This window comes from Actinospica robiniae DSM 44927, assembly GCF_000504285.1.
GTDB classification, from domain to species: domain Bacteria; phylum Actinomycetota; class Actinomycetes; order Streptomycetales; family Catenulisporaceae; genus Actinospica; species Actinospica robiniae.
The window spans coordinates 4,133,425-4,191,095 of sequence record NZ_KI632511.1 but is presented as its reverse complement, the minus strand read 5'-3'; the positions used below and the strand labels follow the sequence as shown (position 1 = coordinate 4,191,095).

General features: G+C 71.1%; 48 protein-coding genes. 21 read left to right on the top strand and 27 right to left on the bottom strand.

All coding sequences use genetic code 11. The features are described 5' to 3' along the window. Window positions 1–285: 285 nt before the first annotated feature. Window positions 286–2,658, top strand: coding sequence for a RelA/SpoT family protein (locus ACTRO_RS17780; protein WP_157436844.1), 2,373 nt, complete (start codon window positions 286–288; stop codon window positions 2,656–2,658). A 553-nt stretch (window positions 2,659–3,211) separates the two neighbouring features. Here the strand turns inward: ACTRO_RS17780 and ACTRO_RS45845 are convergent. The 4 genes from ACTRO_RS45845 to ACTRO_RS17760 form a co-directional block, all read right to left on the bottom strand. After that, window positions 3,212–3,895 (bottom strand): ArsR/SmtB family transcription factor, encoded by a 684-nt coding sequence (locus ACTRO_RS45845; protein ID WP_084316355.1) that lies wholly within the window; start codon window positions 3,893–3,895, stop codon window positions 3,212–3,214. A gap of 233 nt (window positions 3,896–4,128) precedes the next feature. Continuing rightward, a complete protein-coding gene (locus ACTRO_RS17770; RefSeq protein WP_034264395.1) occupies window positions 4,129–4,584 on the bottom strand; it encodes an SRPBCC family protein in 456 nt (151 codons plus the stop codon). 260 nt (window positions 4,585–4,844) lie between these two features. Continuing rightward, on the bottom strand, window positions 4,845–6,092 hold the full coding sequence (locus tag ACTRO_RS17765) for a DUF349 domain-containing protein (protein WP_034275361.1): 1,248 nt from the start codon (window positions 6,090–6,092) through the stop codon (window positions 4,845–4,847). 340 nt (window positions 6,093–6,432) lie between these two features. After that, window positions 6,433–7,296 (bottom strand): peptidylprolyl isomerase, encoded by an 864-nt coding sequence (locus tag ACTRO_RS17760; RefSeq protein ID WP_034264391.1) that lies wholly within the window; start codon window positions 7,294–7,296, stop codon window positions 6,433–6,435. Window positions 7,297–7,523: 227 nt separating this feature from the next. Between ACTRO_RS17760 and ACTRO_RS17755 the strand changes: the two genes are divergently transcribed. From ACTRO_RS17755 to ACTRO_RS17715, 9 genes are all read left to right on the top strand, one after another. Next, the gene (locus tag ACTRO_RS17755; protein ID WP_084316354.1) at window positions 7,524–8,231 is read left to right on the top strand and encodes an MBL fold metallo-hydrolase; all 708 of its coding nucleotides are present in this window, start codon (window positions 7,524–7,526) and stop codon (window positions 8,229–8,231) included. 34 nt (window positions 8,232–8,265) lie between these two features. Further along, window positions 8,266–9,528 carry a histidine--tRNA ligase gene (gene hisS, locus ACTRO_RS17750; protein ID WP_034264386.1) on the top strand — a complete coding sequence of 421 codons (1,263 nt, stop codon included), beginning with the start codon at window positions 8,266–8,268 and terminating at the stop codon, window positions 9,526–9,528. Beyond that, on the top strand, window positions 9,525–11,312 hold the full coding sequence (aspS, locus tag ACTRO_RS17745) for an aspartate--tRNA ligase (RefSeq protein ID WP_034264384.1): 1,788 nt from the start codon (window positions 9,525–9,527) through the stop codon (window positions 11,310–11,312). The genes hisS and aspS overlap by 4 nt, the downstream gene beginning before the upstream one ends. Before the next feature lie 98 nt (window positions 11,313–11,410). Further along, the gene (locus ACTRO_RS17740; protein ID WP_051450998.1) at window positions 11,411–11,929 is read left to right on the top strand and encodes a GtrA family protein; all 519 of its coding nucleotides are present in this window, start codon (window positions 11,411–11,413) and stop codon (window positions 11,927–11,929) included. A 29-nt stretch (window positions 11,930–11,958) separates the two neighbouring features. Continuing rightward, entirely contained in the window at window positions 11,959–13,110 is a 1,152-nt protein-coding gene (locus tag ACTRO_RS17735) for an MFS transporter (protein ID WP_051450997.1), read from the top strand. A gap of 41 nt (window positions 13,111–13,151) precedes the next feature. Beyond that, window positions 13,152–14,387 (top strand): GNAT family N-acetyltransferase, encoded by a 1,236-nt coding sequence (locus ACTRO_RS17730; RefSeq protein ID WP_034264382.1) that lies wholly within the window; start codon window positions 13,152–13,154, stop codon window positions 14,385–14,387. Window positions 14,388–14,467: 80 nt separating this feature from the next. Next, window positions 14,468–15,415, top strand: coding sequence for an NAD(P)-dependent oxidoreductase (locus ACTRO_RS17725; protein WP_051450996.1), 948 nt, complete (start codon window positions 14,468–14,470; stop codon window positions 15,413–15,415). Window positions 15,416–15,430: 15 nt separating this feature from the next. After that, the gene (locus tag ACTRO_RS17720) at window positions 15,431–16,000 is read left to right on the top strand and encodes a hypothetical protein (protein WP_063628021.1); all 570 of its coding nucleotides are present in this window, start codon (window positions 15,431–15,433) and stop codon (window positions 15,998–16,000) included. 60 nt (window positions 16,001–16,060) lie between these two features. Further along, window positions 16,061–17,308, top strand: a complete 1,248-nt coding sequence (locus tag ACTRO_RS17715) for a cytochrome P450 (protein ID WP_034264380.1) — start codon at window positions 16,061–16,063, stop codon at window positions 17,306–17,308. A 665-nt stretch (window positions 17,309–17,973) separates the two neighbouring features. Here the strand turns inward: ACTRO_RS17715 and ACTRO_RS17710 are convergent. Both ACTRO_RS17710 and ACTRO_RS17705 read right to left on the bottom strand, forming a co-directional pair. Beyond that, the gene (locus tag ACTRO_RS17710; protein ID WP_063628020.1) at window positions 17,974–18,489 is read right to left on the bottom strand and encodes a DUF5709 domain-containing protein; all 516 of its coding nucleotides are present in this window, start codon (window positions 18,487–18,489) and stop codon (window positions 17,974–17,976) included. Window positions 18,490–18,608: 119 nt separating this feature from the next. Continuing rightward, on the bottom strand, window positions 18,609–19,016 hold the full coding sequence (locus ACTRO_RS17705; RefSeq protein WP_034264377.1) for a four-helix bundle copper-binding protein: 408 nt from the start codon (window positions 19,014–19,016) through the stop codon (window positions 18,609–18,611). A 742-nt stretch (window positions 19,017–19,758) separates the two neighbouring features. Here ACTRO_RS17705 and ACTRO_RS17700 point away from each other — a divergent pair. From ACTRO_RS17700 to ACTRO_RS17690, 3 genes are read left to right on the top strand one after another with little or no spacing between them, the layout of a single operon-like run. Continuing rightward, a complete protein-coding gene (locus tag ACTRO_RS17700) occupies window positions 19,759–21,345 on the top strand; it encodes a hypothetical protein (RefSeq protein WP_051450995.1) in 1,587 nt (528 codons plus the stop codon). Further along, a complete protein-coding gene (locus ACTRO_RS17695) occupies window positions 21,342–22,958 on the top strand; it encodes a hypothetical protein (protein ID WP_063628019.1) in 1,617 nt (538 codons plus the stop codon). The genes ACTRO_RS17700 and ACTRO_RS17695 overlap by 4 nt, the downstream gene beginning before the upstream one ends. A gap of 57 nt (window positions 22,959–23,015) precedes the next feature. Beyond that, entirely contained in the window at window positions 23,016–24,362 is a 1,347-nt protein-coding gene (locus ACTRO_RS17690; protein WP_034264373.1) for an AAA domain-containing protein, read from the top strand. 130 nt (window positions 24,363–24,492) lie between these two features. Here the strand turns inward: ACTRO_RS17690 and ACTRO_RS17685 are convergent, their stop codons facing one another. The 12 genes from ACTRO_RS17685 to sigJ form a co-directional block, all read right to left on the bottom strand. Beyond that, entirely contained in the window at window positions 24,493–25,518 is a 1,026-nt protein-coding gene (locus ACTRO_RS17685) for an oligopeptide/dipeptide ABC transporter ATP-binding protein (protein ID WP_034264370.1), read from the bottom strand. Next, window positions 25,515–26,573 carry an ABC transporter ATP-binding protein gene (locus ACTRO_RS17680; protein WP_034264367.1) on the bottom strand — a complete coding sequence of 353 codons (1,059 nt, stop codon included), beginning with the start codon at window positions 26,571–26,573 and terminating at the stop codon, window positions 25,515–25,517. Before ACTRO_RS17680 ends, ACTRO_RS17685 begins: the two co-directional genes overlap by 4 nt. Then, window positions 26,551–27,480 (bottom strand): ABC transporter permease, encoded by a 930-nt coding sequence (locus ACTRO_RS17675; RefSeq protein WP_245594407.1) that lies wholly within the window; start codon window positions 27,478–27,480, stop codon window positions 26,551–26,553. The genes ACTRO_RS17680 and ACTRO_RS17675 overlap by 23 nt, the downstream gene beginning before the upstream one ends. A 6-nt stretch (window positions 27,481–27,486) precedes the next feature. Further along, a complete protein-coding gene (locus ACTRO_RS17670; protein WP_034264364.1) occupies window positions 27,487–28,473 on the bottom strand; it encodes an ABC transporter permease in 987 nt (328 codons plus the stop codon). Between the two features lie 119 nt (window positions 28,474–28,592). Beyond that, window positions 28,593–30,305: an ABC transporter substrate-binding protein gene (locus ACTRO_RS17665; RefSeq protein ID WP_034264361.1), complete on the bottom strand. Its 1,713-nt coding sequence runs from the start codon at window positions 30,303–30,305 to the stop codon at window positions 28,593–28,595. A gap of 232 nt (window positions 30,306–30,537) precedes the next feature. Beyond that, a complete protein-coding gene (locus ACTRO_RS17660; RefSeq protein ID WP_245594406.1) occupies window positions 30,538–31,551 on the bottom strand; it encodes an N-acetylglucosamine kinase in 1,014 nt (337 codons plus the stop codon). Next, a complete protein-coding gene (locus tag ACTRO_RS17655; protein ID WP_034264358.1) occupies window positions 31,533–32,801 on the bottom strand; it encodes a 6-phospho-beta-glucosidase in 1,269 nt (422 codons plus the stop codon). Before ACTRO_RS17655 ends, ACTRO_RS17660 begins: the two co-directional genes overlap by 19 nt. Before the next feature lie 8 nt (window positions 32,802–32,809). Then, complete coding sequence (locus tag ACTRO_RS17650) at window positions 32,810–34,021, bottom strand: ROK family transcriptional regulator (protein ID WP_034264356.1); 1,212 nt, start codon at window positions 34,019–34,021, stop codon at window positions 32,810–32,812. Between the two features lie 276 nt (window positions 34,022–34,297). Continuing rightward, window positions 34,298–35,131, bottom strand: coding sequence for an HAD family hydrolase (locus ACTRO_RS17645; RefSeq protein WP_051450994.1), 834 nt, complete (start codon window positions 35,129–35,131; stop codon window positions 34,298–34,300). Between the two features lie 142 nt (window positions 35,132–35,273). After that, window positions 35,274–36,902 carry a molybdopterin-dependent oxidoreductase gene (locus ACTRO_RS17640; RefSeq protein ID WP_084316352.1) on the bottom strand — a complete coding sequence of 543 codons (1,629 nt, stop codon included), beginning with the start codon at window positions 36,900–36,902 and terminating at the stop codon, window positions 35,274–35,276. 101 nt (window positions 36,903–37,003) lie between these two features. Continuing rightward, entirely contained in the window at window positions 37,004–38,113 is a 1,110-nt protein-coding gene (locus tag ACTRO_RS17635; protein ID WP_051450993.1) for an NAD(P)/FAD-dependent oxidoreductase, read from the bottom strand. A gap of 178 nt (window positions 38,114–38,291) precedes the next feature. Beyond that, on the bottom strand, window positions 38,292–39,170 hold the full coding sequence (gene sigJ, locus ACTRO_RS17630) for an RNA polymerase sigma factor SigJ (protein ID WP_034264351.1): 879 nt from the start codon (window positions 39,168–39,170) through the stop codon (window positions 38,292–38,294). A gap of 302 nt (window positions 39,171–39,472) precedes the next feature. Here sigJ and ACTRO_RS17625 point away from each other — a divergent pair, with 302 nt between their 5' ends. After that, window positions 39,473–41,086, top strand: a complete 1,614-nt coding sequence (locus tag ACTRO_RS17625; protein WP_211244310.1) for a glycoside hydrolase family 53 protein — start codon at window positions 39,473–39,475, stop codon at window positions 41,084–41,086. On the opposite strand, the gene ACTRO_RS17620 is transcribed toward ACTRO_RS17625, so the two are convergent. Genes ACTRO_RS17620 through ACTRO_RS43505 form a run of 5 tightly spaced genes read right to left on the bottom strand, consistent with a single transcriptional unit; the run spans window position 41,083 to window position 44,947 of the window. Further along, window positions 41,083–41,610, bottom strand: a complete 528-nt coding sequence (locus tag ACTRO_RS17620) for a hypothetical protein (RefSeq protein ID WP_211244309.1) — start codon at window positions 41,608–41,610, stop codon at window positions 41,083–41,085. The two genes, ACTRO_RS17625 and ACTRO_RS17620, sit on opposite strands and share 4 nt — an antisense overlap. Then, the gene (locus ACTRO_RS17615) at window positions 41,607–42,002 is read right to left on the bottom strand and encodes a DUF3037 domain-containing protein (protein WP_034264345.1); all 396 of its coding nucleotides are present in this window, start codon (window positions 42,000–42,002) and stop codon (window positions 41,607–41,609) included. Before ACTRO_RS17615 ends, ACTRO_RS17620 begins: the two co-directional genes overlap by 4 nt. Next, window positions 41,999–42,781 carry a HipA family kinase gene (locus ACTRO_RS17610; RefSeq protein ID WP_051450992.1) on the bottom strand — a complete coding sequence of 261 codons (783 nt, stop codon included), beginning with the start codon at window positions 42,779–42,781 and terminating at the stop codon, window positions 41,999–42,001. The genes ACTRO_RS17615 and ACTRO_RS17610 overlap by 4 nt, the downstream gene beginning before the upstream one ends. Before the next feature lie 27 nt (window positions 42,782–42,808). Then, entirely contained in the window at window positions 42,809–44,131 is a 1,323-nt protein-coding gene (gene murA / locus ACTRO_RS17605; RefSeq protein WP_034264342.1) for a UDP-N-acetylglucosamine 1-carboxyvinyltransferase, read from the bottom strand. Between the two features lie 27 nt (window positions 44,132–44,158). Further along, the gene (locus ACTRO_RS43505) at window positions 44,159–44,947 is read right to left on the bottom strand and encodes a GNAT family N-acetyltransferase (RefSeq protein WP_051450991.1); all 789 of its coding nucleotides are present in this window, start codon (window positions 44,945–44,947) and stop codon (window positions 44,159–44,161) included. A 129-nt stretch (window positions 44,948–45,076) separates the two neighbouring features. Here ACTRO_RS43505 and ACTRO_RS17595 point away from each other — a divergent pair, with 129 nt between their 5' ends. Continuing rightward, window positions 45,077–46,489 carry a replication-associated recombination protein A gene (locus tag ACTRO_RS17595; RefSeq protein ID WP_051452415.1) on the top strand — a complete coding sequence of 471 codons (1,413 nt, stop codon included), beginning with the start codon at window positions 45,077–45,079 and terminating at the stop codon, window positions 46,487–46,489. Here the strand turns inward: ACTRO_RS17595 and ACTRO_RS47320 are convergent. The 4 genes from ACTRO_RS47320 to ACTRO_RS17575 all read right to left on the bottom strand — a co-directional run bounded on the left by ACTRO_RS47320 (window position 46,372) and on the right by ACTRO_RS17575 (window position 50,568). Continuing rightward, window positions 46,372–47,106, bottom strand: coding sequence for a Pr6Pr family membrane protein (locus tag ACTRO_RS47320; RefSeq protein WP_034264338.1), 735 nt, complete (start codon window positions 47,104–47,106; stop codon window positions 46,372–46,374). The two genes, ACTRO_RS17595 and ACTRO_RS47320, sit on opposite strands and share 118 nt — an antisense overlap. Before the next feature lie 73 nt (window positions 47,107–47,179). After that, the gene (locus ACTRO_RS17585) at window positions 47,180–48,421 is read right to left on the bottom strand and encodes an MFS transporter (protein ID WP_034264336.1); all 1,242 of its coding nucleotides are present in this window, start codon (window positions 48,419–48,421) and stop codon (window positions 47,180–47,182) included. Between the two features lie 143 nt (window positions 48,422–48,564). After that, window positions 48,565–49,338, bottom strand: coding sequence for a GNAT family N-acetyltransferase (locus tag ACTRO_RS17580; protein ID WP_034264334.1), 774 nt, complete (start codon window positions 49,336–49,338; stop codon window positions 48,565–48,567). A 219-nt stretch (window positions 49,339–49,557) separates the two neighbouring features. After that, window positions 49,558–50,568, bottom strand: coding sequence for a protein kinase family protein (locus ACTRO_RS17575; RefSeq protein WP_034264331.1), 1,011 nt, complete (start codon window positions 50,566–50,568; stop codon window positions 49,558–49,560). A gap of 166 nt (window positions 50,569–50,734) precedes the next feature. Here ACTRO_RS17575 and ACTRO_RS17570 point away from each other — a divergent pair, with 166 nt between their 5' ends. From ACTRO_RS17570 to ACTRO_RS17545, 6 genes are all read left to right on the top strand, one after another. Continuing rightward, window positions 50,735–51,145, top strand: coding sequence for a DUF948 domain-containing protein (locus tag ACTRO_RS17570; protein ID WP_034264328.1), 411 nt, complete (start codon window positions 50,735–50,737; stop codon window positions 51,143–51,145). A 4-nt stretch (window positions 51,146–51,149) separates the two neighbouring features. Continuing rightward, window positions 51,150–51,401 carry a hypothetical protein gene (locus ACTRO_RS17565; protein ID WP_051450990.1) on the top strand — a complete coding sequence of 84 codons (252 nt, stop codon included), beginning with the start codon at window positions 51,150–51,152 and terminating at the stop codon, window positions 51,399–51,401. Window positions 51,402–51,520: 119 nt separating this feature from the next. Further along, window positions 51,521–54,181 (top strand): alanine--tRNA ligase, encoded by a 2,661-nt coding sequence (gene alaS / locus ACTRO_RS17560; RefSeq protein WP_034264325.1) that lies wholly within the window; start codon window positions 51,521–51,523, stop codon window positions 54,179–54,181. Window positions 54,182–54,346: 165 nt separating this feature from the next. Beyond that, the gene (gene ruvX, locus ACTRO_RS17555; protein ID WP_157436313.1) at window positions 54,347–54,847 is read left to right on the top strand and encodes a Holliday junction resolvase RuvX; all 501 of its coding nucleotides are present in this window, start codon (window positions 54,347–54,349) and stop codon (window positions 54,845–54,847) included. Further along, window positions 54,844–56,832 carry an endolytic transglycosylase MltG gene (mltG, locus tag ACTRO_RS17550; RefSeq protein ID WP_034264322.1) on the top strand — a complete coding sequence of 663 codons (1,989 nt, stop codon included), beginning with the start codon at window positions 54,844–54,846 and terminating at the stop codon, window positions 56,830–56,832. Before ruvX ends, mltG begins: the two co-directional genes overlap by 4 nt. After that, window positions 56,832–57,668, top strand: coding sequence for a shikimate dehydrogenase (locus ACTRO_RS17545; RefSeq protein WP_034264319.1), 837 nt, complete (start codon window positions 56,832–56,834; stop codon window positions 57,666–57,668). The genes mltG and ACTRO_RS17545 overlap by 1 nt, the downstream gene beginning before the upstream one ends. Window positions 57,669–57,671 lie beyond the last annotated feature (3 nt).

Here is a 57,671-nt window from a genome sequence, read left to right as displayed (position 1 = left end):
TTTATGGCGAGAACGCCCAGCTCGGAGCGAAAATGGAATAACCCGCTCCCAGCGGCGTTGTCCACGTGGCGGGAGCGGCTCTGAGCGACGGTTTGAGCGGCGGTGTGGCGCTCGTCGTGGGGTCTGACCGCCGGAGCGGGCGACCATCACCCGGCGATTGCCTCTTTTCGCCCTCCACGGAGCTTTTTGGTCGGTATCTCCGCAGGTCAGACTTGGTTGTTCATCAACCGCTGTCTTCACGGGGGCAGCAACCGATACCATGGAACAGGGACTACGCCCAGTCGAATTACTGGAGGCGGTGGCTTGACGACTACGCCGGAGACCTCTGAGGCGGCGCCGAACGTGGAGCGTTCGGCACCTGCGTCACGCCTGCCCGCACTGCCGGTCCCGGCCCCATCTCCGTCGCAGCCTTCCAGCCGCGTACGTGCCCGGCTCGCCCGGTTGGGCGGCGCCCGCGCGGGTGGCCCGAACCCGGTGCTCGAGCCGCTGTTCCGGATCGTGCGCGCGTCCGATCCCAAGGCAGACCTGCGCCAGCTCGAGCACGCCTACCAGGTGGCCGAGCGCTACCACCGCGGCCAGCGGCGCAAGAGCGGCGACCCGTACATCACCCACCCCCTGTCGGTGACGACGATCCTGGCCGAGCTCGGCATGGACGTGCCGACGCTCTGCGCCGGCCTCCTGCACGACACCGTCGAGGACACCGACTACAGCCTGGACATGCTCCGGCGCGACTTCGGCGACACCGTCGCCCTGCTGGTCGACGGCGTGACCAAGCTGGACAAGGTCAAGCTGGGCGAGGCCGCGCAGGCTGAGACCGTGCGCAAGATGGTCGTGGCCATGGCCCGGGACATCAGAGTCCTGGTGATCAAGCTGGCCGACCGGCTGCACAACATGCGCACCATGCGCTACATGAAGCGGGAGAAGCAGGAGCAGAAGTCCCGCGAGACCCTTGAGATCTACGCCCCGCTGGCGCACCGGCTGGGCATGAACACGATCAAGTGGGAGCTCGAGGACCTCGCCTTCGCGATCCTGTATCCCAAGATGTACGACGAGATCGTGCACCTCGTGGCCGAGCGCGCGCCCAAGCGCGAGGAGTTCCTGGCCCAGGTCACCGACATCGTCCAGGGCGACCTGCACGGGGCCCGGATCAAGGCCACGGTGACTGGCCGGCCGAAGCACTACTACAGCGTCTACCAGAAGATGATCGTCCGCGGCCGCGACTTCGCAGACATCTACGACCTGGTCGGCATCAGAGTCCTGGTCGAGTCCGTGCGCGACTGCTACGCGGCGCTCGGCACGATCCACGCGCGATGGAATCCGGTCCCCGGCCGGTTCAAGGACTACATCGCGATGCCCAAGTTCAACATGTACCAGTCGCTGCACACGACGGTGATAGGGCCCGAGGGCAAGCCGGTCGAGCTGCAGATCCGTACGCACGCGATGCACCGTCGGGCGGAGTACGGCGTAGCGGCGCACTGGAAGTACAAGGAGGACGCCCGCTCCGGCAACTCCGGCGACAAGTCCCCGGACACCGGCCCCGGCGACATGGCCTGGCTGCGGCAGCTGCTCGACTGGCAGCGCGAGACAGCCGACCCGGGCGAGTTCCTCGATGCCCTGCGCTTCGACCTGAGCGCCTCCGAGGTGTACGTGTTCACCCCGAAGGGCGACGTGGTGCCGCTGCCCTCCGGCTCGACCCCGGTGGACTTCGCGTACGCCGTGCACACCGAAGTGGGCCACCACTGCATCGGCGCGCGCGTGAACGGCCGCCTGGTGCCGCTGGAGTCCAAGCTGGACAACGGCGACGTGGTGGAGATCTTCACCTCGAAGGCCCCCACCGCCGGCCCGAGCCGCGACTGGCTCGGCTTCGTCGCCTCCCCGCGTGCCCGGAACAAGATCCGCGCGCACTTCACCAAGGAGCGCCGCGAAGAGGCCATCGAGCAGGGCCGCGAGCAGATCGCCAAGGCGATTCGCAAGCAGGGCCTGCCGATGCAGCGCCTGCTCTCCAGCGAGGCGCTGTCCTCGATCGCGCTGGACCTGCACTACGCGGACATCTCCGCGCTCTACGCGGCCGTCGGCGAGAACCACGTGTCGGCCCAGTCCATCGTGCAGCGCCTGCTCCAGACCCTCGGCGGCGAAGAAGGCGCCGAAGAGGACCTGGCGGAGTCGACCCTGCCGACGCTCCCCGGCGAGCGCCGCGAGCGCAAGCGCTCCGGCGGCGACCCGGGCGTGCTGGTCAAGGGCGTCGACGACGTCTGGGTCAAGCTGTCGCGCTGCTGCACCCCCGTCCCCGGCGACAGCATCATGGGCTTCGTCACCCGCGGCAACGGCGTCTCGGTCCACCGCGCCGACTGCACGAACATCGAGCAGCTGAAGGCACAGCCCCAGCGCATCGTCGAGGTCGAATGGGCGCCGACCGCGTCCTCGGTCTTCCTGGTCTCGATCCAGATAGAGGCGCTGGACCGGTCCAGGCTCCTCTCGGACGTGACGAGGGTCCTGTCCGACCAGCACGTCAACATCCTGGCCGCCACGGTGAACACCTCCCGCGACCGGGTCGCGACGAGCCGGTTCACGTTCGAGATGGGCGACCCGAAGCACCTCGGCCACGTGCTCAAGGCCGTGCGCGGCATCGAAGGCGTGTACGACGTCTACCGCGTGTGACGGACAGTCAGTGGCGGGGCTGTCCAGCTGCAGGTGAGGCTTGCCTGGCCGAGGGCTAGGCTCGCCCGCTGCCGCTGCCGCTGCCGCTGCCGCTGCCGCTGCCGCTGCCGCTGCCGCTGCCGCTGCCGCTGCCCGCCGGGGCTGCGGCTACGGTCGCGGCGCACCGGCCGAGGACCAGTCTTCCCGCCGCCGACCCGTGGATCTGCCGGCCCGTCGACCTGCCGATCTGCCCGACCGTCGCCTCGTCGCGGGCCGGGCTTTTCCGGCTGCTGATGCGCTTTCGGTCGGTGGGCTCTGCTTTCCCGGCCGCGGACTGACTGCGGCGGTCGCAAGCCCGGCTTTCCGGCCGCCATTTGCTACGCCGGTCGCAGCCCGGCCTTCACCGTTGCTGACCCGCGTCCGGCCGTCGCCTCGCCGCCTCGCCGCCTCGTCGCCCACCCCGCTCCCGCGCCGCGAGGCTTCCCTGAGGCTCCGCCGAGGTTCCCGGCAGAGCCTCAGCCCGTCCCGCCTAGCGCCCGGCAAGAGCGTCGGGACCGCTTAGTCGCTGACTCGCCTAGCCCTCCCCACCTGCCGACTCCGCGATCCGCTTGAGCAGGTGCAGCCGCTCGGACCACGTTTCTGCAAGCGTGGTCATCCACGATGCCGTCCGCGTAAGCCCGTCCGGGCACACGTTGAACAGCACCTCGCGGCCGGCGCGCCGACTCTCGACCAACCCAGCCTGCTGCAGCACGAGAAGGTGCTGCGCCACAGCCTGCCGACTCACCGGCAGGTCGGCCGCCAGAGCTGACGCGCTCAACGGTCGGCCCTGCGCGAGAGCCTGCAGCACCTGACGACGTGTCGAGTCGGCCAGGGCGGTGAAGACCAGATCTACGCTCTGGTCTGCCGCGTCTGCCGCGTCTGCCGCGTCCGCCCCGATCGCGTGCGCCTCATCTGTCGCGTCCGCCTGACCGGGTTTCCCCGGCTCGGCGGATTCGCCTGAGACAGCTCGCTCGCCATGCCAGCCCTGCCGAGACGGCTCGTCATGCCGCGTGCGCGCATTCCCCTTGCCAGAACCGCCCGGCTCGCTCCGTTCGCTGTTCCCGGCGCGCTCCGGGCCCTTGTCTTGCGCAGGCTGCTTTCGTTGCTCCTCCTCTCGTTCTCGACCACCGTGCCAACCTGGGCCGGCCGTCTTCGTCTGCTGCGACTGCCGGTCGGCCGTTGCCTGGTCTACCTCTTCGTTGTGTCTGCCTGGCGCCATCAGGCTGCAGCCGCCCCTTCCGCCAACCTGTCCGATGCCGTGTCCGCCATATCTCTTACCGCCCTGTCGTTGGCTCCGTCAGCCATCCGGCCTCCTGTTCTCAACGCCGCGCCGTCCTTCATCCCGTCGCCCGTTCTGCTGCACCGACGCCTGCCCGCGCCCGTGCTTGTCCCTGCACCGCCCGCGCCCGCGCCCGCACTCGCGCCCGCCCGCACCCGCACCCGCACCCGCCTCTATTCTCCCGAACCGCCCGACCGGTTCTCAGCGCTTTTGCGGAGCGCACCCAGCTCCTCGCGCCACCCCTTCGTGTTCTCCTTGATCCCCGACTGCTTCACCTCCTCACTCGCGTCCAGTGCCGCGAAGCCGCTCTCGCGGACCCGGACCGTCACAGCATCCTGTGCCTCGCTGATGAAGAACTCGACGAGCGTCGTCCGTCCGTCGCCCAGCTCTTCGTTCGGGAACTGGCTCGCCCACCGGAAGGCCGCGTAGATCCGCGGGGTGAGCTCGACCACCTCGACCGGGAAGCTGCCCCACTTCTCCGACGTCCGCACCGTGTGACTGCCCGCCGTGCGGTCCACCGGCACCGGTGCGTCGGATGGCACCCACCAGCCGGGGACGCTCACCAACTCCCAGACCAGCTCCAGGTCCGCGTTGATGCTGATCTCCTGCTCGATCGCATCCTGCTGCATTCTGCTCCGACCTCCTCGCTCCTCCGTCGGCCAAGCTCTTGTGCCAGCCGATTCAAACGCAAGTACAGAGTTGCACATGGGGTACAGATATGCAACTCTGTACTTGCGCATCGGCGTGTCGCCGCATCGGCCCATGCGAAAGGGCCGCTCCCAGCAAAGCTGGGAACGGCCCTTGGACCTGGGAGCTCGTGCTCGCGCGCCCGGGTGGGTCGCTCGATCGAGTGATCTACTGCTTCACCCGACCTACTGCCTAGCCTGTCCTACCGCGTGAACTCCGCGAGCGCGGACTGAGCCTGCTCGAGCCATTCGCGGCGCGCGCTGATGGCTGCCTCCGCGTCGGCGGCCTTGCGTGCGTTGCCTGCGGCCTTCGCCTTGGTCAGCTCCGCCTCGAACTTCTCCAGGGACGCCTCGAGCTGACGCACCGTCGCTTCGGCGCGGGCCCGTGCCTCGGGGTTGGTGCGCTGCCACTCGGCCTGCTCCGCGTCCGCCACGGCCCGCTCGACGTCGCGCAGCTGGCCTTCCACCCGCGACTTCGCGTCGCGCGGGACGGGGCCGACCTCTTCCCAGCGCTCCTGGATGGTGCGCAGGGCCGACTTGGCCGCCTTGAGGTCCGTCACCGGCAGCAGGGCCTTGGCCTCGCCCAGGAGCTCCTCCTTGCGGGTGAGGTTCTCCTTGAACCCGGCGTCGCGCTTGTCCAGGTCGGCGTTGCGGGCGGCGAAGAAGCCGTCCTGGGCGGCCTTGAAGCGCACCCACAGCTTGTCCTCGACGTCGCGCTGGGCGTGCCCGGCCTTCTTCCAGCGCGCCATCAGGTCGCGGAAGCCCTGGGCGATCTCGGCCCAGTCGGTCGGCTGGCCGATCGGCTGGCCGGCCAGCTCCTCGGCCTCCCCGACCAGCTCCTCCTTGCGGCCGCGAGCCGCGTCGCGTTCGGCGTCGAGCTCGGCGAAGTGGGCCTTACGGCGCTTGGCGAAGGCGGAACGGGCGGTGGCGAAGCGGTTCCACAGCTCGTCGTCGGCCTTGCGGTCCAGCCGCGGGACGGCCTTCCACTCCTCGACCAGGGCGCGCAGCCGCTCACCGGTGGACTTCCACTGGCCGGACTCCGCCAGCGACTCCGCCTCGGCGACGATGCGCTCCTTGCGCTCGGCCGCCTCGACCAGTTCCTTCGCGCGGGCCTCCTTGCGGGCCGCGCGGCGCTGCTCGGCCAGCTGCTCGAGCGAGTCCAGCCGCTTGAGCAGGGCGGCCAGGTCGCCGATCGCGTGCGCGTCGGTGATCGCGCCGCGCAGCTCCGCCAACGTGGCGGCCGCGTCCTTGCCGCCCTGGTCCGAGCGCAGCCGGCGCTCGAGCAGGTCGACCTTCGTGCGCAGACCGTCGAAACGCGTCTGGTAAAACGCCAGGCCCTCGGCCGGGCTGCCGGCCGCCCAGTTGCCGATCTCGCGCTCGCCGCCGTCGGCCGTGCGTACGTACACGGTGCCGTCGGCCGCGACCCGGCCCCAAGCGCTCTTGGCTTCCACGGCCGGCGCGGACGGCACGGCCTCGACCGCGGGAGCGGCCGGCGTGGCCTCATCGGCCGGCGCGGCTTCAGCGGTCGGCGCGGCTTCGGCGGACGGAGCCGCGACGGGCTCGGTCTCGTTCGCGACAGGCGTCGGCTCGCCGGCGCCGTGCTGCGGCGCCTCGGTCGCCGCGCTCACCTCGCCCGCGCCGCTCTCGTCTGCCGCGCTGGTCGCGATGGTGGGCTGCTCGCCGTCGGACACGGTAGTCCTCCTACGTTCACTACGGACGGACTCCCGCCCGCACCGGGCACTCTACAGGCGCACGCGGGGCGGACGGGAGGGTGAATCCTGCGAAAACCGCTCAGCTCGCTTGGATCGTGACCTTCTCAATGGTGGTCGCGTCCTTCGGCGGGGTGCTGCCGTCGCTCTCGGAGTCGGCGCCCGCGGCACCGATGGTCTGCAGCAGGTCCAGGCCCTTGGTGATCGTGCCGAACGGCGTGTACGTCGGGGACAGCGTCGAGTCCTTGCCGACCAGGAAGAACTGGCTGCCGCCGGTGTGCGGCTGGCTCGTGTTGGCCATGGCCACGGTGCCGGCCTTGTAGGTCACCGAGCCGCTGGAGTCGGCTGCACCGAGCGAGGCGAGGTTCTCGTCCGGAATCGTGTAGCCGGGGCCGCCCGACCCAGTGGCGGTCGGGTCGCCGCACTGCAACATGAACAGGCCGGTGGACCACACCAGGCGGTGGCACTTCGTGTTGTTGTAGTAGCCCTTCTGCGCCAGGTAGACGAAGGAGTTCACGGTGTAGGGCGCGGCCTTGCCGTCCATGCTGATGACGATGTCGCCGCGGTTCGTCGTCAGCGTCACCGTGTAGGTCTTCTGCGCGGTCGCCGCGTCGTACGTCGGCACGGTGATGCCCTTGACTGACGACGTGCCCGAGGCCTCGTACTTCATCGGGTTGGCGGCGGCGGTCGAGCTCGCGCTGGCCGCTGGAGAGGCGGCGCCGGTGGCCGAGCCGGTGGCGGCGGCCTTGGCCGTCGTGTTCGGGTTGTTGCCGGTGAAGGCGAACCCGGTGGCCACACCGCCCGCCACGACCAGGGCCGCGACGGTGCTCACGATCGCGATGCGCCTCTTGCGCTGGGCCTCGCGCCGCTTCTGCTGAATCTTGCCCTGCACCCGCTCGTAGCGGGCTCGCTCCAGCGCTCGCTGGCGGTCCTTCGTGCTGGCCACGTCCGTAAGTCTCCTCGTCGCATCCGCGCTGATCCTGGTTCGGCGCTGGCCCCGTCCCCGGTGCCCACCGCCCATGCCCGACGGCCCCGCACGCAGTGTACGTGTGAAGTGCTCTTCGCTTTAAGACAGCGCGCCCATTGTTATGGGTTCGCTAAGCCCGTCACCACGCCGGTAGGCTGACCAGGACGTCACGCCCGAATCGATACCGGTAGAAATCAGGACGCACGGTGCTTATCGCTGGGTTCCCCGCAGGCAGCTTCGGCACGAATTGTTATGTGGTCGCGCCCGGGCCGGGGGAGCGCTGCGTGGTCGTCGACCCAGGTCAAGACGCTGTCGGCGATCTCACCGACTTGCTGCGCGAGCACCGGCTGCGGCCTGCGGCAGTGGTGCTGACCCACGGGCACCTCGATCACATGTGGTCGGTGACGCCGGTCTGCGGCTCGCACGACATCCCTGCTTACATTCATCCGGCCGACCGCTTCATGCTGGCGGATCCGCTCAAGGGCGTCTCGCCGCAGCTGGCTGCGATGGTCGGGGACGTGACGTTCACCGAGCCGGACCAGGTGCGCGAACTGGCCGACGGGGTGGCGCTGGGGCTGGACTCGGTGCTCGGCTTCGACCTCGTCGTCGACCACGCGCCAGGCCATACCAAGGGGTCGGTGACCTTCACGTTGCCGCGCCTGGACGACGCCGGGGACCCGGACGTCATGTTCAGCGGCGACTTGTTGTTCGCCGGCTCCATCGGCCGCAGCGATCTGCCCGGCGGGGACCCGGCGGAGATGAACGTCTCGCTGACCCGCGTCGTGCTGCCGCGTCCGGACGACACCGTCGTCCTGCCGGGGCACGGAGGCCGCACCACGATCGGCCGGGAACGCGCGTCGAATCCGTTCCTGCGGGGACTTAAGAGCTTCGATTCCGCCCGTCCCGGCCTGTAGCCAGCCGTCGACCTGAGACGAATCGAGTAGAGCCATGACCACCTTTCGGGCGCCGAAAGGCACCTTCGACCTGCTTCCGCCGGATTCGGCGGCCTTCCTCGCGGTACGCGAGGCGATGGCGCGCACGGTGCGCCTGGCCGGCTACCGGTACATCGAGACGCCGGTTTTCGAAGACACGGGCCTGTTCAAGCGGGGTGTGGGCGAGTCCACGGACATCGTCAACAAGGAGATGTACACCTTCACTTCGCAGGGCGGCGATTCGCTGACGCTGCGGCCGGAGGGTACGGCTTCGGTACTGCGGGCGGCGCTGGAAGCCAATCTGCACAAGGCAGGCCAGCTGCCGGTGAAGCTCTTCTATTCGGGCTCGTACTTCCGCTATGAGAAGCCGCAGAAGGGCCGGTACCGGCACTTCTCGCAGGTCGGCGCGGAGGCGCTCGGCTCCGAGGACCCGCAGGTGGATGCGGAGCTGATCATCCTGGCCGTGGACGCCTTCCGCGGGCTCGGGCTGAGCAACGTCAGGCTGCTGCTGAACTCGCTCGGCGACGCCGTCTGCCGCCCGGTGTACCGGGCCGCGCTGCAGGAGTTCCTGCGCGGACTCGACCTCGACGATGCGACCAGGGCCCGGATCGAGATCAACCCGCTGCGGGTGCTGGACGACAAGCGTCCTGACGTCCAGGCGCAGCTGACCGGCGCGCCGATGATCGTGGACTACCTGTGCGAGGACTGCAAAGCCTTCCACAACGAGGTGCGCGAACTGCTGACGGACGCGGGCGTCGCCTTCGAGGACGACCCGAAGCTGGTGCGCGGCCTGGACTACTACACCCGCACCACGTTCGAGTTCGTGCACGGCGGACTCGGCTCGCAGTCCGCGGTGGGCGGCGGCGGACGGTATGACGGGTTGTCGGAGCTGCTCGGCGGCCCGTCGCTGCCGTCGGTCGGCTGGGCGCTCGGCGTGGACCGGACCGTGCTGGCCATGGAGGCCGAGGGCGTGCTGGAGAAGAATCCGTCCCGGGTCGAGGTCTTCGCCGTGCCGATGAACGACGAGGCACGCCGGCTGCTGTTCGGCGTGGTGCGCGACCTGCGCCGCCTGGGCGTGAGCGCCGACACCGTCTTCGGCGGGCGCGGGCTCAAGGGCGCGATGAAGGCGGCCGACCGCTCCGGCGCGCGGTACGCCCTGGTGGCGGGCGAGCGGGACCTCGCCGATAACCTTGTCCAGCTCAAGGACTTGGTCAGCGGGGAACAGACCCCGGTGGCCGTGGACCAGATCATTTCGACGATCAAGGAGAGACTGTCGTGATCCGCACGCGCGAGGCGGGAACCCTCAGGGCCGCCGACGCTGGCACTACCGTCACCCTGGCCGGGTGGGTGGCCCGGCGCCGCGATCACGGCGGCGTGACCTTCCTCGACCTGCGCGACGGCTCGGGCGTCGTGCAGGTCGTCGTCCGCGACATGGAGTCGGTGCACGATCTGCGCAACGAGTACTGCGTCGCGGCGACCGGCGAGGTGCGGCCGCGCCCGGAGGGCAACGCCAACCCGGACCTGGCCACCGGCGAGGTCGAGGTCGTGGTCGAGACCGTGGAGGTGCTCTCCGAGGCCGCGCCGCTGCCGTTCCCGATCGATGAGCGCAAGAGCGCGAACATCAACGAGGAGGTCCGGCTGCGTTATCGCTACCTGGACCTGCGCCGCGAGGACATGGCCGCGAACATCCGCACCCGGGCCCGGGTCACCCGGGTGATCCGGGACGTGATGGACGAGAACGGGTTCTTCGACGTCGAGACGCCCTACCTCACCCGGGCCACGCCGGAAGGCGCCCGCGACTTCCTGGTGCCGGTGCGCCTGCAGCCCGGTTCCTGGTACGCGCTGCCCCAGTCGCCGCAGCTGTTCAAGCAGCTGCTGATGGTGGGAGGCCTGGAGCGGTACTACCAGATCGCCCGCTGCTTCCGGGACGAGGACTTCCGCGCCGACCGGCAGCCGGAGTTCACCCAGCTCGACATCGAGATGTCGTTCGTCGGGCAGGAGGACGTGCTGGCGCTGGCGGAGGGGATCTACCAGCGGATCTGGAGCGAGATCGCCGGGGTCGAGATCCCGCTGCCGCTGCCGCGGATGACCTACGTCGAGGCGATGGCCCGCTACGGCTCGGACAAGCCGGACGTGCGTTTCGGCCAGGAGCTCGTGGAGCTGACCGGCTACTTCGAGGGCACCGCGTTCCGCGTGTTCCAGGCCGAGTACGTCGGCGCCGTGGTGATGCCCGGCGGCGCCGCGCAGACCCGCAAGGAGCTCGACGGCTGGCAGGACTGGGCCAAGGCGCGCGGCGCCAAGGGCCTGGCCTACGTGGTCTTCGACGCCGAGAGCGGCGAAGCGCGCGGCCCGGTGGCCAAGAACCTCTCCGCCGAGCACCTGGCCGGCCTCGCCGAGGCCGTAGGCGCGAAGCCGGGCGACGCGGTGTTCTTCGCCGCCGGCCCGAAGACCGCTTCGCAGGAGCTGCTCGGTGCCGCCCGGCTCGAGATCGGCCGTCGCGGCGGCCTGATCGACGAGTCGCAGTGGGCGTTCCTGTGGGTCGTGGACTTCCCGATGTTCGAGCCGCTGACGGACGACAAGGGCGAGTTCGCCGGCTGGCACGCGGTGCACCACCCGTTCACCTCGCCCACCCCGGAGTGGCTCGACAGCTTCGAGAAGGACCCGGGCAGCGCGCTGTCGAACGCCTACGACCTGGTGCTCAACGGTACCGAACTGGGCGGCGGCTCGATCCGTATCCACCAGCGCGAGGTGCAGCAGCGCGCGTTCAAGGCGATCGGCCTGAGCCAGGAGGAGGCCGAGTCCAAGTTCGGCTTCCTGCTCGACGCGTTCAACTACGGCCCGCCGCCGCACGGCGGCATCGCCTTCGGCCTCGACCGCACGGTCGCGCTGATCACCGGCGCGGACACCATCCGCGACGTCATCGCGTTCCCGAAGACGGCCTCCGGCGGCGACCCGCTGACCGGGGCTCCCGCGCCCATCACGCCGGAGCAGCGCAAGGAGGCCGGCGTCGACTTCGTGCCCAAGCCCAAGGCGTCCGGCACCGCCACGTCCACCGCCGAGTAAGATCACGTACACGGCAAGCTTGCCCCCGCCATGCTCGGCCGCAACGCGGCAGGCATGGCGGGGGCTTGTGCGTGGAATCCCTTCAAAGACGAAAGGGCGTGAACGTGTCCTGGTTGGTGGGCTTGGTGCGGCGGTTGTGGCGCGAGTTGCTGGGGTTCGGCGTGGTGGGCGCCGTCGGCTATATCAGTGACGCGATAATCTTCAACCTGCTCTATCGGCAGGTCCCGTCCGTGCTTGCGTCGGCGATAGCCGTCTCCATCTCGACCGTGGTCGCCTACGTCGGCAACCGGTTCTGGACCTTCCGGGCGCGCGAGCGCCGGGAGACCCGTGCCGAGTTCGGCTTGTTCGTGCTGGTGTCCGCGGGCGGCTTCCTGATCACGGTCTCGTGCGTCTGGTTCACCAAGTACGTCCTGGGCGACGACTCCCGGCTGGCGGCGAACATCGCGCAGCTGGGCGCGGGCCAGGTTCTCGGCACGCTGTTTCGATTCTGGGCCTGTCATATGTACGTGTTCCCGGAATCCGGTGTGACCAGTACTGATGAGCCCGGGAACGCGGTGGGCCCGGCATCGGTCGTCGACCCCGCCGACGAGTATCAGGGGTCAGATTCTCTCGTCTAGCCCAGGTCGCCGCGGGTAAGCTGTGATCCATGCTCATGGAGGGGAAGCCGAACACCCGGCGCGACCGCATCGTCATCAGCCTGGTGTTCGCCATCCACGGCACGGTGACCGGCACGTTCGCCAGCCGACTGCCCTGGACTGCCCACCATGTGCACGCCACGCCCGGCTCGCTCGGCGCGGTGCTGATCACGCCCACGCTCGGGGCGCTGGTGGCCATGCCCGCCACCGGCAGCGTCGTGCACCGGTTCGGCACCCGCGGCGCGATGCGGCTGCTGTTGGCGCTGTGGACCGCCGCCCTCGCCCTGCCCGGGTTCATGCCGAACGTCGGCCTGCTCGCCGTCGCGCTCGCCTGCTACGGCGCCAGCGCGGGCGCCGCCGATGTCGTGATGAACGGTTACGCTGTGCGCATCGAGAAGCGCGCTGGGAAATCGATCATGTCCGGGCTGCACGGCATGTGGTCGGTCGGCGGCATCATCGGCGGTCTGCTCGGCGCGCTGTGCGCGGGCGCCGACATCAGCGCCCTGCCCGAGTTCCTGGTCACCGCCGGGGCGCTGACCGTGATCACGCTCTTCGCCACCTCGATGCTGCCCGCGGACGCCGTCCAAGAGGACCAGATCCGTCCGCCGCGCTTCGCCCTGCCGTCCAAGGCTGTGCTGGGAATCGGGGTCATCGGGTTCTGCGCCGTCTTCGCCGAGGGTTCCGGTTCGGACTGGTCGGCCGTGTATCTCACCAGCGTCGCGCATGCCTCCGCAGCCGTCGGCGCGTACTGCGTCACCGGATTCGCCGCGACGATGGCGATCGGGCGCCTGCTCGGGGACCGAATAGTCCGGCGCTACGGGCCGGTATGGACGGTGCGGGTCGGTGGCGTGATCGCCGCCTTCGGAGCCGTCATCATCGTCCTGGCCCGCCAGCCGGCCACCGGCATCCTCGGCTTCGCGGCGCTGGGCCTGGGCATAGCCACGGTGGTCCCGCTCGCCTTCGCCGCCGCCGGACGCCGAGGCGGGGACACCGAGTCCTCCGTGGCCGGTATCGCGACCATCACCTACACCTCCGGCCTGTTGGCCGGTCCTTCGATCGGCGCGCTGGGCTCGGCCGTCTCCCTCTCCTTCGCTTTCGGCGTGGTCGCCGTGCTCGGCTGCGGAATGGCCGTCGGCGCGTTCGCGCTCCGTCAGCGGGCGTAATTCGATTGGCCCAGTTGACGGACGCCGCTTAGGGTCGGGCCATGCCCATCGAAGTACGCAATGTTCGCACCGAAGACGAGTTCGACCGCTGGTGCGATGCCATCGACGTGGGATTCCAAGCCCCGTACAACCGGGGGGACGGGCGCCGCCGGCGACCGCGCTATCCCGATCTGGGACGGACCTGGTCCGCCTTCGACGGCGACGACATCGTGGGCACGCTCGTCAGCCTGCCGATGGAACTGACCATGCCCGGCCTGCGCCGAATCTCCCTCGACGGCATCAGCGCCGTCACCGTGGCACCCACCCACCGGCGCCAGGGCGTGCTGAGCCGGATGATGGCGGCCGGGCTGACCGAGGCGAAGGAGCGCGGCGACGCGGTAGCCGGTCTCGTCGCCGCGGAGTACCCGATCTACGGCCGCTTCGGCTTCGGACCGGCCACCGAGGCGGCACAGTGGACCGTGGACGCCCGGAATCTCCGCTTCCGCCGTGACCTCCCGGGCCGGATGGAGCTGGTGGACGCGGACACCGCACTGGCCGAGGCCCCGGCGCTCTACGACCGCGTCCGGGCCGGCCTGCCGGGTGCCGTCACCCGCGAGCGTTGGCGCTGGGCCCGGGACACCGGACATGACCGGCCCGAGGGCTCCCCGCCGCCCAAGGACAAGCTGCACGCGCTGTGCCGGGACGAGGCAGGCCAAGTCGTCGGCTACGTCGAGTACCGCTTCACCGAGCGCTGGACCAATCAGCGCCCGAACAACTCGATCCAAGCCTCCAATCTGGTCGCGCTGAACCCGCTCTACGAGGCGCGGCTGTGGAAGTTCCTGACCGACCACGACTGGGTCACCGAAGTCGTCGGCCCCGACCAGGACCGCTTCGATCCGCTCTGGCGTGACCTGCTCGTCGACCGACGGATGGCGGTGGCCGGCGATGCCTGGGACTTCCTGTGGCTGCGCGTGCTCGACCCGGCCGCGTACCTCTCCGCGCGCACGTACGCGAAGGCGGATCGCCTCGTGCTGCGGATCGAGGACAAGAGCGGTTTCGCGCGGGGCGACTACGCGATCGAGAGCGGCGCGGACGGCAGCGGTGAGTGCGTCCCGTGCCAGGACGCGCCGGATCTGGCGCTGCCTGTGGACGTGCTCGGCTCCATCAGTCTGGGCGGTTACAGCCCGAGCCGCTATCGCGCCCTCGAGCTTGTCGAGGAGTACACGCCTGGGGCGGCCGATCGGTTGACCACAATGTTCTCGACTTCACTGGCCCCGCATAGTCCGATGATCTTCTGAGACTGGGTGCACGCTGAGGGTGGCGCGCATCACGGGCTCCGGGTGCTCGGCAGATACGCGCCGGTGGGAGACTTGGCCGTATGAGCGAGGTCGATGGCATGAGCGTACTCGTATGGACAGCACCTGGCACCGCGACGTGGCTGGAAGGACTCGACGAACGCCTGGAGATCGCCGAGATCCCGGCGGACCCTCTGCACGACCCGCGGCTGGCCGAGGTCAAGATCTTGGTCCCGCCGCTGATGCGCAACCTCGAGGACGAGGCCTACGACCTGCGGACTTTAATGTCCAAGGCGCCGTCGCTGGAGTTCGTGCAGACGCAGACCGCGGGCGTCGACGGCATTGTGAGCTCAGTGCCGGACGGCGTGGCGCTCTGCTCGGTGCGCGGCGCCTACGACGAGCTCATGGCCGAGCTGCTGCTGGCCGGGATCCTGGTTTCGTACAAAGAGGTCGCCCACTACGTGCATGCCCAGGACGCGGGAAGCTGGCAGCCGACCGAGGTTCGGGTCATCCAAGGCGCGAAGGTGCTATATGTCGGTTATGGCTCGATCGCGCAGTGTGTCGAGCGCTACCTCGCGCCCTTCGGCGTGGAAAGCCTCAAGGTCGCGCGGACGGCGCGTGACGGCATCGAGGGCCTGGATGCTCTGCCGCGTCTGCTGCCTCAGGCCGACATCGTCGTCGTGCTCACTCCGCTGACCCCGGACACCCGCGGGCTGGTCGGCGAGCAGTTCCTCGCGTCCATGAAGCCGGGAGCGCTGCTGGTCAACGGTGCTCGGGGAGGGTGCGTGGACACGGAGGCGTTGATGGCGGCCGCGCGTGAGCGCGGGATCCGAGCGTTTCTCGACGTCACCGAGCCGGAGCCGCTGCCGGACGGGCATCCGCTGTGGTCGACGCCAGGGATCTTCATCACCCCGCATATCGGCTCGCTCGTCGCGGATAACAACGAGCGCTGCTTCCGCGTGGTGCGGGAGAACCTGACGCGTTGGCTCGACGGAAGGCCCGTGCTCAACCGAGTCGAGCACGGGTACTGAGGGCGGCACGTTGTGATGTCTCTGCCGGAGCGTGTCGTGCGCCTGACGCCCGAACAGGTAAGGCGCAAACGGAGGCTGGCTCTCGAACTGCTGTGGGCCTGCACGGCGTTCTTGCTGCCGTGGTCGATCTATCTGATGATCAGCCTGCCGCGGTCATATAACACGAGGCATTACGACCTGGCCTGGGCCGGCTTCGACGTGCTCGAACTGCTCGCTCTCGGTACCACCGCCTACCTCGGTCTGAGGCGCCGGCAGGCGATGATAGGCGCCGCGGTGGCCGCAGCGACCCTGCTCGTCTGCGACGCCTGGTTCGACATCGCCCTCGACCTCGGCACGCCCGGAATCTGGGGTGCCCTCGCGGCAGCCGTCTTCGTGGAACTGCCGCTGGCAGCCTTCTTGTTCCACCGGGCCACGTTGCTGATGCGGCTGACACTGGTCAGGTTGTACGGCGAGACGGATGACCAGGGCCGCCCGCTGAAGCTGACCCGCATTCCCATGCTCCTCGACCCTTCCCTATGGCCCGACTGGGCCGACTCAGGCGAAAACGCGACACGCCCGGACGAAACTCCGGGAACCGACACGTAGTCACATCCGTTACATGTGTGACAGCTCGGAGTGACCGGGCGTAGTGAGCGGGGGAAGCGAATGCAAGCCGAGGGATTGCAGGGCCAGGAGATCATCGGAGCGCTGATGACGCCCGCCGGTCGCGGGGATCCGTACGCGCTCTACGCCGCCGCTCGGAAGCTCGGTCCGGTGTTCGGCGGCGCGGACTTGGGCATGTACGTGTGTACCGGGCACGACGAGGTCAACGCCGTCCTGCGCTCGCCCGAGTTCGGTAAGTTCGAACGCGAGCAGATCATCGAAGGCTGGCAGGAAAGCCTGGTCGAGGGCGGATCGGTCGACACGATCTCGCGGTCGATCCTCGACGCCAATCCGCCCGACCACCGCCGCGTACGCTCCCTGATCAGCTCGGCCTTCACCCCGCGCCGCATCGCCGGCCTGGAACCGGCCATCACGCGCGTCGCCGACCAGCTGCTGGACGAGCTCGAGCGGCGCGGTAGCCGAGGCGAGCCGGTGGACTTCATGGAGTACGTCGCGTTCCGGCTGCCCGTCACCGTCATATGCGAGCTGCTCGGCGTGCCGGAAGAGGACCGCGCGAGATTCCGCCCGCTCGCCCACGACCTGACCGTAGCGCTCGAACTGATCGACGACCTCGCGAAGCTGGCTCCCGCCGACGCGGCCGCCCTCGAACTGCGCGCGTACTTCGAGAAGCTCACCGCCCAACGCCGGGCGCAGCCGGCGGACGACCTCGTCAGCGCACTGGTACAGGTCAACAGCGCGGACGACGGCCGGCTCTCCGACGTCGAGCTGATCGTCAACTTGACGTTGCTGCTTGTCGCCGGGTTCGAGACGACGACGAATCTGCTGGGCAACGGTCTCGAACTGGCGCTGAAGCGCCCGGCAGTGAAGAAAGGGCTGGCCGGCGGCGGGATCCCGGTGGAGGACTTCGTCGAGGAAGTGCTGCGCTACGACTCGCCGGTCCAGCTGACCATGCGCGTCGCGCTGACCGACGAGGCGCGGATCGGCGGGCAGCGGCTCAAGCGCGGCGAACAAGTACTGCTGCTGATCGGCGCCGCCAACCGCGACCCCGCCCGCTACCCCGACCCCGAGTCCTTCGACCCGCTCCGCCCCGACAGCGCGCCGCTCAGCTTCGGTGGCGGGATCCACTACTGCCTGGGCCAGGGACTGGCGAGGCTCGAAGCGCAGATCGCGTTCTCCAGGTTGTTCCAGCGCTTCCCGGAGATACGCGCGGTCGCAGAACCCGTCCGCAGCGACCGCCTCGTGCTGCGGGGGTACGAAAGGCTGGAGGTGGTGCTGCGGGAGGGGGAGTGAGCGGCAGACTGCGGTTGATCGAGGCTCGGCGGGGCGCCGGATGGCGACGGTGCCAAGGCCGGGTTGGTTCGGCACGGAGTGGATAGGGGCGGAGAGGATCAGGGCTGAGGGTGACGGCGGTTGCTCGGGTGTGCGGGCGTGTGCCTGGGTTGGCACGTCGGGGCTCGGGGCTCGGGGTACGCCGGTGCGGGTGCGGGTGCGGGGGCTGAGCGTGGTGGTGCTTGCTCGGGTGTGCGGGCGTATGCCGGGGTTGGTGCGTCGAGGCTCCTACGCGCGGGTGCGGGCTGAGGGTGACGGCGGTTGCTCGGGCATGCCGGCGTATGCCGGGGCTGGCACGTCGGGGCTCGGCCGCGCGGGTGCGGGCCGAGTGTGACGTGGGTGCTTGGGCACACGGGCGCGGGCGCCTCAGTAAGGCGAGTGACGGCGCGTCGGTACCGACACTCAGGCGTGGGCGCGCGGGCGTCCCGCCGGGCCGCGGCTGCCCGGGAGGGCTGCGTGGTCCCGGTCGTCCTCAGCTGGCATGCGAGTCCTGCAGCTTCACTCGTCCTGGAGCGCGCGGGTCCGGCAGCTGGGTCGTCTGAGTGTGCGGGTCCGGCGGCTTCGCTCGCGGAGCGTGCGGGGCCACTGCCTCACTCGTCCTGAGGTGGTGAGGGGGCCGCGTGGCCTCACTCGTCGCGCGGGCGTCTGTGGGCGTCGCGGCTCTCGTCCACCGCGGCGGCGCGGATCGCGTCCTCGAGCGACTCGTTCTCGTCCGCGTCGGCGAGTTGCGCTGCCTCGTCCTGCTCCTGGGTCGTCACGTGGACGGCGGCTTCTTCGGCGCCGGCGGCACCGCCGTCGATGCCGCAGTCGACCGCGGTGAGCTCGGCGCCGTCCTGGGCGTCGCGGGTGTCCTGCGTCAGACGTCCGGAGCGGGGGCCGGGGCCGTCCTGCCAGCGGTCGTCGGTCGCGGCCGGGTCGACGTCCGGCTCCTCCTGCGCCAGCTGGATGTCCAGCGTCTCGCCGCCCCGCTCGACCTCCGCCGCCGTGAGGCCGACGAGGCCCATGGTGCGGTAGCCGTCCGGCGGGATGATGCCGGTGTCCAGCGGGTCGTAGTCGAGGTCGTCGGTCTCCAGCGAGTCGGACGGCTCGAGCACTCCGTCGTCATCGCCGGGGTAGCGATCCTGCTCCTCCGCTTCGCTCACGGCGAGGCCACCTCCCAGTGTCCGACGATTACCTTCATCAGTGTGACCCGGTCGGCGGTCTCCAACCGTCGACGTGGGATCGAACGCGGCCGTGCATTAGGCCATCAGTGTCCTGGGGCTCAGAGCTCTTCGAGCAGCATCTCGCACGCTTCCAGGCACGTTCGTGCAGCTTCCATGCACAGGCGACAGTGCTGATGGTGCATCTCGTGCCGGAAGCATTCACGGGCCGTCAGCTCGCACATGCCCGCACACGACTGCAGCAGCGCGGCCGCGGCGTCGCGGCGCATGACTGACAGGGGGCGCGAGGCGATCCTGGCCGCGGCCAGGCACACGTCCGCGCAGTCGAGGCATGCGGCTACGCAGCTGGCCAGCGGGCCCGGGTCGGGCTCGGCGAGGGCGCTCGCCGCGCAGCTCGTGCACGCTTGTGCGCAGGCTCGCGCGCTGTCGATGAAGGCTGCCAGAACCTTGAGCGTTCCCGAGTCCGGTGGACTCGGCTGGGCCTCGAGCAGCTCGATCGTGCTGGGCATCCTGGCTGGCCGTCCCTTCGTATGGCGGTCCGTTGTCGGCGACCGACTGCTGCGGGCGCCGTCGGTCGAGTTGCGGCGGCCGATGGGCTGCTCGTCCGGCGTTGCCGTCAGTGACTGGCGGCGGGCTGACGGGCTGCTCGTTTGGTGCCTGCACCCGTGAACGAGTGGCAGCCTGGCGGGCTGCTCGTTCGGCCCTGCCGTCAGTGGACCGGCGGCGGGTCGGCGAGCTGCTCGTTCGGCGTTGCCGTCGGTGGACGGGCGGTTGGCTGGCCGGTTGCTCGTCCAGCGATGCCGTCTGCCCTGTGCCGTTCGTCGTCCGCCGTTCGCCGTGTTCCGTCTGGCGGCCGGCGACCGCCGGTTGCCGGGTGACGGTCGCCGACTGACGACCGCTGGGCGGCCGGCGAGGCGGTCGATGAGTGCTGCCGTCGGTCGACTGGCGATCAGCTGTCGGTCACTCGGTCGGCCGACGGACGGCCGCCCGGCGAACCGCTCGCTTAGCGCGCCATCCGTCGGCTTTCGGCTGGCCGAGGGCAGCTCGATCAGCGCCGCGGGTCGGCTTGTGGCCGGTCGAGCGGTCGCCTCGTCCTGCACTGACGGTGGCCGTTGCGCGGCCACCACGCCATATTCGGGCGTGTGGGCCGGGGTGTGGCCGCGACCCGCCGGGTTTCCAAGAACCACAAGCCTCTTTTGGGCTATCGTGGGTGGGCAAATGCCCACGTCACCTTCCGTCCCAGGCGCCGCGGTGGCCGCGCGGCTCGACGCGCTGCGCGGGCCGGTGCCGCCGCGCAGCCATGACGCGCGCACCATCGCCGCGCTGACCGTCAATCCCGGCTGCTCACGACGTGCCGTCCTCGACGCTGCGGGGGTCGACAAGCGTCGGCTCGCCGAACGGGTCGGGTCGCCGGCACGGTTCGGGCAGTCGCCGTTCGCGATTACCCGCGGACTCATGTTCGAGAAGCAGATAAAGGCCGACGGCTGCGCGCAGCTGCTCGACTTGCTGCGGAGCGAGCTCGGCTTCGACGTGCCAGGGCACGAGTACGTCGACCTCGGTGTCGAGCCCGCCGCGACGCCGGGGGGCGCGGGCGGCGTCGCGACCGACCGGGGGAGTAGGTATCGGCGCACGCGCGAGCTTTTCTCGCGGGTGGCGGACGGTGCCGCGGTGCTGGCCGATCATCCGCTGCTCACGCTGGAGGTCGCTGGGCGTACCGCGTACGTCGAGCCTGACGTCGTCGCCCTGCGCGCGCGGCGGACGGGCCCGGATCCGGGCATCGGCGGAAGCGCCGGCTTGGGCGCAAGCGCGGGCTCGAGGGCCGGCTCCGGCGGCGGCGCAGGCGCGGGTGCAGCAGGCGACGACACGGGCGCCGATTCGAGTCTGAGCGGAGGCTTGGGCTTGTCTTCCGACGACGAGCCGGCTTCCGGGAGTAAATCGCTGCTCTACATCGCCGAGGTCAAATCCTTCTCGGTGATCGACGGGCAGGCCGATCCGACGAAGGTGGGTGCGGCGGCTACGCAGGCTGCCGTCTACGTTCTGGCGCTGCGTCGGCTCTTCGAGTCGCTGGGCATCGACCCTGAGCTGGTCGCCAGCGACGTCGTGCTGGTGTGTCCGAAGGACTTCTCGAACAGCCCGACGGCGCACTTGGTCGACGTGCGGCGGCAGATCGCCGCGGTGAGCCGGCAGTTGGATCGGCTGCCGCGGATCGAGGCGCTGGTGGCCGGGCTGGACTCGGCGATCGACTTCGACCTCTCCGTCGACCAGCCGGCCGACAAGCGGGACGCGCCTCATCCGCACCGGTCCGGCGGTGAGCTGACGAAGTCGCTCTCGATGATCGAGGCCAGATACGCGCCGGAGTGCGTCACGCGCTGTGAGCTCGCGTTTCATTGCCGCGCGGAGGCGCGTGCGATCGGGTCGGCGGATGCGCTCGGGCGGTCGGTACGGGATGCGCTCGGCGGGGTGGTGTCGCTGGATGAGGCGCTCGCGCTTGCTTCTGGGGACGAGCTGGAGCAGGTAAGCGGCAGTATCGACGTGGGCGACGTGGGCGGTGTGGGCGGCGCGATGGGTGCCGCGGGCGCCGCGCGTCCTGGCGGCGGGGGCGAGGCGGCACGGCTCCTGCGTGCGGCGGCGCGCGCGTACGACGAGGCGATGGCGATGCAGCCGCGCGTTCCGGAGGCGGCAGCGCAGGGCGGCGTCGTCGCCGAACCGGGCGAGAGCAAGCCGGCCGCAACGGGGGCAGCCGGCGGATCCGGGGCGGTTGTGGCGCCGCGCGGGTCGGGTGAGGACGCCGCGGCGACGGTTCCCGGGTCTGGCGCTGGTGCCGAGGCCGGCTCATGAGCACGCTGACGGCGCTTGCCCGGGCTCGGGCGGCGCGGGCGGGGCATGCGGTGCCGATCGCGGCGGTGCGCCATGTGCACCTTTCGGACGAGCCGCTGGTCGTCGTGCCGGTCATGCAGGCGGGTGAGGCGGCTGCTCCGCTCGCCGTGATGCTGGGGACTTCGCGGTCTGCGCCGGAGCTGCTCGTCGTTTCGCAGCCGCGTAACCGGGACCAGCGGTTCGCGTTCCTCACGGCTTTCGCTCGCGTGCTTCTTCCCTACATCGAGTCGCGGCGTTCTTCCACGGAGACGGTCGAGGCGACGAAGAACCATGAGGAGTGGGAGCGCTACAACGACGCGCCGCAGTTGATCCTGCCGAACTCCGGCGGTATCGACGCGCTGCGGCTGCTGGGGCGCTCTTCTCGCTTCCGGACGGTCGACGGGCCTTACCCCGTCGATCCGCTCGTGCCGCTGCTCGGGCGTTACCTCACTTGGCTTGCCGAGGATCGCGCGGCCATGCCGGGGTCCAGCATCTGTCTCGCCCTCACTTCCGTGCTCGCGCAGCATTGGGCGACGGGGCAGAGCGCGCTCGAGGATCAGCATCTGCCGGCTCTGCTCGGCTGGATAGATCCTCCGGCGGGGCTTTCCGGCGCCGAGGCCGCGCTGCGGGCCGAGGATGCGGACTTGGTGCCGCCGGCGGGGCCGGTGACCGACCCGGCCTTCGACACGGGCGTGCTCGCTCCGCTGGTGCGGGCGCAGGAGCTCGCCCGCGCCACCGACGACACGCGGGCGGTATCGCAGGCCGAGCAGGAGCTGCGTTCGGCGCTGGAGGGGCAGCTGCTGCCCACCTGGGAGACCGCTTGGCAGGCTGTCGACGTGCTGCGCGCGCTGCCGGCGGCTGCCGCGGACGAGCTGCGCTGGCAGGTCGACCGGGGGCGCTTCACCGACTTCGCCAACGGTCTGGACGACGGCGCTCCGCCGCAGCCGAAGCGGCCGAGCGCGGTGGCGGCGGCGCGGCGGCTGGCGGACCTCGAGGCGGCGCAGCTGAGCTACGACCGGTCGCAGGCCATCGACGATCCGCTGGTGCTGGCCAGGTACCGGGTCGGCGGCGAGGCGTTCGCGGGGCGGATCGTGGCGGTGGACGCGGAGCGGCAGGAGATCAAGGGCAAGCGGGCTTGGCCGCGCCCGCTGGTGCGCCTGCTGACCGAGGACGAGGTGATCCTGCGGCCGGGCGCCAAGCTGGCCAGCCCGACGCGGGTGAGCCAGACGGCGCGGCTGCGCTCGGTGAGCCTCGCGCCGGACGGCGGCGGGTACGAGGTCGAACTCGAGCTGCTCAGCGGCATGGGCCGGGGCAAGACGCCGGAGCCGGGTTCGCTGCCGGTGGCGGGGGAGCAGCGCTGCTATGCGACGTTCCTGGCCGAGCAGCGCGGGACCCGGCCGGAGCTGCCGGAGGTGGATCAGACGCCGTGGACGCACGGCGGGCCGCCGTGGCCGCACGTCGCCCGGGCTGACGACCAGTCGGAGGACTGGGGGCCGGGGCCGGACGTGGCTTCGGTGGACGCGGCGGGGATGGCGGCGGCGCGGGCTGAACTGCTGGCGGACGGGCGGGTGCTGGGGGCAGGGGGCTGGGACTGATGCGAGGCGGGCAGCAGGAACGGCGCGAAGGCAGCAACAGCACGGCGGAGGCGGCAGGTGAGTGAGGCGAAGTCGGCGGAGGCGCGCGCGGTCATCGAGGCCGTCTGCGGCGACTTGCTCTCCCGCGCGCATCGCGGCGTGATCGTCGATTCGCCGCCGGGGGCCGGCAAGTCGACGCTCGTGGTCGAGCTGGCAGGTCGGCTGGCGGCGACGGGCGAGCGGGTGATGATCGTCGCGCAGACGAACGAGCAGGTGGACGACTTGGTCGGCCGGCTAGCGAGCGCGCATCCGACGCTCGCGCTCGGTCGGCTCACCGCTTCGGATTACGAGGTGCCCGAGCGGCTCGCTCCCCTCCGCGGGCCCTGTCTCGCCTTCTCCGCGAAGCTTCCGGAGCTTGCCGCGAGTTCGGTGGTGCTGGCGACGGCGGCGAAGTGGGCTCTGGTCAAGGAGGGCGAGTTCCCCTGGGCCATCCTCGACGAGGCCTACCAGATGCGCTCGGACGGGCTGCTCGCCGTCGCGCCGCGGTTCGCCTCAGGGACGGCGCTCTTCGTGGGCGACCCGGGGCAGCTCGACCCGTTCGCCACCGTCGACACCGACACCTGGGCCGGCTCGCCGTGGGACCCGAGCGACAGCGCGGTCGCGGTCGTCCGGGCGCACAATCCGCATCTGCCGGTGCATCGGCTGCCTTACTCCTGGCGGCTGCCGGAGACGGCGGCGCCGCTGGTGGCCAAGGCGTTCTACCCGTTCACGCCGTTCGAGGCGGGCAGTGGGCTGAGTGATCGTGAGCTGACGCTGGGCGCGCGGCCGGCGAGCTCGGCCGGGGCTGACGCGGCGTTGGATCGCTCGCTGGATCAGGCCGCGGACGCGGGCTGGGCCTGGCACGGGCTGCCCGCGGCGCACACGATCCGCACCGACGGCGAGGCGGTCGACGCCTGTGCCGCGCTGGCCGCGCGTATCGTGCAGCGCGGCGCCACGGCCGTGGACCGTTCGGCGGGGTATAGCCGTGCGGTGACGCCGGACCGGATCGCGATCGGCACGGCGCATCGGGATCAGGCGGCTGCGATCCGGGCCGCGCTGGCGCGGCCGGGCTGGGCGGGGCTCGGCTTGGACGAGGTCACCGTGGACACGGCGAACCGGCTGCAGGGCCGGGAATACGATGTGACGATCGTTCTGCATCCGCTCTCCGGCCGCCGCGACGCGACCGCGTTCCACCTGGAGACCGGGCGTCTGTGCGTCCTGCTCTCCCGGCACCGCCACGCCTGCGTCGTCGTCGGGCGGTCCGGCATCGCGGAGCTGCTCGACGCGCACCCCCATGCTGAACCGGTGCGGCTCGGTGTCCCGGTGAAGTTCCCGGACGGCTGGGCGGCGCACCAGGCGGTGCTGAGCCATCTCGGCGCGGACTGAGACGAACCGCGAGCGCGAAGGCAACCGCGAGCGCAACGCCAAAGTGAACGAACGCGAAGGCAGGGGAAAGGGGTCTTCCGCGCCCGCCGTGAGAACGGCACGGAGCGGAAGACCCCTTGATTCTCCCTGCTCAGACGCCCGACGCCGCGGCGGTGGCCGGGCCGGGGGCGTTCACATGGCAGGCGGCCAGATGGCCGGGCTCGGGCAGCGCCTGCGGCAGCGGGGTGACGTGCGCGCAGACGTCCACCGCGAGGGGGCAGCGGGCGACGAAACGACAGCCGGGCGCCGGGTCGATCACCCTCGGCGGCTCGGCCTTCGCCGCCTCCGTCGTCACCGTGAGCGGGGCACGCGGATCCGGGACGGCTTCGAGCAGCAGCTGCGTGTACGGGTGCTGCGGGTCGGCCAGCACCGTCTCGGTCGGGCCGGACTCCACGACGTGGCCGCCGTACATGACCATGATTCTGTCCGAAACGTACCGGGCGCTGGCGATATCGTGTGTAATGTAGAGGAACGACACGCCCTCGTTCTCACGCAGCTGCGCCATGACGTTGAGCAGGCCGATGCGGATCGACACGTCCAGCATCGAGACCGGCTCGTCGGCCAGGATCAGCTTCGGCCGGTACGCGAGCGCCTGGGCGAAGCCGATGCGCTGGCGCTGCCCGCCGCTGAGCTCGTAGGGGTAGCGCTCGAGGATCTCCGCACCCGGCGTCAGGCCCACCGCCTCGACCACGCGCACGGCCTCGGCCTGCCGCTGCGCGGCGTCGAGTTCGGGACGGTGCAGCTTGAGCCCGCGCATGATGCCGTGCGAGACCTTGTACACGGGGTTGAGCGAGGCGAACGGGTCCTGGAAGACCATGGGCACCTCGCTGCGGTAGCGCAGCTGCGCCTTGCGCCCGCGCAGGGTCGCCAGCGAGCGGCCCTGGAACAGGATCTCGCCGCTGGTCGGCTTGTAGACCTGCGCGAGCAGCCGGGCCATGGTCGACTTGCCGCTGCCGCTCTCGCCCACCAGCGCCACGATCTCGCGCTCGTTGATGGTCAGGCTGACGTCGTCGACCGCGTGCAGATGCGACCGGCCGGTGAAGCCGCCGCCGACGCGGAAGTGCCGGGTCAGCCCGGAGGTCTCGAGCAGGGGCGTGTTGCGCGTGATCGCCGTCATGACGTGGCCTCACTTTCAGCGGCTGCGGCGGATTCGGCGGCATCGGCGGCATCGGCGGCTGCGGGCTCGGCCGACGTCGCTCCGGACACGCCCGCGCCCTCGTGCAGCAGGCAGCGCGAGAGCGCCTCGCCGACCTGGTAGAACTCGGGCGCCTGGGTCAGGCAGCGCTCCATCACCTTCGGGCAGCGCGGGTTGAACCGGCAGCCGTTCGGCGGGGAGCCCAGGTTGGGCGGGCTGCCCGGGATGCCGGTGAGCGCCACCTTCGGGCCGCGGATCGAGGGGAAGGCGTTGAGCAGGCCCTCGCTGTACGGGTGCGACGGGTGGTCGAACACGCTGCGGGTCGGGCCCTGCTCGACCACCTGGCCCGCGTACATCACCAGCAGCCGGTCGGAGAAGTGGCTGACCAGCGACATGTCGTGGGTGACGAACACGACCGCGAAGCCGAGCAGCTGCTGCAGCTCCTTGATCTGCACCATCAGGGAGCGCTGGGCGACCACGTCGAGCGCCGAGGTCGGCTCGTCCATGATGATCAGGTCGGGGGTGAACAGCAGCGCCATGGCGATCATCGCGCGCTGGCGCATGCCGCCGGACAGCTGGTGCGGGAAGCTGCGCAGGTGCACCGGGTCGATGCCGACGAGCTTCATCACCTCGACCGAGCGGTCCTGGATCTGCTGCTTGCTCCAGTTCTCGTGCGCGTCGATGGCGTCCTTGAACTGGGCCCCGATCGACTTCACCGGGTTGAGCGCGTTCATCGCGCTCTGCATGACGACCGAGTAGTCCTTCCAACGCAGCGCGTTGAGTTCCTTCTCGGTCATGGTGACGAGGTCGCGGCCCCGGAAGTTCACCGTGCCGGCGGCGATCCGCGCGGGCGGGCTGAGCAGCTGGGCCATGCCGAACAGCAGGGTGGACTTGCCGCAGCCGGACTCGCCGACGATGCCGACGAACTCGCCTTCGCGCACGTCGAGGTCCACCCGGGAGCACGCCTCCACCGGGCCGCGCGGCGAGTCGTAGACCACCCGCAGGCCTCTGACCTCAAGCAGCGTCGATGAGGACACGGTCCGATCCTTCCTTCGTGGACTTCTTCGGCTTGCCCGGGCGGGAGCCGGCGCGCAGGTCCTTGCGCCGCACCGGGCGCAGGGCCGGGTTGCCGATCTCGTCGAAGGCGTAGTTCATCAGCGCGAAGGACGCGCCGAGCAGGGCGATGGCCAGGCCGGGGGCGAGCGCCCACCAGGGCGAGCCGGTCTGCAGCGCCTCCTGGCTGTGGGCCCAGTAGAGCATCAGGCCCCAGCTGTCGTGGCTCTGGTCGCCCAGGCCCAGGAACTGCAGTCCGGCGGCCGCGCCGACGGAGTACAGGGCCGCGCCGAGGAAGTTCGCCACGATCAGGGAGCTCATCGTGGGCAGCATCTCGAACACGATGATGTACGAGCGCCGCTCGCCGCGTACCCGGGCCGATTCCAGGAACTCCCGGTTGCGCAGCGACAGGGCTTGGGCGCGCATCTGGTTGGCGCCGTAGGACCAGCCGGTGACCACCAGGACGACGATCATCACGGTGTTGGACTGGCCGGCGTACTTGGCCAGGATCACGATCAGCGGGAAGCTCGGGATGATCAGCACGACGTTCGTCAGCAGCGAGAGCACGTCGTCGACGAGGCCGCCGAGGTAGGCCGCGGACACGCCGATCAGCACCGAGAGCACGGTGGCGAAGAAGCCCGCGATCACCGCGATCTGCAGCGACTGGCGCGCGCCGTAGATCAGCAGCGAGTACACGTCCTGGCCGAGGCTGGTGGTGCCGAGCAGGTGCGCGGAACTCAGCGGCAGGTTCGGGTCGAACTGGGCCGGATCGTCCGGGTTCGCGTTGCTGGTGAAGAGCATCGGCAGGTAGGCCATCAGCACGAACAGCAGCAGGATCACCAGGCCGGCCAGCGCCTTGCGGTTGGACAGCAGGGATTTGAGGAGTTTCACGGTCGGCTATCCCTTCGCCCGCGCGCGCGGATCGAGCCGCATCATCAGGAAGTCCGAGATCAGGATCGCCACCAGGACGGCGACGGTGTAGAGCATGAACAGCGCCTGCATCAGCGGATAGTCGGCGCTGTCCACGGCGTCGAGCAGGTAGTAGCCCACGCCCTGGTAGTTGAACACCCACTCGACCAGGATCGCGCCGGAGAGCACGAAGCCGAGCGACATGGCGAAGCCGGAGAGGTTGGGCAGGATGGCGTTGCGGGCCGCGTAGCCGAGCATGATCTTGCGGCTCGGCAGGCCCTTGGCCCGGCCCATCCGGATGTAGTCCTCGGCCAGGGTGGTGATCATGTTGTTGCGCATGGTCAGGATCCAGCCGCCGACCGCCGTGATCAGCAGCGAGGACGCCGGCAGGATCGCGTGCTGGAGCACCGAGCCGATGTAGCCGGGGGAGAAGCCGGGCACGATGGTGTTGTCCGCGGTGTAGTCGTTCGGCAGCCAGTGGTTGGTGACCGAGAAGACCTCGATCAGCACCATGCCGACCACGAAGTACGGCAGCGCCGAGGTGATCACGAAGGTGGTCGGCAGCCAGGAGTCGATCACCCCGCCGCGGCGCCATCCGGCCACGATGCCGATGAGGGTGCCGAGCAGGAACGCGAGCACGGTGGTCAGGCCGATCAGGCCCAGGGTCCACGGCAGGGCCGCGAAGATCATGCTCCTGATCGAGGCTCCCGGCGAGACCGTGAGCGAGACGCCCCAGTTGCCGGTGAGCATGTTGCCCAGGTAGGAGAAGTACTGGTCCGCCCAGTTCGCGTTCTGCTTGTAGCCGAACGAAGCGAGCATGTCCGCCAGGGCCTGAGGCGAGATCTTGCCGTGGCTCTTGGCGATCATGTACTGCAGCGGATTGCCCGGCATGAAGCGCGGTATGAAGAAATTAAGGGTGAGCGCCGCCCATAGGGTGAAGAGGAACATGCCCACCCGGCGCAGGATGAATCTCACTGCAGTCGGTCCCTTCTCGGCCGAAGGGCCGTCGGCTCGCCTCGCCCCGGTGTTGTGCCGGGGTGAGGCGGGCCGCACGGCCCCCCGGTTGAATCAGCGTGTCAGCAGGCTAGTTCGTCTTACTTCTGTGCGGACTGCGAGTACAGGTGCAGCAGGACCTGCTCGCCGTCCGGCACGATCGCCGGGCCCGGCTGGGCGTACGGGTTCGAGGCGTTCGGCCAGCCCACGACGTCGGAGTCGTTGTACTGGAACCAGTCCACCGACTCGACCACCGGGATGATCGGGACGTCCTGCGTCATGTAGTCGCTGATCTTCTGGATGTCCTGGACCTGGGTGGCCGTGTCGTCCGTGGCGTACTTGGCGAACAGCGCGTCGACGGCCGGGTTGGAGTAGCGCTCGTAGTTGGTCGAGGCGTCCTGGCCGATCGGGGCGGAGTTCTGCGAGAGCAGCTCCTGGCGCAGCTCGGTGTACGGGGTCGGGCCGCCGGTCTCGCCGTAGTAGGCGAGCTGGAAGTTGCCCTTCTGCAGGTTGTCGAAGTAGGTGCCGTTGGTCTGGTCGCTCACGGTCAGGTTGATGCCGATGGCCCCGAGCTCGCTCTTCATCACGGCGAGGTCGGCGTCCCAGTCGGTGTAGCCGGTGATCGAGATGACGGTCAGGTTCAGCGGGTGCGACTTCGAGTAGCCCGCGGTGGCCAGCAGCTGGGTGGCCTTCGCGGTGTTCGCGCTGGTGGTGTAGCCGGAGGACTGCAGGTTCGCGGTGTCCTCGTACTGGCTGAAGGTCGGGGTGATGATGCCGGACTGGTTGGCCGCCGGCTCCTGCGCGTTCTCACCGATCGAGGAGATCTTCTGCCGGTCGATCGCGTAGGAGATCGCCTCGCGCACGGCCAGCGTCGCGGTCGCGCCCTGCTTCAGGTTCGGGAACAGCGCGACGTTCGAGACCGGCGGGGACCAGGTGTGGTTGTTCGGCGACTTGGCCAGGTAGAAGCTCTGGATGTTGGGCACGAACTGGTTGCCCCAGTTGTCCTTGCCCGAGGCCAGGTCGTTGTTCGCCGGGTCGTTGTCCAGGTAGGCCGGGTACTCGACCTTCTGGATGGCCGGCTCGTTCGGCTCCCAGTAGTGCGGGTTCGCCGTGTACTGGATGTTGTTCGGGGCGCAGGGGTTGACCTCGAACGGGCCGGTGCCGATCGGCTTCGGGTCGGACCACTGGTCCGCGGTCTTCCCGCCGAAGCTGGAGGCGTCCGACCAGATGTGCTGCGGGACGATGCCGACCTGGTCGGCGAAGTTGTAGAAGTAGGTCTGCGCGTTCTGCTTGAACGTCAGGACCGCGGTGTTCCCGGAGGCGGTGGCGCTCTCCAGGCCGGCGGCCGTCCACAGCGAGTACAGGTCCAGCGCCGGGTCCTGCTTCATCAGGTTGAAGGTGAAGGCGACGTCGGCGGCGCTGAACGGCTTGCCGTCGGACCAGGTGACGCCCTGGCGGATGTTGAAGGTGATCTGGGTCTTGGCGGCGTTCCAGGTGTACCCGGTCGCCAGCATGTCCGTTTCCTTCTGGTTGCCGACGGCGTCGACGAAGACCAGCGGCTCGTAGACCAGGCCGAGCGACTCGAGCTGGTAGGACGGGCTGAACGGGTTGAACTGGCAGGACCAGGTCTGGCCCTGCTCGTTGGAGATCGTGACGACCCCGCCGGGCTTGTGCGGGCCGCCGGCGGCGGCCGTCCCCGGGCTGCTGCTTGAGCCGCTTGAGCCCCCCACGTGCTGGGTGGAGCTGCAGCCGGCCAGGGCCGCGGCGGCCATGCCTATGGCGGCGCCGGCGGCGACTACTTTCGTACGCCTCATCCTTGAGACCTCTCGAAAAAGGGGTGTGAGTGGCGGTGGAGCGCTGTGCCCGGCGGGTGTGCCGCCCGACCTGAGGGAAGGTGTAAGTAAAGTTAACTTCCACTGTCGGGCTGTGCAACGGTCCCGGGCAAAGGATTAATAACGGGTAGGCAACGGTGGGCCGGAGCGGGCGAGCCTCCGGCGCGGCGGAGGGCGGGTGACCGCGCGCGGTCCGGCCGTCCGCCGGGGGGACTCAGCCGTCTGCGGTCAGTCCGAGCCGGTCGAGGCCGAGCAGCAGCGCGCCGTGCACGGGTCTGTGCGAGGGCACTACCAGGCGTGCCGCCGGGATCTGCTCGGCCGCCAGAGCGAAGACACGGTCCATCAGCACGGGCTCGGCCGCCCGCAGCACACCGCCGCCGAGGACGACCTCAGCGTCTTGATCGAGCAGGTCGAGCCGCTCGAGCGCGACCCTCGCCCAGACCACGATCTCCACAGCCTGACGCTGCACGAACTCCAGCGCGGTCGGGTCGCCTTGAGCGGCCACCCGCAACAGCAGCGGGGAGAGTTCGTGGATGCGTTCCTCCGGGATCGCGCCCAGGTGGATCCCGAGTGCGACGTCGAGGGCTGTCGGGGTGCCGAAGTGCTCGGCCACCGCGGTGCTCAGCTCGGTGAGCGGCCCGCGGCCGTCCTCGCCGCGCACCGCGGCCCACAGCGCCATCCGGCCCAGGGCGGACCCGCCGCCCCAGTCACCGGTCAGCTCGCCGATGGCCGGGTAGCGGGCGCGCCGGCCGTCCGGGCCGATGCCCACGCAGTTGATCCCGGCGCCGCAGACCACGGCGACGCCCCAGGACCGGCTGGCCCCGGCGCGCAGCAGCGCGAACGAGTCGTTGCCGACCTCGACGGTCTCGGTCCAGCCGCGCGCCGCGAAGGCCTCGGCCAGCGCCTCCTCCTCCTGCGGGAGGTCGGCCCCGGCCACGAAGGCGGACAGATGCTGCGCCAGTGGAACGCCCTCGGGCAGGCCGAGCGCGGTGCGGATCTCTCCGACCGCCTTGGCCACGGCGTCCACCGCGGTGGACACGCCGCTGGACTGCGGAGTGAACGGGCCGGCCTGCGCCTGCGCGAGCACCTGCCCGGTGTCCGTGGCGAGCAGGACGTCCGTCTTGCTGTTCCCGCCGTCCACGGCCAGGATCGTGCCCGCCGGGCGGGCGCGGTCCGCGAGGGTCGCGGTGCCGGCGGGAGTCGCCGTGCTCAACGTGCCACTGCCCACGGCAGGAACTTCTCGTTCGCGGCGAGCAGGGCGTCGCCGAGGCGGTTGGCGAGGTCGTACTGTCCGATCAGCGGGTGCGCGAGCAGCGCCTGCACCACCCGGTCCCGGCCGCCGCGGATCGCCGCGTCCAGGGCCAGTTCCTCGTAGGCGCTCACGTGCGCGATCAGGCCCCGCATGTGCGCGGGCAGCGGGCTCTGCGGCACGGCCTCGATCCCGGTGGAGCTCACCCGGGCGGAGACCTCGATCACCGCGTCGTCGGCGAGGAAGGGCAGCGTGCCGCGGTTGCGCATGTTGACCACGCGCAGGTCGGCCTCGCCCGCCGGGTTGGTCAGCGAGGAGATCAGCTCGACCGCGGCCTCGGAGTAGAACGCGCCGCCGCGCTTGCTCAGCAGTTCGGGCTTGGTGTCCACGGTCGGATCGCGGTACATCTCGAGCAGTTGCCGCTCCATCGCGGCGACCTGCTCGGCCCGCGACTCGCTCTCGCGCAGGTGCTTCACCACGGCGTCGTGCTCGTAGAAGTAGCGCAGGTAGTAGGAGGGGATCGCGTTCAGGTCGCGCAGGACCTGCTGCGGCATCTCCAGGCTCCCGGCTATCTCCGAGCCCTGCTCCTCGATGATCCTGGGCAGCGCCTCCTCGCCCGCGATCCGGGCGCCCCGGATCCACGTCAGGTGGTTGAGCCCGACGTGGTCGAGCTCGACCTCGCTCGGGCTCACCCCGGCGCCCTCGGCGAAGCGGCGCTGGAAGCCGATCGCCACGTTGCACAGGCCGACCGCGTCGTGTCCTGCGTCGAGCAGCGCCCGGGTGACGATGCCGACCGGGTTGGTGAAGTCCACGATCCGGGCGTTCGGCGCGTACTTGCGCACCTGCTCGGCGAGCTCCAGCACGACCGGCACGGTGCGCAGCGCCTTGGCCAGGCCGCCGGCTCCGGTCGTCTCCTGGCCTACGCAGCAGAAGTCGAGCGGCAGCGTCTCGTCCACGTTCCGGGCCGCCTGGCCGCCGATACGCAGCTGGAAGAGCACGGCGTCCGCACCCTCGAGCCCCTCGGCGGGGTTGGCGGTGGCCAGCACCTGACCCGGGTGGCCCTGCTTGGCCAGGATGCGCCGGGATATCGCGCCCACGGCTTCGAGCCGCTCCGGATCGGGGTCGATCAGCGCGAGTTGCTCCACCGGCAGCTGCTCGCGCAGCCGGGCGAAACCGTCGACGAGCTCGGGTGTGTAGGTGGAGCCGCCGCCGATGATGGCGAGCTTCATGGGGTTCCTTACAGTCCTCGGCCCTTGCGGGTGTTGTCGAAGAGTTCTTGCTTGGTCTCGGCCAGCGCCGACTCGATCGCGCCGGTGAGGACGGGGTCCTCGGCCACTTCGGAGAGCACGAGCCGGGGACGGGGGATGACCATGGCGTAGAGGGCGTCCGCCACCAGCTCGCGCAGCACCTCCCCGCCGGCCTGGAGCATCGCGCCGGTCAGCACGATCAGCTCCGGGTCGAGCACCGCCACCAGCGGAGCGAGTCCGACCGCGAGCCGGTCGGCCACCTCCGTCAGCAGCGGTGTGCCTAGTGCGCCGGACTCGGCGGCGCGGCGGCAGGCGGCCGCCGCGTCCGAGCCGGGGAAGCCCTTGGCCCGGGCCAGTTTGAGCACCGCGGGCGCGCCGGCCAGGTTCTGGAAGCCGCCGTTGGTGCCGCGGCTGATGTTGCGTACCGGGGGCAGGCCGGATACCGGCATGTAGCCGATCTCGCCCGCGCCGCCGGTGAATCCGCGGTGCAGCCTGCCGTCGATGACGACGGCGGCGCCGATGCCCTCGCCTATCCACAGGACGGCGAAGTCGCGGCAGGCCAGCGGGGAGTCCCGGCGCACCACGCCGCGCGCCTGCTCGGCGACCGCGGCGAGGTTGACGTCGTTCTCGATCTCCACCGCCGGGTCCGCCTCGCCCGGCACGGTCAGCTCGGTGCGCAGCCGCGCCAGCAGGTTCGGGTCGTGCCAGCCGGGTAGGTGCCGGGCGTAGCCGATCCGGCCGCTGTGCGGGTCCGGCGCGCCGCCGAGACCGATCACGATCCGGTTGAGCTGCGCCACCGTGATCCCGGCCAGGGCGCAGGCCTCGGTCAGCGCCTCGCGGATCCGCTCGAGCGCGTCCTTGACCTCGCGCCGCGGCGTGGCCAAGGTGGACTGCGCGATGCTCTGGCCGGTCAGGTCGCAGACCCGGACGCGGATGTGCGCGGGCGTGACGTCGAGCCCTGCGACGTACGCGGCGCCGGGCCGGACCCGGTAGAGCCGCGCGTTGCGGCCCTCGCCGGGCATGGCCTCGACCAGGCCGGCCGCCTCGAGTCGGTCCATCAGCTGGGTGGCGGTGGGCTTGGACAGTCCGGTCAGGGCGCCGAGCCGGGCGCGGGTGAGCGGGCCCTGCTCGCTGAGCAGCTGCAGCGCGGTGCGATCGTTGATCGCCCGGAGCAGGCTCGGGGTCCCCGGTACTTGGTCCATCGCACCTCTCTAATAAGGAAAGTTTCCTTACTTTTGGAGGTTACGGTAATGCCCGCCCCGAGCCGAGTCAAGCATAGCGAGGGGCGGAAAAGCAGGTGCCGCCCGAGGCATTGCGGCCTCGGACGGCGAGAAGGGAACACGGCCGAGAGTAAGGCCGGCGGCGACGCGGCGCATGAGAGCGGACTGAGGCGGGGTGAGAACCCCACGAGGCGAAAGGGATCGCCGGCGGGGGAGCGCGCGGGCTGGTCGGAAGGTTGTCCCTCGGTGCCCCTCCGGTCAGGCTTTCAGCTCGACGTTCGCCAGGAACTGTTCCAGTGCCACGGCGACGCCGTCTTCGGCGTGGTGGCCGACGATCAGGTCCGCCGCCGCCAGTACCTCAGGATGCGCATTCGCCACCGCGTGGCCGATGCCCGCCCACCGCAGCATAGGCAGGTCGTTGGGCATGTCGCCGAACGCCGCCACCTGCGCGGCCTCGATCCCGCGGCGTGCGCAGAGCCACTCCAGCGCGCTCGCCTTCGACGCGCCGGAGGGCGCGATCTCCAGCAGGCCACGGCCGCCCGAGTGCGAGATCTCGGCCGCGACCGCGACCGCGCGGCGGGCGATCCGCACCATGTCGTCCGCGTCGCGCTCCGGCGAGCGAGCCAGCACCTTCACGATCGTTGCCGCCGCGAGGGTCGCGGCGGCGAGGTCGTCCGTCAGGACCCTGCGGTCGTCGGTGACCACGCCGGTGCGGAACTCGGGCTCGTAGTGCACTTCCTCGCCGGTCTCGATGGCGAATCCGGCATCCGGCAGTGCCGGGCGCAACTGGGTGATGATCTCCAGTGCCTGTGCGGGCTCGAACGACCTGATCAGCGTCGTACGCCAGGCCGGCTCGGCGGGGTCGAACTCGGCCAGCAGCGTTCCGTTGCCGCACAGTGCCACGATCCGCCCGCCTAGCTGCCGGGCCAGCGGGGCGACCGTGCGCGGCGGCCGGGCCGTGACCAGCACGAACTCCACGCCGAGGGCCACGATCGCGGCGACAGCGGCGACGGTGCGCGGGGTCAGCTCGCGCCGGTGGTCGAGCAGCGTGCCGTCGAGGTCGGTGGCGATCAGCCGGGGAAGCGGGATCATGGCCTGATCATCGCATGAGCGCTCGGTCTGGCCCTCAGCCGGTCGTTCGGAGCGGACACTGCGGGCATCACAGTCTATTCAGCGTGACAGCCGGGCAACGGGTAAAAACCCGCATAAGTCATATCGGTTGTTTGGGAACTGGTCAGTAAACCTGCACGTTGATCGTGTGATAGCCCGTCGCGCCATCGGGGACCACGTCCTGCACGGCCGAGGTCTGCACCGTGCCGGTCGCGTCGGTCGCGCGCACCTTCACGGTGTGTGTGCCCTGCCTCGCGCCCGACCACGTGTACGACCACTGCCGCCAGGTGTCCGGAGTGTCCGCCGCCGCCAGGGCCGTGGTCAGCCACGGCCCGTTGTCGATCTGCACCTCCACCGCGTCCACACCCCGGTGGGTGGCCCAGGCCGTGCCCGCGAGCACGACGTCGCCCTCCTGGACCGTGGCGTTGGCGGCCGGCACGTCGATCCGCGAGGCGGTCTTCACCGGTCCCTGCGCCGACCAGCCGTTCTGCGTCCAGTACGCCGAGGACGAGGCGAAGGTGGTGAGGTTCAGGTCGGTGACCCACTTCGTCGCCGAGACGTAGCCGTAGAGGCCGGGGATCAGCATCCGGCACGGGAAGCCGTGCTGGATCGGCAGCGCCTGCCCGTTCATCGCCACGGCGAGCATCGCCTGCCGGCCGTCGAGCACCGCCTCGACCGGCGAGCCGATGGTCATGCCGTCGGTCGAGGTGGACAGGATCATGTCCGCGCCGGACTGCACTCCCGCCCGCCGCAGCAGCGGCGCGAGCGGCGTGCCGAGCCAGCGTGCGTTGCCGCAGTACGAACCGCCGACCGGGTTCGACACGCAGGTCAGGGTGAGGTCGTGCTCTTCGAACGCGTAGCCGAGCAGCTCTTCGAAGGTGATCTCGATGGGCCGGTCGACCATGCCGTGGATCCGCAGCTTCCAGGTCTCCGGGTCCACCTGGGGCACCGTCAGCGCGGTGTCGACGCGGTAGAACTGCGCGTTCGGAGTGAAGAACGGCCCGAGCCCGCGCACGTTCGGGTGCACCGTCGCGGGCGGCTCGGGCAGCACGGTCTCCGGCTTCGGCAGCTTCACCGCTTCCCGGGCGGGCTCCGCGTCGTACCGGGAGTCGATCCACGCCTTCGCGCCGAAGCCGCCGATCGCCGCGATGGCGGCGGTCCCGGCCAGGCCGAGCAGGAAGCGGCGCCGCTCGTCCGCGCCCGCGCCCGGCTCCGTGTCCTGCAGCGACAGGATGGTCAGCCACCGCAGCACGAGCACCGCGGCGAACCCGGCGACGAGCGAGGGGAACAGGTAGCCCGAGGTCGCGTTGGGCCTGGTCACGGCCGCGACCATGCCGACGACGCCGAACCCGGCGGCGAGGTAGCTCGCCCACGTCAGGTGTCTGCGCGCGAGCACGCCCGCGCCGGCCGAGATGAGCGCCAGCACGACGTAGACGCCGATCAGCAGCACGCGCTTGTCGTGGGTGCCGAAGTTGCGGATCGCCCACTGCTCGAGCCAGCTCGGCGTCATGCTGATGGCCCACTGCCCCACGGCCACCGCCGGTGAGCTCGCCTCGCCGGTGAGCACCGCCGCCAGTTCGCCCGCGGCCACCCCGGCCCCGCCGGCGGCGATCCCGACCAGGACGCCGCGCATGATCCCGCCGCGAGGCCCGGTCCCACTGCGGCGGCCGATCCCGCCGCGGCGTCCGGAGCCGCCGGGCGGGGCTCCCTTCGACGGCTCGGGGTCGTTCGATTGCTGTTCTGCGGCCGACATGCGGGCACTGTAGCGCCGATTGCTGAAGGCCGGAGAAGAGCGGAACCCCTGCCCGGCCGGGCGACGGGATCCCATAACCCCTGCCCGGCCGGGACGGGAACTCAGAGCCGGAACGCGACCACGACGCCCCAAGCGATCAGGGCCTTGACGCGTCGCCCGACTCCGCCGCCGTACGCCCGCTCGCGCATCGAGTCGTCCTTGCCGACGCGCTGCACCATGCCCGCGTGTCGGCCGAGGCTCAGGCACTGCACCGTGTAGCCGTAGCTGTAGGGTCCGACCGTCTTGCCGCGCACGATCCGGCCCAGCACCTTGCCCACGTACATGCCCATCGGCTCGGCGGTGGCGCAGCCTTTGCGCAGGCGGCCGATGCCGGGCAGCGTCACGGCCGCCGCGTCGCCGATCACGAACACCTCCGGGTGGGAGGCCGAGCGCAGGTACGCGTCCACGACCGCCTCGCCGGTCTCGGTGACGGCCAGTCCCGCCTCCCGGGCCAGCGGCGCCACCTCGAACGACCCGGCCCAGGCGACCAGGTCGGCGTCGATGCGGCCCTGAACCGTCGTCAGCCCGGCCGCGTCCACGGCCGTCACTTCGCTGTGCTCGCGCAGTTCGACGCCGAGCCGACCGAGGGCCTCGTGCACGATCGCCTTGCCCTTGGCGGAGAACCAGCCGCCGACCTCGCCGCTGGAGACGAGCTGGATCCTCCAGTCGGGATAGGCCTCGGCGAGCTCGGCCGCGAGTTCGATCCCGGTCGCGCCGCCGCCGACCACGGCCAGCCGGCCGGTCGGTGTCTCGGCCAGGCGCTGGCGCAGCTCGGCGGCCTGCTCGGTGGAGTACGCGTGCTTCTGCGCTCCGGGCACCCCGTGCCAGGCGGTGTGGCTGCCGAGTGCGTAGACCAGGGTGTCGTACTCGACGGCGCGGCCGGTGTCGGTGAAGACCTTGCGCGCGGTCAGGTCCAGCTCGGTCACCCGGGCCTGGACGTGGGTGACCTTCCGGCCGCGCACCACGTGGGCGATCAGCGGCTTCGGCACCTCGCGCCCGGCCGCGACCTCGTGCTGCCGGATGCGGTTCGGGATGCGCTCGTCCGGCGCGATCAGCGTCACCTGGGCGCTCTTGCCGGCACGCGCGGCCGCGCACAGGCCCGAGTAGCCGGCGCCGATGACGACGATCCGGCCGGCCGGCGTGTTCTGCTTGGCGTTGCTCTGCGTAGTCATGGTGGGCCCTCCTCGCTTCGTTGTCGCAAGGGGGACGACGGGCCCGCGCCGAGTGTGACTGTGACGTGGGACACATCCCGCAGGCCACGGCCGCCCACCCCGCCGCAAGGACGGCTCAGGCAGCGGCGCGTCCCGGCATGCAGCGGCGAACCCCCTCACACAGCGGCGCTGGCTCACCTCACGCCGCGGCGGCCCGTCTGACGTGCGTGAGCTTCTCCGGGTTGACCACCACGTACGTCTCCGTGATCAGCCCGTCGACCACGCCGAACCCGACCACGCCGAGCGGCGCGTCGTCCGGGGTGAACAGGGCCATCCCCGGCTCGCCGTTGACGTCGACGAACTCGATGACGCTGCCGGGCTCCCAGTACCGCTCCATCAGCCCGAGCACCATCCGCGAGACCCGGTCCGCGCCCAGGATCGGGCGCACGCCGGCGCGGACGATGCCGCCGCCGTCCGAGTGCCAGACCACGTCGGGGTCGAGCACCTTCATCAGGCCGATGATGTCGCCCTTGCCGATCGCGTCGGCGAAGGCGCGCACGGCGTCGCGGTGCGCGCCGCGGTCCACGGCGGGGCGGGGGGAGCGGTCCTTGACCTGCTTGCGGGCGCGGGAGGCGAGCTGGCGCACGGCCGCCTCGGTGCGCTCGAGGGTCAGCGCGATCTGCGGGAAGTCGACGCCGAAGACGTCGTGCAGCACGAAGGCGGCGCGCTCGGCCGGGCTGAGGCGCTCGAGCACCGCCATCATCGCCAGCGAGACCTCTTCGCCGCGCTCGGCCTGGTCGTGCGGGGTGAGCTGGTCGTCGATCAGCGGCTCGGGCAGCCATTCGCCGTAGTACGCCTCCCGGCGGGCGCGGGCGGAGCCGAGCTGGTCGTAACAGAGCCGGCTGACGACGGTGGTCAGATAGGCGCGCGGGTTCTGCACCGCGGACCCGTCCACCTCGCTCCAGCGCAGCCAGGCTTCCTGGACCGCGTCCTCCGCGTCGGCCACCGATCCGAGCAGCCGGTAGGCCACCGCGCCGAGGTAGCGCCGGTGCCGTTCGAACTCTTCGACTTCCGCCACCGCTCCAGCCTAGCCGGGCCCGGTGAGCTGCCGGTTCCGGGCGTGCTCAAGCCGCTCCCGGACCACGTCCGGACCACGCCCGGACCACACCCGGGCCAGGCCCGGCGGCGGATCCGAGCGCAGGCCCGGGTGCGGATTCGAAGTGGATCCGCGTACAGATCTGGGAGCGTTCACGGAATTGTGAGCTGCGAAATCCGCTGCTGCATCTCGACTATGGCGCCGGGTGGTGGTAAATCTTGCCAGCGGACTGGGAACGATCCCAACGGTGGGGTGCCGTCCGGTCTCCGATAGGAGTGGTGTGAGTGACGAACACGAAGCAGCCTCGGGTGCGGATACGAAGATGGTGTGCGGCCGCCGTGGCGCTGGGCCTGGCCGCCTCGCCGACGCTCGCCGAGGCCCAGCAGGGGCACGGGGTGTCGCAGGGTTCGGGCACGGTGGCCAATCCGGGCTTCGACCTCGACGGCACCGGCACCGCGACGCCGTCCGGCTGGACCACCACGGGCACCGCCGGAGCCTCGTTCACCGAGGCGACCGGCTACGGCTACGACGGTGACGGCTATCAGCTCACGCACTGGTCGTCAGCGGCCTACAACGTGGACACCTGGCAGCGGGTGACGGGTCTGCCGAACGGCGACTACACCCTCGGCGTGTGGGTCAAGTCCGGCGGCGGCGACAGCGCGAACTACGTCGAGCTGCAGTCCGGCCCGAACGAGAACCGCACCGACGTGCCGGTGATCTCGGACGGCAGCTGGCTGCGGATCGTCACGTCGGTGCGCGTGGTCGGGCACCAGGCGGTCATCCACCTCGTCTCGCACAGCGCGGCGAACGACTGGACCAACTACGGCCTGGTGACGCTGACTGCCGGCTACGCCTCGCTGCCGATCCGCGGCGGCGACGTCTCCAGCCTGGTGCGCGGCGAGCAGGACGGCGGCGTGTACTACACCGCCTCGGGCAGGCAGGAGAACGCCCTCGACATCCTCGGTGACGCCGGCATGAACTACGCCCGGCTGCGCGTCTGGGTCAACCCGGTCGACGGCTTCGACGACGAGCAGCAGCTGCTCGCGGGCGCCAAGCAGGCCAAGGCGCACCATATGAAGATCTTCCTGGACTTCCACTACTCCGACACGTGGACCGACCCCGGCCACCAGAGCGTCCCGGCCGCCTGGGCGGACGACTCGCTCAGCGGGCTCGAGTCGGATCTGTACACGTACTCGGCGAAGGTCGTGCACGACCTGGTGGCCCAGGGCACCCCGCCGGACATGGTCCAGACCGGCAACGAGGTCAACGGCGGCTTCCTCTGGCCGACCGGGCTGGACTACGGCTCGGACAGCTCCTGGACCACCTTCGGCGCGCTGCTCAAGTCCGCCATCGCCGGGGTCAAGAGCGCCGACCCGAAGACGAAGATCGCCCTGCACATCGCCAACGCGGCGGATGAGGGCGGCGTGCAGTGGTTCTATGACAACGCGATCGCGCAGGGCGTGCCCTTCGATGTCATCGCATTGTCGTACTACTCGTACTGGCATGGTTACCTCGACGAGCTGCAGACCACGCTCGACGACACGGCCACCCGCTACGGCAAGCCGATCATCCTCGCCGAGACCGCCTACCCGTGGACGCTGGAGAGCGGCGACCCGACCGCGGCGCTGAGCTTCAGCACCGCGAGCGAGCTGGAGACCGGCTACCCGGCCACCCCGGCCGGCCAGGAGGCGATGTTCCGCGACACGCTCAGCATCGTCCAGGCCGTGCCGAACGGGCTGGGCCTCGGCGCCTTCTACTGGGAGCCGACCTGGACCGTGGTGCAGGGCAACGGCTGGGACCCGACCGACCCGAGCGCGGGTGACGGCTGGGAGAACCAGGCGATGTTCGACTACAGCGACACCGCTCTGCCGGTGATCTCGGACTACGCGCCGCGCTAGTCGCCCGCGTGCACGCCCCGGCCGCCGCGCCCCGAACCCCGGCGCGGCGGCCGGATCCATCCTTCGAAGGTGACGCACTGCTCGTAGAGCCAGTCAGTGGCCTGGATCAGCCCTCGTGCTGCTTCGACCGGAGTGTCGTAGGAATGCGCCCACTCCGCCACGATCTCCGTGCCGCAGCCTTCTTCGGCGTCATCCGCAGTGGTCTCACCCGGGACCATGACCACGGCCTCGACCTGCCACGGCGGCCCTGCCGGCTTGCTCCACAGGCAATCTTGCGGGAGGCACAGCTCGGCCGCGAACGAGACGTCTGAGCTTTCGGCGAGCCCGAAGACGCCATGGAGCATGAAGCCCTCGACGCGGTGAAATTCCAGGCCGGTGTCGGCCGCTCCCAGATGGGCGGCCACCCGGCGCATCCGCGCATCAGCCTCAGACAGGGCGCCACTCACCACAGCGGGGTCGTCCACCTCGGGAAACACCCAGCGCAGATCGCCCTGCGCGAGCGGGATGGCCTCGCCCATCCTCATCGCACCATACGGTCCATCAGCCGTTCGAGCTCCGCGGTCGGATCGGCGGTCAGCCCGCCGTGGATCGGCCCCGGCTGCAGCACCGTGCTGCGCGGAGCGCTGAGCCAGCCGAACCGGGTCCGCAGGTTCGCCGTCCCGGCGTCGCCGGCACAGGGAGCGCCGGCGCACACGTCGCGGATGCCGTCGAGGGCGGCGGTGAGCAGCTCCACGTCGACGGCCGGATCGAGGGCGCGCAGCCGATCGGCGTCGACGTGCACGGCGGCGGCGAGGAAGTCGGCTTCTTGGCAGTAGAGCACCGCGCCGACGTTCACCTGCTCGCCGCGGTCGGGGCGGGGCACGGCGCGCAGCACGACGCAGTCGTAGCCGAGCAAACCGGTCTGCGTTCGCGTCATGCCGCACTCTCCGGCCACCAGGCGCGGTCGGAAGCCCGCCGCGCGAGCAGATAATCGGCGTAACGCTCCCGGAGCGAAGCCGCCTCGGCGTCCTCCGGGGCGGAGTTGAGCCGCAACAGGAACTCGTCCGGCACCAGGGCGAGCACCTCGTCGATCAGTTCCGGCGTTATCGCGTCGGCGAGCTCGGCGTCGAGCGCCTTGAGCGGGCCGTGCCCGATCCCGGCGACAAGGCCGCCGAGCACGTGCTTGGACAGGTCGTAGCGCCGTGCCGCCCAGGCCGAGACGGCCGGCCACGAGTGCTGGAACACCAGCGCGGCGCCGTGGTCGATGGCCCACAGCTTCCGATGCCAGATCAGCATATTGGGATTGGCCCAGGTCCGGTCGACGTTGCCGGTGAGCGCGTCCAGCCAGAAGATCCGCGCGGCCTCCTCGGCCGGCGGCTGCCAGTGGATCCCGTCGTAGCCGATCGAGCCCGGCAAGAAGTCCATGCCGAGGTTCACCCCGACGCTCGCGAGCAGCAGCTCCTGCACTTCCTGGTCCGGTTCGCGCTTGCCGATCTCCGCGTCCAGCGAGATCAGCACGAGGTCCGGCACCCGCACCCCGAGCCGCCGGCCGAGCTCGCCGACCACGATCTCGGAGACCAGCGCCGCGCTGCCCTGGCCGGCGCCGCGGAACTTGACCACGTACGTGCCCAGATCGTCGGCCTCGACGATCCCGGGCAGGGAGCCGCCCTCGCGCAGCGGCGTGACGTAGCGGGTGGCGGTGACCTGTTGCAGCACCTGATCACTCTACGCCGGACGCCGCGCTCAGTCCGCCGTCTCCTCGAACGCCTCGTCCACGGTTATGGCCATGCCGAGCGACTGCAGCCGCTTGAGCGGCTCGTCGTAGCCGCGCTCGAGCGACTCGACGTCCATCAGCACCGAGGGGCCGTCGGCGATGGAGGCGGCGATGACCGAGGAGAAGCCGGTGCGCACGTCGGGCACGTGCACCTGCGCGCCGACCAGCTTGGACGGGCCGTGCACGACGGCGGAGTGCAGGTGGTTGGTGTCGTGGAAGCGGCAGGCGTTGCCGCCCAGGCACATCGGGAACAGCTCGATCTCGCAGCCGAGCTGCTGCAGCGCCTTGACATAGACGAATCTGTTCTCGAACACCGTCTCGTGCAGCACGGACAGGCCGCGGGCCTGGCTCATCAGCACCAGCAGCGGCTGCTGCCAGTCGGTGGCGAAGCCGGGGTGGGTGTCGGTGTGCACGGCGGCCGAGCGCAGGCCGTCGGGGGCGGAGGCGCTGATGTACTCCTCGCCGATGTCGAACCGGGTGCCCATCTTGCGCAGCGTCTCGATCGCGGTCACCAGCCGCTCCTGGGCGCAGCCGTGCACGCGCACCTGGCCGCCGGTGAGCAGGCCGGCCACCAGGTAGCTGAACGCCTCGAGCCGGTCGCCGGAGAGCCGGGTGTCGGCGCCGTGCAGCTTCTCCACGCCCTCGATCAGGATGCGCCGGTCCGGCTGGAGCTGGATGCCGGCGCCCATCCGCTGCAGGAACAGCGCGAGCTCCATGATCTCCGGCTCCACCGCGGCGTTCGAGATCACCGTGCGGCCCTCGGCCAGCACCGCCGAGAGCATGATCGACTCGGTGGCCCCGACGCTCGGGTAGGGCAGCTTCACCTTCGTGCCCTGCAGCCGCTTGGCCGTGGCGTGGATGCCCGTGTCGTCCACGCTGATCTGGGCGCCCATGGCGGCCAGGGCGCTGATGTGGAAGTCGAGTGGGCGCGGGCCGATCCGGTCCCCGCCGACCAGCGGCACGAAGGCCTCGCCGGTGAGGTTGAGCAGCGGGCCGAGCAGCAGCACCGGGATCCGGTTGCGGCCGGTGAAGGTCTGCGGCACGGCCGAGGCGGGCTGCTCGCCGCGTTCGACGATCAGGGTGTCGGCGTCGCGCTCGACCGAGCAGCCGAGCGAGCGCAGCATCGACGCGGTGATCTCTACGTCGCCGACCCGGGGGGCGTTGCCGATCCGGCTCGCGCCGTGGCCGAGGATCGCGGCGACCATGTGCTTGGTGACGGCGTTCTTCGACCCGCGCACGGTGACGTCCCCGCGCAACGGGCCGGTGGGTTCGATCTTCCACGCTCTGGTCATGAGGCCATTGTGGCGCCGGTCAGCCCGCTATGCCGGGGTTCCGTCGGCGGGCGCGGCCGGCCGGGGCAGCGGATTGGACAGGTTCTGATGGGTCGTCCGGTAGCCGAGCCGCAGGTAGAGCCGCCGGGCCGGCTCGTTGGGGTGGTAGTGCGCGAGGGTGCACAGAACATCCCCCGACGCGAACGCGTGCCGGGTGAGTACAGCGGTCACCGCCGCGCCGAGTCCTTGGCCGCGGGCTTGGGCGTCGGTGGCGATGGAGGCGAGATAGGCGACGCCGGACACGCGGCGGGTGAAAGCCCCGAGCGCGAGCAACTCGCCGCTCGCCTCGTCGGCCACGCCCATCCACCGCTCGACCTCGGCGTGGTCGGCGCGCACCGAGTGGCTCGGGTTGACCCGGTCCAGGAAGGCCTGCACCGCGGCGAGATCCGTCAGCACGCGGACGCGGTCCTCGCCGGGCTGGGCGGCCGGCGGCTCGTCGCAGCGCATCAGGTCCCACGAGCCGTGGCCGGGATCGGCGACCACCCAGCGGCTGACGTCGACGCCGCGCGGCACGGTGATCCCGAAGCAGGCGTCGCCGAGGTCGGCCATCGCGGCCTCGACCAGGGCGAGCGCGACGGCCGGATCGGCCACGACGTTGAGCCAGCACGGGTCGCCGCCGTAGGAGTCGATCGAGGCGAATGCGTAGCCGCCGGGAGTGGTCCACGCGCCGTGCAGGATGCCGGGGTCGGTCTCGAGCCGCAGCAGCGCGTCGTCGAGCACCTCGGCGGGCAGCTGCCGGTAGGAGTCGAACCGGGTGACCGTCTCTATACCGTGCACACCGCCACCTCGCTAGCGCTCGGTAGGCCGCGTGCGCGAAGCACTGTGCCTAATGACTCGCTCGCAAGCTCGCTCATGCTCAAGATTCTCGCACCTGCGCTGTCGGGCGTGGGCGTTAGGCTCGTCGACATGCCCGCTGAGAGCCTTTTCGACTTCGTGAACCGCGAGCACGAGGAGTCGCGCGCCCCGCTCGCGGCCCGGATGCGCCCGCGCACCCTGGACGAGGTGGTCGGCCAGGGCAAGCTGCTGAAGCCGGGCTCGCCGCTGCGGCGCCTGGTCGACGCGACCTCGCAGTCCCGGGCGGTGCCCGCCTCGGTCATCCTGTGGGGTCCGCCCGGCACCGGCAAGACCACGCTGGCGCACGTGGTCGCCCGCAGCACGGACCGGCACTTCCTGGAGCTGTCCGCGATCACGGCCGGGGTCAAGGAGGTGCGCGCGGCGCTGGACGAGGCGCGCACCCAGCTGGCCGGGTACGGGCGCGAGACGGTGCTGTTCCTGGACGAGATCCACCGCTTCTCCAAGGCGCAGCAGGACTCGCTGCTGCCCGCGGTGGAGAACCGCACGGTCACCCTGATCGCGGCGACCACGGAGAACCCGTACTTCTCGGTGATCTCCCCGCTGATGTCCCGCTCGCTGCTGCTCACGCTCGAGCAGCTGGGCGAGGAGGACATCAGCGACCTGATCGACCGCGCGCTGGTCGAGCAGCGCGGCCTGGCCGGCACGGTGACGCTGGCCGAGGACGCGCGGGCGCACCTGCTTCGGCTGGCCGGTGGCGACGCCCGGCGCGCGCTGACGGCGCTGGAGGCGGGCGCGGGAGCGGCGAAGGACAGCGGCTCGGACGAGATCACCGTGGCCGTCCTGGAGCAGGCGGTGGACCGCGCCGCGGTGCGTTACGACCGGGACGGCGACCAGCACTACGACGTGGCCTCGGCGCTGATCAAGTCGATCCGCGGCTCGGACGTGGACGCCGCGCTGCACTATCTGGCGCGCATGGTCGAGGCGGGGGAGGACCCTCGCTTCATCGCCCGGCGGCTGGTCATCTCGGCCAGCGAGGACATCGGGCTGGCCGATCCGTCGGCGCTGCAGACCGCGGTCGCGGCGATGCAGGCGGTGTCCTTCATCGGCTGGCCGGAGGCCCGGATCTCGCTGGCGCAGGCGACGATCGCGCTGGCCGCGGCGCCGAAGTCGAACGCGGCGTACCTGGCCATCGACGCGGCGTTGGCGGACGTGCGCGCGGGCCTGGCAGGCCCGGTGCCGGCGCATCTGCGCGACAGCCACTACCAGGGCGCGGGAAAGCTCGGGCACGGCCAGGGCTACGTGTATCCGCACGACCTGCCGAACGCGGTGGCCGCGCAGCAGTACGCGCCGGACGCCGTGCACGGGAAGCGGTACTACAACCCGACCCGGCACGGCTTGGAGGAGCGTTACGCGGACCGGGTGGTGAAGTTGCGGTCGCTGTTGGGCTCGGGCGAGGAGCCGTCCTCGGCGGAATCCGTCGAGCTCAAGGGGTCGGGCGAAGGCGAGCGCCGCGAGCCGAGCTGATTGCCCGTCAGTACGGTCAGCAGCATGAAGACCACGAACACGATCAGCACGATCAGCGACCACGTCGTCACGTGCAGGTAGCCGCCGGGCTCGCGCGGGTCCAGGAAGTCGTAGGGCCACCAGGTGACGATCGGGCCGCGCACGAGCGACACGGCCAGGTACACCAGTGGGAAGACGAGCCAGCGGGTCGCCACGGCGTGGCGCAGGCGTGCCGTCGGGGGAAGAAGCAGCCAGTCGAGCACGAGGATGCAGGGCATCACGCCATGCACGATGTCGTTCTGCCACGTGATCGTGGCGGCGGTGGCCTGCCCGGCCAGCAGCGTCCAGTACACGAGGCCGGTGATGACGAGGTAGAGCACCGCAGCGCCCCGAACCAGGTCCGGCACGCCCGACCGGCCCTGCAGCAGCGCCCGCCCGCCGATCAGCAGCACGGCCGCGCCGAACAGGTTCGACAGGTCCGTGAAGTAGAAGAAGAAGTTCACGGCGTCGCCGACGTGGAGGTCCCGGTCGTAGCCGACGGCCAGCGCCACCAGCGCGAGGCAGCCGAACGCCGTGCGTCCCGCGCCTGCGACGACGTGGCTCTTCGGACGGGCGGTTACCGCTCGGTCAGCTTTCATCCGAGAAAGGTAAGGGCTGGACGGGTCCGTGCGCCAGAGTCGGCGTGTGCCGACGCGGGCACGGACCCGAGCCTCAGACCCGCTCGAGCGCGGCCTCGGCGGCGCTCGCCGGCACGAGCGGCGCGGGCGCGGCGGCCGCCTGCCGCCCACGCTGCACCGCCATCGCGGCGAGCGCGACCACGCAGCCGAGCAGGCCGACCGCGGCCATGCCCCAGGCCGGGCCGGCCCCGTCGATGACCACGCCGATCAGCGGCGCGCCGATCGCGCTGCCCACGGTCAGGGCGGCGGCGTGCATGCCCATCGCCTGGCCGCGCCGGGACGGCGGCACCGCCCGGCTGACCGCGTCCACGCTCGAGGCGATGGTCGGGGCGCAGGCCAGGCCGCCGGGGATGCAGAGCAGGCACAGCGCCCACCAGTTGTCGGCCAGGCCGATCGGCACGCTGAGCGCGCCGAGCAGCAGCAGGAGCACCGGCATCGGCACCGGCCGCGGCATCGCACCGTGGATGAAGCCGCCCACCAGCGAGGCCGCGCACCAGACGATGACGACGACGCCGGCCCAGGCGATCTGCCCGTGCCCCCGCAGCAGCGCCACCACGGCCACGTCCGTCGCGGACAGGATCACGCAGCAGGCGGTGCACACGGCCAGGATGAGCAGGAAGCCCGGCGCGAGCCAGTGCGCCTTGGCCGCGTCCTCGGCCGCTTCTTCCAGCTCCGCTTCGGCCGCGCCGCCGGCGGCGTCCTGCCGGGCGGTGTACGCGTAGAGCACGGCGGCGCCGGCGGCGATGCCGAAGCCGACCACGCGCAGCGTCGAGACGGCCTCGCCCAGCGAGGTGATGGCCAGCACCGCGACCGCCGGGCCGACCATGAAGGAGAGCTCCACGGCCATCGAGTCCAGCGAGAACGCCTGGCGCCGCACCGACTCCGGCACCCGCTGCGCCAGCGACTGGCGCACCAGCGTCATGATCGGCACCTGCAGCGCGCCGCAGAACACGGCGCAGCCGAGCAGCGCCGGGTAGGGCAGCGACGGCACGAGGTTCCAGAACAGCAGCGAGACCACGCCCGTCACCAGCAGCACCGGCCGCGGACCGCGCCGGTCGATGGCCCGCCCGAGCAGCGGCGAGCCCAGCGCCAGGCCGACCGTGAACATCGCGGTGGCCGCGCCGGCCGCGGCGTAGCTCAGATGCCGGTCGAGCACGACGCTCAGCGTCAGCGCGGTGGTCCACGCGGTGCCGGGGATCCGGGCGACCAGCGCGACCAGCATGAAGGTCTTCATGCCGGGCAGGCCGAGCACGGACTTGTAACGGGCCAAGTGCATGTGTGTCTCCTACTTTCGGAGCACATACTTCCAGAACCCGGCGGCAGAATCGAAAGCTTTCCCGGCCCCGCGGCCCCTCGCCGCTCGTTTCTCTCCGGCGGCGGGAAGCCGAGGCGGCCGGCCGGCGCGGTGGAAACCGGGCTTCAGGGAAGCGAGATGTTCAGCTTCTCGCCTATGGCCCGGTACCCGATGCCCGCGTAGACGCGCTCGCTGATCTCCCCGGACGGCTCGAGCCAGGGCACCCGCAGCCCGCGCTCGAAGGCGAGCTCGGTCAGCCGCGCGGCCACGGCGGCGCCGACGCCGCGGCGGCGGAAGCGCTCGGCCACGGCTATGCCGCCCACCTCGGTCAGCCCGTCGATCGGGACCGAGCAGGACCCGCCGCCGGCCGGCTCGCCCTCGAACAAGCCGAGCACGACGATGCCGCCGTTCTCGTACGTGGCGCGCAGGCCGCCGATCGCCGGCCAGTCCGGTCGGCCCGGCTCGCCGTAGGCGTAGTGCTGCACGGTCACCAGTCCGAACAGGTCATCGTCGGCGCGCGGCTCGAACAGCTCGAGGCCGGCCACCGGCTTGGGCGCGGCCAGGTCGCCGGGCGGGCAGGCCATCAGCGGCGCCCGGCTCTCCACCTTGAAGCCGGCCGCCCGCAGCGCGGGCTCGACCGCCGGCGCGCAGCTGGGCAGGAACTCCAGCCGCGGTTTGCGCTCGCGCGCGCGGAAGACCTCGATCAGGGCGCGGATGTCGGCGGCGCTGGGCTCGGCGTGGTCGTCCGGGATGGCGTAGTTGGCCATCGGACTGGCCCACTCCGGATTGAACCGGGCGACGAACGGCCCGGTGCGCACGTGCCCCAGGCTGCGCAGAGCCAGGGTGCGGGCATGGTGCTGGACGTGGAAGTCCACTGCGGTAATCCTTTGATATGGCATGTGAGTGTACGGACATGCCGCCGATGCTGCGTCAGGACTGTCGGCGGCCCTCGGTGGCGTGCGCGCTGACAGGCATGGGCCCCACTCCCCGGTGTCGACGTCGACCGGGAGTCGTCCCCGGCCGGTGCGTGCCGATCTTGCCATCGCCGCCGGTCGGCCGCAAGGGTGCGCGCATCGGCGCGAGAATGCGCCCCCTGCTCCGACGTGCCCGGGTACGGTTTACCGCCCCCGCCGGGACCACAGCGCGCGCACCGCCGCGCCGGCCAGCCAACGGCGGTTGCGCACGGCCGGCTCGTTCTTCTCCCAGCGGACGGCCGGGCTCCGCCGGGCCGAGAGGCTCGGCGGGGCGGCGGCGGCGAGGATGGCGCGCTCGATCGCCCGCGAACGCAGCCTGGCCAGCTCGTTCGCGCGATCGTCGATCTCGCGCAGCACGTCGGCGGACTGCCAGGGTTCTGCCAGCCACTTCGTCGCGAGCGAGGCCGGGACCCAGGTCTCGTCCGCGGCCCGGGCCAGCTGCTCGAGGCTCGGCCGCGCCGCGGGCCGCACCCGCTGGCTCGACTCGATCGCCTCGCGCAGGGCGTTCGGGCAGTTGCCCACCGCCGGGCTGAGGATGTCGCCGGACGCGCTCGACGCCGGCCGGCCCGTCGCCGCGAGATAGAGCAGCGCACCGATCGCGCGCACGTCCTCGGCGGTGGACTCGGCTTCGTCGGCCGATTCGATCCGCCCGTCAGCGCCCTCGATGCGGGTCAGGCCCACGTCCACGACGATCGGACCGATCCGGCCAAGCACCACGTCGCGTGCCGTCACGCCGCGCCCGGTGAGCCCGGCATCGCGCAACGCGGAGAACGCCTCGACCAGCCCTCGCGCCAGGTGCCGCACGCCCTCTTGCGACAGCGGTCCGTACCCGTCCACAGCCTCCTGAAGCGAGGGTCCGGGCACGTATTCGGCCGCCGTCCACGCCAGTCCGCGCACCTCTCCGACGGCCAGATGCCGGGCGATCCGCGGCGATCCCAGAGCGCTGATCAGCTCCGCGGCGCTCTGCATTCGGATCAGTGCGACGTCCGCGGCGCCGGCCGGGCGGTGCAGCTTGACCACGGTCGGGCGCCCGTCCCGGGCCAACCCCAGGAACGTGTCGCCGGAGCCTGACGTAATCCTGGCCAGCGGTTGGTACGGCGTCCCGCCGAACCGCCAGAGCTCGTCGGCGAACTCCGAGTCGAAGGCCCTCCCCATGCCGTCAGCCTACGGGCGCGGACGCGGGCCTGGCGAGGGTCCGGCGGTGTCCGCCAGGCCTGACGACGTCGGCGGGGCCGGACGCGATATCGTCTAGCAGGTCTGGCCCCTCGTGGACTCCAGACGTCAATCCCACTCGGGCGTGAGCGAAGGGACGGACCCGCACGTGTCGGCAGGTGCAGTCGTCGGACTGATTTTCGCGATCTTCTTCGCGGTCGGGGTGGTCTTCCTCTGCGTGGTCCTGCTGCGCCTGGCCCAGGTGCTCAAGGAGACCAAGCAGCTCGTGGCGGGCATCAGCGAGAAGACCTCGCCGCTGCTGACCGAGATCACCACCACCGTGGTCACGACGAACCAGCAGCTCGGCAAGGTGGACGTGATCACCGACAACGTCTCGAACATCTCCACCAACGCCTCCGCGCTCGCCTCCACCTTCTCGGCCACCGTGGGCGGTCCGATGATCAAGGCGGCGGCGTTCTCCTACGGCGTGCGCTCGGCCCTGGCCAACCGCCGCCGGGCGGACGTGGAGAAGCGGGTCAAGGCCGAGATCAAGGCCGCCCGCCGGACCCGGAAGGACTGAGACCATGGTCAAGCGGTTGTTCTGGGCCGCCCTCGGCGCCGGCACCGGCGTCGTGGTCGCGGCCAAGGTGACCAAGGCCGCCCGCAAGCTGGCCCCCTCCACCCTGGCCGAGTCGGCCACCGGCGTGCCCGGCCGGCTCACCTCCGCCTGGCAGGACTTCACCGAGGACGTGCGCTCCGCCGCCGCCGAGCGCGAGTTCGAGCTCTACCACGCCCTCGGGGTGGACGCGAAGGACCAGGAGACCGGCCGCCGCTGAGCCGGGGTGTCCGCGGGCCGGTACGAGCGCGGCTGCACAGCTGGAAGAATGAGGAGCGCAGCACTGTCGCGACTCGACCTGTGAACGTTCCACCGATGTAAGCGAGAGGTAGTTCGACCATGGACTCCGCAGAGATCCGCCGCCGCTGGATCGACTTCTTCGTCCAGCGCGGGCACGCCGAGATCCCGTCCGCCTCCCTCATCGCCTCCGATCCCACCCTGCTGCTGGTCAACGCCGGCATGGTGCCGTTCAAGCCGTACTTCCTGGCCGAGGAGCCGCCGCCGGCCCCGCGCGCGACGAGCGTGCAGAAGTGCGTGCGCACCCTGGACATCGAAGAGGTCGGCAAGACCACCCGGCACGGCTCCTTCTTCCAGATGTGCGGCAACTTCTCCTTCGGCGACTACTTCAAGGAAGGCGCGATCACCCTCGCGTGGGAGCTGCTGACCAGCCCGGTCGCCGACGGCGGCTACGGGCTCGAGCCGGAGCGGCTGTGGATCACCGTCTACCTGGACGACGACGAGGCCTACGACATCTGGAACCGCAAGATCGGGGTCCCGGCCGAGCGCATACAGCGCCTCGGCAAGAAGGACAACTTCTGGTCCATGGGCGTGCCCGGGCCGTGCGGTCCCTGCTCGGAGATCAACTACGACCGCGGCCCCGCCTACGGCGAGGAGGGCGGCCCGGCCGTCAACGGCGAGCGGTACCTGGAGATCTGGAACCTGGTCTTCATGCAGTACGAGCGGGGCGAGGGCACCGGCAAGGACGACTTCGAGATCCGCGGCGACCTGCCCGCCAAGAACATCGACACCGGCCTCGGCCTCGAGCGCCTCGCCGCGATCCTGCAGGGCGTGGACAACCTCTACGAGATCGACACGTCCCGCACGATCCTGGACAAGGCGGCCGAGCTGACCGGCGCGGTCTACGGCAAGGACCACCGCACCGACGTGGCCCTGCGCGTGGTGACCGACCACGTCCGCACCGCGCTGATGCTGATCGGCGACGGCGTCATCCCGGGCAACGAGGGCCGCGGCTACGTGCTGCGCCGGATCATGCGCCGGGCCATCCGCAACATGCGCCTGCTCGGCTCGAACGCGGCGAGCATGGAGGCGCTGATCCGCAGCGGCATCGACGCGATGGGGCCGCAGTACCCTGAGCTGGTCGCCGACTCCAAGCGGATCCTGGCCGTGGCCATCGGCGAGGAGACCGCGTTCCTGCAGACGCTGCGCACCGGCACCGGCATCCTGGACAACGCCATCTCCGCGGCCAAGGCGGCCGGCGGGGACCGGGTGAACGCGGCCGAGGCCTTCCAGCTGCACGACACCTTCGGCTTCCCGATCGACCTGACCCTGGAGATGGCGGCCGAGCAGGGCCTGTCGGTGGACGAGGAGGGCTTCCGCCGGCTGATGGCCCAGCAGAAGGCCAACGCCAAGGCCGACGCGAAGGCCAAGAAGACCGGCCACGTGGACGTCTCCGCCTACCGCGAGCTGTTCGACCTCTCCGGCAGCCCGGAGTTCACCGGCTACCGCGAGACCGTCAGCGAGGCCGTGGTCCGCGGCCTGCTGGTGGACGGCGCGGTGGCCGGGAGCGCGGTCGGCGGCCAGGAGGTCGAGCTGGTGCTCGACCGCACCCCGTTCTACGCCGAGGGCGGCGGCCAGCTCGCCGACCACGGCCTGATCCGGCTCGCCAACGGCGCCGTGATCGAGGTCGTGGACGTGCAGAAGCCGGTCGGCGACCTGATCGTGCACCGGGCCGTGGTCCGGGACGGCGAGGTGACGGCGGGTCAGCCCGCCGAGGCCGCGGTGGACGTGGCCCGCCGCGCCGCGATCTCCCGCGCGCACACCGCCACGCACATGGTGCACAAGGCCTTCCGCCAGCTGCTGGGCGACACCGCGACCCAGGCCGGCTCGGAGAACTCGCCCGGCCGCTTCCGGTTCGACTTCGCCCACCCGCAGGCCGTGCCGCACTCGGTCCTGGCCGACGCGGAGCAGCTGGTCAACGAGGTGCTCATCGACGACCTCGCGGTGACCGCGCAGATCATGTCGCAGCCCGAGGCCAAGGCCATGGGCGCGATGGCGCTGTTCGGCGAGAAGTACGGCGACCGGGTCCGGGTGGTCTCGGTGGGCGAGTGGGCGCACGAGCTGTGCGGCGGCACGCACGTGCCCAACACCGGCCGGCTCGGCCTGGTCAAGCTGCTGCACGAGTCCTCCATCGGCGCCGGCGTGCGCCGGGTCGAGGCGCTGGTGGGCGCGGACGCGTACGGCTTCCTGGCCCGCGAGCACGTGCTGCTGGCCCAGATCGCCGAGGCGGTCAAGGCCCGGCCGGAGGAGCTGCCGGAGCGGATCGGCGGCATCATCGGCAAGCTGCGCGACGCGGAGAAGGAGATCGCCGCGCTGCGGGCGGGCCAGGTGCTCGCGGTGGCCGGGCAGCTGGCGGCCGACCCGGCGGACGTGCGCGGCGTGGCCTACGTCGGCCACCGCGCGCCCGACGGCACCGGCGCGGACGACCTGCGCAAGCTCGCCCTCGACGTGCGCGCCCGGCTCGGCTCGCGCCCCAGCGTGGTGGCGGTCGCGGCGGTGGCCGGCGAGCGCCCGGTGGTCGTGGTGACGGCCAACGAGGCGGCCCGCGAGCAGGGCCTGAAGGCCGGCGCGCTGGCCAAGACCGCGGCCCAGACCCTCGGCGGCGGCGGTGGCGGCAAGGACGACATCGCCCAGGGCGGCGGCACGAACGCGGCGGCGCTGGATGAAGCTTTGGAGGCGGTGCGGCGTCAGATCGCCGCCTAGCGCGCGACATTTCTGGTATCCACGCGGCGCACTGGTCGCTCGCGTCATTCCCGGGGCCCGTCCGTCAAGCGCGCGGGCCCCGTTCGTGCGAGGCTGAACCCTGACAGCGTGCGCCGTGCGGGTTCTTCACGGCCCGGCGGCGGCCGGATCGGAACGGAGCGGGTGTTGAGAGCGGGCAGAAGACTGGGTGTCGACGTGGGCGCGGTCCGCGTCGGGGTGGCCGTGTGCGACCCCGAGGGACGCCTGGCCACACCGGTCGAGACCGTCCCGGCGGGCGAGGGCGACGTGCCCCGCATCGTCGCGCTCGCGCACGAGTACGGCGCCGTGGAGATCGTGGTCGGCCTGCCCCGCTCGCTCTCCGGCGCCGAAGGTCCGGCGGCCGCGAAGGCCCGGGTGTTCGCGGACCGTCTCGCCGGGAAAATCCACCCTATTCCGGTACGAATGGTCGACGAGCGGTTGACAACCGTGACGGCGACCCGTGGACTACGCGAGTCGGGTGTGCGCGGGCGCAAAAGCCGGGCGGTGGTGGATCAGGCCGCCGCGGTCGTGATCCTGCAGAACGCGCTCGACATCGAGCGCGGGTCGGGCTCCGTGCCCGGTACCCTGGTCGCCCTGGAACAGGGCACCTCGCCGCAGGCGGCGGCCCCGGTGAAGGAGAGCGAATGAGCGACGGCGGCTGGTACGGCTATCCGCAGGAGCCGGACCCCTACGCGCAGGCGCAGGACGACTGGAGCCAGCCGCCGCTCGACTACAGCAACCCTCCGCAGGCTCCCGGATACCCCTCGTACGGGCAGGGCGGACAGGGCGCGCAGACCGGTCAGCAGTCCGCGGCGCAGTACTTCGACTACCCGCAGCAGCAGCAGCAGCAGCCGCAGCAGCAGGCGCCGCGCCCGCCGCAGCAGGATCCGCGCTACCGCCAGCAGCAGCAGCGCCCGCAGCAGCCGCAACAGCCTCAGCAGCAGCCGCGGTATCCGCAGCAGGGCCAGCAGCAGGGCCAGCAGGGCTATGCGTCAGGGTCCTACGACACCGGGTACGACACCGGCGGTTACGGCGGCCAGCAGCGGCAGCGCGGCACCGGCCAGCAGCCGCGCGTCGGCTACGAGGGCTACCCCGCCAGCGGCTACGACACCGGCTCCCACGGCTCGGGCTCGTACAACAGCGGCAGCTACGGCGCCCAGGGCTACCCGTCCTCCGGCGGCTACGACACCGGCACTCAGCAGCAGCGCGCCGCCGCCCGGCCGCAGCAGCCGCAGCGGCGTCCGGCCGGCCCCGGCCCCGGCCCGACCGACCCGTACGGCGAGCCGCGCGACGCCCGCGGACCCCGCGACGTCCGCGACCCCTACAACGACCTCGCCGAGGACCAGGCCGAGTACGAGTACCCGGCCCGCGGCGGCCGCCGCCGCGCCGAGCCCGAGCAGCCCGTGCCGAGCCGTTCCGGCTCGAACCCGCGCTACGCGGTCGAGGACGAGGAGAGCGAGCGCGGCGGCCTGCTCACCGCCGACAGCTCGGACTCGGACGGCGACTCCGGCGGCAGGCGGACCGGCTCGGGCAAGAAGGGCAACAAGCGCAAGAGCTGCCTGGCCGTGTTCGTGCTCTTCAGCATCCTGGCCGGACTGCTCGGCTACGGCGGCTTCCAGGGCTACAAGTGGTACCAGTCGAAGTACGGCCCGCCGCCGGACTTCACCTCCGCCGCCGGCCTGCCCGCCACGGTCGTGGTGGAGATACCCGGCGGCTCCGGCGGAACCGCGATCGGCAGCATCCTGCTCCAGAACGACGTGGTCAAGAGCCAGCGCGCCTTCACCAAGGCCTGCGAAGCCAACCCCAAGTGCGGCGACATCCAGGCCAACACCTACCTGCTGCACAAGGAGATGAGCGCGGCCGCCGCCGTGGACGCGCTGCTGAACACCAGCAACATCGACAACACGTCGCAGTTGCTGGTGCGCCCCGGCGAGCGCGCCGCGGACGTCTTCAAGGACCTCGAGCAGAAGAAGAAGTGGACCCAGGCGCAGATCCTCTCGGCCATCAGCAGCGGCAAGGTCGACCTGCCGAGCTGGGCCAACGCCAAGACCGGCGCGAAGTTCCCGTTCGCCAACGTCGAGGGCCTGCTGTTCACCGGCACCTACCAGCTGCCGGACTACAACGACCCGACTTCACTGATCAAGACCATGATCGACAAGCAGCTGGCCATGTTCGACGCGGTCGGCCTGACCAGTAAGGCCAAGTCGGCCGGCGGGGCGAACCTGACGCCCTACCAGGTGCTGACGATCGCCTCCATGGCGCGGGCCGAGGCCGGCACCGACACCAAGGACCTGGGCAAGATCGCGGGCGTGATCTACCACCGGCTCAAGGACACCGCGGACTTCGCGCACCTGGGCTTCGACACGACCACGCTCTACGGCATGGGCGAGACCACGACCACGCCGGACAACAAGGCCACCGGCAACCCGTACAACACCAGCGTCTTCGGCATAAAGGGCCTGCCGCCGGGCCCGATCGACAGCATCGACCAGACCACCCTGGAAGCGGCGCTGAGCCCGACCGACACGACCGACCTGTACTTCTGCGCGGTCGACGGCTCGGTGCTCTACGCCGCTAACAGCACGGCCTGGTCGGCGCTGGGCAAGGCGCACCCGGGGCTGTGCGGGAACTGATGACGCCGACCGCCCGCCGGGCCGCCGTGCTCGGCTCGCCGATCGCGCACTCGCTCTCGCCGGTGCTCCACCGCGCGGCCTACGCCCGGCTGGGCCTGGCCGACTGGAGCTACGGCCGCCGCGAGGTGGACGAGGCGGGCCTGGCGGCCTTCGTCGAGGGCCTCGACGGCAGCTGGGCCGGCCTGTCGCTGACCATGCCGCTCAAGCGCGCGGTGATCCCGCTGCTCGACGGGATCAGCGGCACCGCCCGCGCGGTCAACGCCGTCAATACCCTGGTATTCGAGGCCGATGGCACCCGGCACGGCGAGAACACCGACGTGCCGGGTCTGGCCGCGGCGCTGCGCGAGCGCGGAGTGCACGAGGTCGCGGCGGCGGCCGTCCTCGGCGGCGGCGCGACGGCCGGATCCAGCCTGGCCGCGCTGGCCGGGCTGGTGCGCGGCCCGATCGCGCTCTACGCGCGCACCCCGGCCAAGGTGGCCGAGTTCGCCGCGCTCGCCGAGCACTTCAAGCTGACCCTCGATCCGCGCCCGTGGAGCCGGGCCGGCGAGGCGGCCGAGCACGAACTCGTCGTCAACACCACCCCGGCGGGGGTGGCCGACGAGCTCGCCGAGCGACTGCCCGAGCAGGTCGGCACGCTCTTCGACGTGATCTACCACCCGTGGCCGACGCCGCTGGCCGCCGCCTGGGAACGGCGCGGCGGCGTCGTGCTCGGCGGCCGCGACCTGCTGCTGCACCAGGCGGTGACCCAGGTGGAGCTGATGACGGGCGTGCGCGGCCGGGGCGGGGAGATCCTCGAGGCGATGCGCGCGGCCCTGGCCGCCCGGGACGACGCCTGACCA

Bases quoted from the DNA above. Each gene is read 5' to 3' on its own strand.
- ACTRO_RS45845 (WP_084316355.1), bottom strand. From the start codon at position 3,895: ATGGCGCCAGGCAGACACAACGAAGAGGTAGACCAGGCAACGGCCGAC.
- ACTRO_RS17770 (WP_034264395.1), bottom strand. From the start codon at position 4,584: ATGCAGCAGGATGCGATCGAGCAGGAGATCAGCATCAACGCGGACCTG.
- hisS (WP_034264386.1), top strand. From the start codon at position 8,266: ATGACCACCTTTCGGGCGCCGAAAGGCACCTTCGACCTGCTTCCGCCG.
- ACTRO_RS17735 (WP_051450997.1), top strand. From the start codon at position 11,959: ATGCTCATGGAGGGGAAGCCGAACACCCGGCGCGACCGCATCGTCATC.
- ACTRO_RS17730 (WP_034264382.1), top strand. From the start codon at position 13,152: ATGCCCATCGAAGTACGCAATGTTCGCACCGAAGACGAGTTCGACCGC.
- ACTRO_RS17725 (WP_051450996.1), top strand. From the start codon at position 14,468: ATGAGCGAGGTCGATGGCATGAGCGTACTCGTATGGACAGCACCTGGC.
- ACTRO_RS17720 (WP_063628021.1), top strand. From the start codon at position 15,431: ATGTCTCTGCCGGAGCGTGTCGTGCGCCTGACGCCCGAACAGGTAAGG.
- ACTRO_RS17715 (WP_034264380.1), top strand. From the start codon at position 16,061: ATGCAAGCCGAGGGATTGCAGGGCCAGGAGATCATCGGAGCGCTGATG.
- ACTRO_RS17705 (WP_034264377.1), bottom strand. From the start codon at position 19,016: ATGCCCAGCACGATCGAGCTGCTCGAGGCCCAGCCGAGTCCACCGGAC.
- ACTRO_RS17695 (WP_063628019.1), top strand. From the start codon at position 21,342: ATGAGCACGCTGACGGCGCTTGCCCGGGCTCGGGCGGCGCGGGCGGGG.
- ACTRO_RS17685 (WP_034264370.1), bottom strand. From the start codon at position 25,518: ATGACGGCGATCACGCGCAACACGCCCCTGCTCGAGACCTCCGGGCTG.
- ACTRO_RS17665 (WP_034264361.1), bottom strand. From the start codon at position 30,305: ATGAGGCGTACGAAAGTAGTCGCCGCCGGCGCCGCCATAGGCATGGCC.
- ACTRO_RS17655 (WP_034264358.1), bottom strand. From the start codon at position 32,801: ATGAAGCTCGCCATCATCGGCGGCGGCTCCACCTACACACCCGAGCTC.
- ACTRO_RS17650 (WP_034264356.1), bottom strand. From the start codon at position 34,021: ATGGACCAAGTACCGGGGACCCCGAGCCTGCTCCGGGCGATCAACGAT.
- ACTRO_RS17645 (WP_051450994.1), bottom strand. From the start codon at position 35,131: ATGATCCCGCTTCCCCGGCTGATCGCCACCGACCTCGACGGCACGCTG.
- ACTRO_RS17640 (WP_084316352.1), bottom strand. From the start codon at position 36,902: ATGTCGGCCGCAGAACAGCAATCGAACGACCCCGAGCCGTCGAAGGGA.
- ACTRO_RS17635 (WP_051450993.1), bottom strand. From the start codon at position 38,113: ATGACTACGCAGAGCAACGCCAAGCAGAACACGCCGGCCGGCCGGATC.
- ACTRO_RS17620 (WP_211244309.1), bottom strand. From the start codon at position 41,610: ATGAGGATGGGCGAGGCCATCCCGCTCGCGCAGGGCGATCTGCGCTGG.
- ACTRO_RS17615 (WP_034264345.1), bottom strand. From the start codon at position 42,002: ATGACGCGAACGCAGACCGGTTTGCTCGGCTACGACTGCGTCGTGCTG.
- murA (WP_034264342.1), bottom strand. From the start codon at position 44,131: ATGACCAGAGCGTGGAAGATCGAACCCACCGGCCCGTTGCGCGGGGAC.
- ACTRO_RS17595 (WP_051452415.1), top strand. From the start codon at position 45,077: ATGCCCGCTGAGAGCCTTTTCGACTTCGTGAACCGCGAGCACGAGGAG.
- ACTRO_RS47320 (WP_034264338.1), bottom strand. From the start codon at position 47,106: ATGAAAGCTGACCGAGCGGTAACCGCCCGTCCGAAGAGCCACGTCGTC.
- ACTRO_RS17585 (WP_034264336.1), bottom strand. From the start codon at position 48,421: ATGCACTTGGCCCGTTACAAGTCCGTGCTCGGCCTGCCCGGCATGAAG.
- ACTRO_RS17580 (WP_034264334.1), bottom strand. From the start codon at position 49,338: ATGCCATATCAAAGGATTACCGCAGTGGACTTCCACGTCCAGCACCAT.
- ACTRO_RS17575 (WP_034264331.1), bottom strand. From the start codon at position 50,568: ATGGGGAGGGCCTTCGACTCGGAGTTCGCCGACGAGCTCTGGCGGTTC.
- ACTRO_RS17565 (WP_051450990.1), top strand. From the start codon at position 51,150: ATGGTCAAGCGGTTGTTCTGGGCCGCCCTCGGCGCCGGCACCGGCGTC.
- alaS (WP_034264325.1), top strand. From the start codon at position 51,521: ATGGACTCCGCAGAGATCCGCCGCCGCTGGATCGACTTCTTCGTCCAG.
- mltG (WP_034264322.1), top strand. From the start codon at position 54,844: ATGAGCGACGGCGGCTGGTACGGCTATCCGCAGGAGCCGGACCCCTAC.
- ACTRO_RS17545 (WP_034264319.1), top strand. From the start codon at position 56,832: ATGACGCCGACCGCCCGCCGGGCCGCCGTGCTCGGCTCGCCGATCGCG.